General features: G+C 72.2%; 43 protein-coding genes and 1 pseudogene (1 of these 44 running past the window's edge). 23 read left to right on the top strand and 21 right to left on the bottom strand.

Annotated elements, in window-relative coordinates:
- Window positions 1-196: 196 nt before the first annotated feature.
- Together gap and GL259_RS29600 are read right to left on the bottom strand one after the other, a co-directional pair.
- Window positions 197-1,195 (bottom strand): type I glyceraldehyde-3-phosphate dehydrogenase, encoded by a 999-nt coding sequence (gene gap / locus GL259_RS29605; protein ID WP_159536344.1) that lies wholly within the window; start codon window positions 1,193-1,195, stop codon window positions 197-199.
- Between the two features lie 107 nt (window positions 1,196-1,302).
- Complete coding sequence (locus GL259_RS29600; protein ID WP_159536343.1) at window positions 1,303-2,259, bottom strand: helix-turn-helix domain-containing protein; 957 nt, start codon at window positions 2,257-2,259, stop codon at window positions 1,303-1,305.
- 342 nt (window positions 2,260-2,601) lie between these two features.
- Between GL259_RS29600 and GL259_RS29595 the strand changes: the two genes are divergently transcribed.
- The 3 genes from GL259_RS29595 (at window position 2,602) to GL259_RS29585 (ending at window position 6,618) form a co-directional block, all read left to right on the top strand.
- Window positions 2,602-3,918, top strand: coding sequence for a DUF692 domain-containing protein (locus tag GL259_RS29595; RefSeq protein WP_159536342.1), 1,317 nt, complete (start codon window positions 2,602-2,604; stop codon window positions 3,916-3,918).
- A gap of 148 nt (window positions 3,919-4,066) precedes the next feature.
- Complete coding sequence (locus GL259_RS29590; RefSeq protein WP_159536341.1) at window positions 4,067-4,894, top strand: TIGR04222 domain-containing membrane protein; 828 nt, start codon at window positions 4,067-4,069, stop codon at window positions 4,892-4,894.
- Between the two features lie 86 nt (window positions 4,895-4,980).
- The gene (locus GL259_RS29585) at window positions 4,981-6,618 is read left to right on the top strand and encodes an alpha/beta hydrolase (protein ID WP_159536340.1); all 1,638 of its coding nucleotides are present in this window, start codon (window positions 4,981-4,983) and stop codon (window positions 6,616-6,618) included.
- Here GL259_RS29585 and hemQ read toward each other — a convergent pair whose 3' ends face one another.
- Window positions 6,619-7,350 carry a hydrogen peroxide-dependent heme synthase gene (gene hemQ, locus GL259_RS29580; protein ID WP_159536339.1) on the bottom strand — a complete coding sequence of 244 codons (732 nt, stop codon included), beginning with the start codon at window positions 7,348-7,350 and terminating at the stop codon, window positions 6,619-6,621.
- Window positions 7,351-7,355: 5 nt separating this feature from the next.
- Window positions 7,356-8,813, bottom strand: a complete 1,458-nt coding sequence (gene hemG / locus GL259_RS29575; protein ID WP_159536338.1) for a protoporphyrinogen oxidase — start codon at window positions 8,811-8,813, stop codon at window positions 7,356-7,358.
- A gap of 189 nt (window positions 8,814-9,002) precedes the next feature.
- Between hemG and GL259_RS29570 the strand changes: the two genes are divergently transcribed.
- Window positions 9,003-9,998 carry a DUF4349 domain-containing protein gene (locus GL259_RS29570; RefSeq protein WP_159536337.1) on the top strand — a complete coding sequence of 332 codons (996 nt, stop codon included), beginning with the start codon at window positions 9,003-9,005 and terminating at the stop codon, window positions 9,996-9,998.
- Between the two features lie 59 nt (window positions 9,999-10,057).
- Complete coding sequence (locus tag GL259_RS29565) at window positions 10,058-11,455, top strand: FAD-dependent oxidoreductase (RefSeq protein WP_159536336.1); 1,398 nt, start codon at window positions 10,058-10,060, stop codon at window positions 11,453-11,455.
- An 18-nt stretch (window positions 11,456-11,473) separates the two neighbouring features.
- Here GL259_RS29565 and GL259_RS29560 read toward each other — a convergent pair whose 3' ends face one another.
- The gene (locus tag GL259_RS29560) at window positions 11,474-11,797 is read right to left on the bottom strand and encodes a hypothetical protein (protein WP_159536335.1); all 324 of its coding nucleotides are present in this window, start codon (window positions 11,795-11,797) and stop codon (window positions 11,474-11,476) included.
- 134 nt (window positions 11,798-11,931) lie between these two features.
- On the opposite strand from GL259_RS29560, the gene GL259_RS29555 reads away from it, so the two are divergent.
- The 7 genes from GL259_RS29555 to GL259_RS29525 all read left to right on the top strand — a co-directional run bounded on the left by GL259_RS29555 (window position 11,932) and on the right by GL259_RS29525 (window position 17,877).
- A complete protein-coding gene (locus tag GL259_RS29555) occupies window positions 11,932-12,744 on the top strand; it encodes a rhomboid family intramembrane serine protease (RefSeq protein WP_159536334.1) in 813 nt (270 codons plus the stop codon).
- Window positions 12,745-12,896: 152 nt separating this feature from the next.
- A complete protein-coding gene (locus GL259_RS29550) occupies window positions 12,897-13,568 on the top strand; it encodes a hemerythrin domain-containing protein (RefSeq protein WP_159530024.1) in 672 nt (223 codons plus the stop codon).
- A 689-nt stretch (window positions 13,569-14,257) separates the two neighbouring features.
- Window positions 14,258-14,746 (top strand): diaminobutyrate acetyltransferase, encoded by a 489-nt coding sequence (gene ectA, locus GL259_RS29545; RefSeq protein ID WP_208026534.1) that lies wholly within the window; start codon window positions 14,258-14,260, stop codon window positions 14,744-14,746.
- A 68-nt stretch (window positions 14,747-14,814) separates the two neighbouring features.
- Window positions 14,815-16,107, top strand: a complete 1,293-nt coding sequence (ectB, locus tag GL259_RS29540) for a diaminobutyrate--2-oxoglutarate transaminase (protein ID WP_159536333.1) — start codon at window positions 14,815-14,817, stop codon at window positions 16,105-16,107.
- 63 nt (window positions 16,108-16,170) lie between these two features.
- The gene (locus GL259_RS29535; RefSeq protein ID WP_159536332.1) at window positions 16,171-16,587 is read left to right on the top strand and encodes an ectoine synthase; all 417 of its coding nucleotides are present in this window, start codon (window positions 16,171-16,173) and stop codon (window positions 16,585-16,587) included.
- Window positions 16,588-16,635: 48 nt separating this feature from the next.
- Window positions 16,636-17,541 (top strand): ectoine hydroxylase, encoded by a 906-nt coding sequence (gene thpD / locus GL259_RS29530; RefSeq protein WP_159536331.1) that lies wholly within the window; start codon window positions 16,636-16,638, stop codon window positions 17,539-17,541.
- A 3-nt stretch (window positions 17,542-17,544) separates the two neighbouring features.
- Complete coding sequence (locus GL259_RS29525; protein ID WP_159536330.1) at window positions 17,545-17,877, top strand: SAV_915 family protein; 333 nt, start codon at window positions 17,545-17,547, stop codon at window positions 17,875-17,877.
- Between the two features lie 192 nt (window positions 17,878-18,069).
- On the opposite strand, the gene GL259_RS29520 is transcribed toward GL259_RS29525, so the two are convergent.
- Together GL259_RS29520 and hemE are read right to left on the bottom strand one after the other, a co-directional pair.
- Window positions 18,070-20,109, bottom strand: coding sequence for a SpoIIE family protein phosphatase (locus GL259_RS29520; RefSeq protein WP_159536329.1), 2,040 nt, complete (start codon window positions 20,107-20,109; stop codon window positions 18,070-18,072).
- A gap of 101 nt (window positions 20,110-20,210) precedes the next feature.
- A complete protein-coding gene (gene hemE / locus GL259_RS29515; protein WP_159536328.1) occupies window positions 20,211-21,281 on the bottom strand; it encodes a uroporphyrinogen decarboxylase in 1,071 nt (356 codons plus the stop codon).
- A 145-nt stretch (window positions 21,282-21,426) separates the two neighbouring features.
- Here hemE and GL259_RS29510 point away from each other — a divergent pair, with 145 nt between their 5' ends.
- From GL259_RS29510 to GL259_RS29500, 3 genes are all read left to right on the top strand, one after another.
- The gene (locus tag GL259_RS29510; protein WP_159536327.1) at window positions 21,427-22,101 is read left to right on the top strand and encodes a DUF3000 domain-containing protein; all 675 of its coding nucleotides are present in this window, start codon (window positions 21,427-21,429) and stop codon (window positions 22,099-22,101) included.
- A gap of 280 nt (window positions 22,102-22,381) precedes the next feature.
- Complete coding sequence (locus GL259_RS29505; RefSeq protein WP_159536326.1) at window positions 22,382-23,044, top strand: response regulator transcription factor; 663 nt, start codon at window positions 22,382-22,384, stop codon at window positions 23,042-23,044.
- 195 nt (window positions 23,045-23,239) lie between these two features.
- Window positions 23,240-24,532: a ribonuclease D gene (locus tag GL259_RS29500; RefSeq protein ID WP_159536325.1), complete on the top strand. Its 1,293-nt coding sequence runs from the start codon at window positions 23,240-23,242 to the stop codon at window positions 24,530-24,532.
- Window positions 24,533-24,547: 15 nt separating this feature from the next.
- Here GL259_RS29500 and GL259_RS29495 read toward each other — a convergent pair whose 3' ends face one another.
- The 3 genes from GL259_RS29495 to GL259_RS29485 are packed head-to-tail and all read right to left on the bottom strand — an operon-like array spanning window position 24,548 to window position 27,641.
- Window positions 24,548-25,378: a carbohydrate ABC transporter permease gene (locus GL259_RS29495; RefSeq protein WP_159536324.1), complete on the bottom strand. Its 831-nt coding sequence runs from the start codon at window positions 25,376-25,378 to the stop codon at window positions 24,548-24,550.
- Entirely contained in the window at window positions 25,375-26,325 is a 951-nt protein-coding gene (locus GL259_RS29490) for a sugar ABC transporter permease (protein WP_159536323.1), read from the bottom strand. The genes GL259_RS29495 and GL259_RS29490 overlap by 4 nt, the downstream gene beginning before the upstream one ends.
- The gene (locus GL259_RS29485) at window positions 26,325-27,641 is read right to left on the bottom strand and encodes an ABC transporter substrate-binding protein (protein ID WP_159536322.1); all 1,317 of its coding nucleotides are present in this window, start codon (window positions 27,639-27,641) and stop codon (window positions 26,325-26,327) included. Before GL259_RS29485 ends, GL259_RS29490 begins: the two co-directional genes overlap by 1 nt.
- 151 nt (window positions 27,642-27,792) lie before the next feature.
- Here GL259_RS29485 and GL259_RS29480 point away from each other — a divergent pair, with 151 nt between their 5' ends.
- The 4 genes from GL259_RS29480 to GL259_RS29465 all read left to right on the top strand — a co-directional run bounded on the left by GL259_RS29480 (window position 27,793) and on the right by GL259_RS29465 (window position 34,722).
- The gene (locus GL259_RS29480) at window positions 27,793-30,195 is read left to right on the top strand and encodes a glycoside hydrolase family 2 protein (RefSeq protein WP_159536321.1); all 2,403 of its coding nucleotides are present in this window, start codon (window positions 27,793-27,795) and stop codon (window positions 30,193-30,195) included.
- Window positions 30,192-31,232, top strand: coding sequence for a LacI family DNA-binding transcriptional regulator (locus tag GL259_RS29475; RefSeq protein ID WP_159536320.1), 1,041 nt, complete (start codon window positions 30,192-30,194; stop codon window positions 31,230-31,232). Before GL259_RS29480 ends, GL259_RS29475 begins: the two co-directional genes overlap by 4 nt.
- Before the next feature lie 146 nt (window positions 31,233-31,378).
- Window positions 31,379-32,596 carry an acetyl-CoA C-acyltransferase gene (locus tag GL259_RS29470; protein WP_159536319.1) on the top strand — a complete coding sequence of 406 codons (1,218 nt, stop codon included), beginning with the start codon at window positions 31,379-31,381 and terminating at the stop codon, window positions 32,594-32,596.
- Window positions 32,593-34,722, top strand: a complete 2,130-nt coding sequence (locus GL259_RS29465; protein ID WP_159536318.1) for a 3-hydroxyacyl-CoA dehydrogenase NAD-binding domain-containing protein — start codon at window positions 32,593-32,595, stop codon at window positions 34,720-34,722. Before GL259_RS29470 ends, GL259_RS29465 begins: the two co-directional genes overlap by 4 nt.
- 128 nt (window positions 34,723-34,850) lie before the next feature.
- On the opposite strand, the pseudogene GL259_RS29460 reads toward GL259_RS29465, so the two are convergent.
- Window positions 34,851-35,875, bottom strand: a pseudogene (locus tag GL259_RS29460) (hypothetical protein).
- 79 nt (window positions 35,876-35,954) lie between these two features.
- Between GL259_RS29460 and GL259_RS29455 the strand changes: the two are divergent.
- Entirely contained in the window at window positions 35,955-36,326 is a 372-nt protein-coding gene (locus GL259_RS29455) for an NTP pyrophosphohydrolase (protein ID WP_159536317.1), read from the top strand.
- Between the two features lie 116 nt (window positions 36,327-36,442).
- Here the strand turns inward: GL259_RS29455 and GL259_RS29450 are convergent, their stop codons facing one another.
- Window positions 36,443-37,963 (bottom strand): amino acid permease, encoded by a 1,521-nt coding sequence (locus GL259_RS29450; protein ID WP_159536316.1) that lies wholly within the window; start codon window positions 37,961-37,963, stop codon window positions 36,443-36,445.
- Window positions 37,964-38,111: 148 nt separating this feature from the next.
- Entirely contained in the window at window positions 38,112-40,043 is a 1,932-nt protein-coding gene (gene dxs / locus GL259_RS29445) for a 1-deoxy-D-xylulose-5-phosphate synthase (RefSeq protein WP_159536315.1), read from the bottom strand.
- Window positions 40,044-40,445: 402 nt separating this feature from the next.
- Between dxs and GL259_RS29440 the strand changes: the two genes are divergently transcribed.
- Window positions 40,446-40,994, top strand: a complete 549-nt coding sequence (locus GL259_RS29440; RefSeq protein ID WP_159536314.1) for a DoxX family protein — start codon at window positions 40,446-40,448, stop codon at window positions 40,992-40,994.
- Window positions 40,995-41,205: 211 nt separating this feature from the next.
- On the opposite strand, the gene GL259_RS29435 is transcribed toward GL259_RS29440, so the two are convergent.
- From GL259_RS29435 to ngcE, 7 genes are all read right to left on the bottom strand, one after another.
- Window positions 41,206-42,498, bottom strand: coding sequence for a sugar ABC transporter permease (locus tag GL259_RS29435; protein WP_159536313.1), 1,293 nt, complete (start codon window positions 42,496-42,498; stop codon window positions 41,206-41,208).
- Window positions 42,495-43,286 carry an ATP-binding cassette domain-containing protein gene (locus tag GL259_RS29430; RefSeq protein WP_166461575.1) on the bottom strand — a complete coding sequence of 264 codons (792 nt, stop codon included), beginning with the start codon at window positions 43,284-43,286 and terminating at the stop codon, window positions 42,495-42,497. The genes GL259_RS29435 and GL259_RS29430 overlap by 4 nt, the downstream gene beginning before the upstream one ends.
- A gap of 177 nt (window positions 43,287-43,463) precedes the next feature.
- Window positions 43,464-44,564: a sugar ABC transporter substrate-binding protein gene (locus GL259_RS29425; protein ID WP_166461674.1), complete on the bottom strand. Its 1,101-nt coding sequence runs from the start codon at window positions 44,562-44,564 to the stop codon at window positions 43,464-43,466.
- Window positions 44,565-44,698: 134 nt separating this feature from the next.
- Window positions 44,699-45,910 (bottom strand): ROK family transcriptional regulator, encoded by a 1,212-nt coding sequence (locus GL259_RS29420; RefSeq protein ID WP_159539079.1) that lies wholly within the window; start codon window positions 45,908-45,910, stop codon window positions 44,699-44,701.
- A gap of 193 nt (window positions 45,911-46,103) precedes the next feature.
- On the bottom strand, window positions 46,104-47,039 hold the full coding sequence (locus GL259_RS29415; RefSeq protein ID WP_159536310.1) for a carbohydrate ABC transporter permease: 936 nt from the start codon (window positions 47,037-47,039) through the stop codon (window positions 46,104-46,106).
- A gap of 15 nt (window positions 47,040-47,054) precedes the next feature.
- A complete protein-coding gene (locus GL259_RS29410) occupies window positions 47,055-47,984 on the bottom strand; it encodes a sugar ABC transporter permease (protein WP_159536309.1) in 930 nt (309 codons plus the stop codon).
- Between the two features lie 74 nt (window positions 47,985-48,058).
- On the bottom strand, window positions 48,059-49,516 hold the full coding sequence (gene ngcE / locus GL259_RS29405) for an N-acetylglucosamine/diacetylchitobiose ABC transporter substrate-binding protein (protein ID WP_159536308.1): 1,458 nt from the start codon (window positions 49,514-49,516) through the stop codon (window positions 48,059-48,061).
- Window positions 49,517-49,892: 376 nt separating this feature from the next.
- Here ngcE and GL259_RS29400 point away from each other — a divergent pair, with 376 nt between their 5' ends.
- Both GL259_RS29400 and GL259_RS29395 read left to right on the top strand, forming a co-directional pair.
- On the top strand, window positions 49,893-53,711 hold the full coding sequence (locus GL259_RS29400) for a GH92 family glycosyl hydrolase (protein ID WP_159536307.1): 3,819 nt from the start codon (window positions 49,893-49,895) through the stop codon (window positions 53,709-53,711).
- 194 nt (window positions 53,712-53,905) lie between these two features.
- A complete protein-coding gene (locus GL259_RS29395) occupies window positions 53,906-56,566 on the top strand; it encodes a tetratricopeptide repeat protein (RefSeq protein WP_159536306.1) in 2,661 nt (886 codons plus the stop codon).
- Window positions 56,567-56,586: 20 nt separating this feature from the next.
- Here the strand turns inward: GL259_RS29395 and GL259_RS29390 are convergent, their stop codons facing one another.
- Window positions 56,587-57,671: the 3' portion of a hypothetical protein gene (locus GL259_RS29390; RefSeq protein WP_159536305.1), read on the bottom strand. It continues 448 nt past the right edge of the window; the window shows 1,085 of its 1,533 coding nt (coding positions 449-1,533); the start codon falls outside the window, past its right edge — the gene reads right to left on this strand; its stop codon occupies window positions 56,587-56,589.

Genomic DNA, 57,671 nt, shown 5'->3' with positions numbered 1-57,671 from the left:
GCCGCTCCCCCGGGCTTCCGGGGCGGCCGAGCGCCCTCAGGGGAGGTCGTGAGCCGGTCGTCGCTTCCGGCGGAGGCCGGGCGGACCCGCTTCCACGCACCGAGCGCTCCGGCCGGCCCGTCGGGCCGGCCGGAGCACTCGGTGGAGGTGCCGGGCGGAGCGGCCCCCGGAGGAGGGGTGCCGCCCCGGCGTCCGGTCAGCGCGTGGCGAGGAGCTCGAGCGTGTCGATCACGCGGTGGGAGAAGCCCCACTCGTTGTCGTACCACGCGACCACCTTGACGTGGCGGCCGTCGACGCGGGTGAGGGCGGAGTCGAAGATCGACGAGGCGGGGTTGCCCACGATGTCGGAGGAGACGAGCGGGTCCTCCGAGTACTCGAGGACGCCGGCGAGCGGCCCCTCCGCGGCGGCCCGGTACGCCGCCAGCACGTCGTCGCGCGTCACGTCGCGGGCGACGGTCGTGTTGAGTTCGACGATCGACCCCACCGGCACCGGCACGCGGATCGAGTCGCCCGACAGCTTGCCGTCGAGGTTCGGCAGCACCAGGCCGATCGCCTTGGCGGCGCCGGTCGTGGTCGGCACGATGTTGACGCCGGCGGCCCGGGCGCGACGGGCGTCGCGGTGCGGACCGTCCTGGAGGTTCTGCTCCTGCGTGTAGGCGTGCACCGTCGTCATGAACCCGTGCTCGATGCCGGCGAGTTCGTCGAGCACCTTCGCCAGCGGCGCGAGCGCGTTGGTGGTGCAGGAGGCGTTGGAGACGATCGTGTGCACGTCCGGGTCGTAGGCGTCGGTGTTGACCCCGAACGCGAGCGTGACGTCGGCGCCGTCCGACGGCGCGCTGACGAGCACCTTCTTCGCGCCCGCGTCGAGGTGGGCGCGGGCGGCCTTGGCCGAGGTGAAGCGGCCGGTGGCCTCCAGGACGATGTCGACGCCGAGTTCGGCCCACGGCAGCCGCGCCGGTTCCCGCTCGGCCGGCACCGCGATCCGGCGGCCGTCGACGACGAGGGCGTCCCCGTCGACGGTCACCGGACGCCCGAGCCGGCCGGCCGTGCTGTCGTAGGCGAGCAGCCGGGCGAGCGTGGCGGGCTCGGTCAGGTCGTTGACGGCGACGATCTCGAGGGCGCTGTCGCGCTCCAGCAGCGCGCGCAGCACATTGCGTCCGATGCGGCCGAATCCGTTGATGGCGATGCGAGTCATGAGTGGTGTCCCTTCCCTTCGCCACCAGGCTCGCCCGCGGCCCGCGCCGTTGACAGTGGCGGGATCGCCATCGTTCAAAAGAATCCCGCCACACGGCGCCGGGCGGGTCACTCGCCCCGGGTGAAGGTGCGCCGGTACTCGCTCGGCGTGGTGCCGAGGACGCGCTGGAAGTGCAGGCGCAGGTTCGCGCCGGTGCCGAGGCCGACGTCGGCGGCGATCTGTTCGACGCCGCGCTCGGAGCGCTCGAGCAGTTCGCGGGCCAGGTCGACACGGGCGCGCATCACCCACTGCATCGGCGTGTAGCCGGTCTCCTCGACGAAGCGCCGGGAGAACGTGCGCGGCGAGACCCCGGCCTGCCGCGCCAGCACGTCGAGGGTGAGGGGCTCGCCGAGCCGGTGCAGCGCCCACTCGCGGGTGGCGCCGAAGCGCTCGCCGAGCGGCTCGGGGACGCTGCGCGGCACGTACTGGGCCTGGCCGCCGCTGCGGTAGGGGGCCGCGACCAGGCGGCGGGCCGCGTGGTTGGACGCGGCCACCCCGAGGTCGCCGCGCAGGATGTGCAGGCACAGGTCGATGCCGGAGGCGGCGCCGGCCGAGGTGAGCACGCTGCCCTCGTCGACGAACAGCACGTTCTCGTCGACCCGGACGAGCGGATGCCTGGCCATGAGTTCCCGCGTGTAGTGCCAGTGCGTCGTGGCGCGCCTGCCGTCGAGCAGGCCCGTGGCGGCGAGCGCGAAGGCGCCCGTCGAGATGGCGGCGAGCCGCGCGCCCCGGGCGTGGGCGGCGATCAGCGCGTCGACGACGGCCCGCGGCGGGTCCTCGCGGTCCGGGAACCGGTAGCCGGGGACGAAGACGATGTCGGCCCACGCGAGCGCGTCGAGGCCGTGGGCGACGTAGTACGACAGGCCGTCGCCGCCGGTCACGAGCCCGGGGGCCGCCCCGCACACCCGCACCTCGTACGGCATGCTCGCGCGGGTCGTGAAGACCTGTGCGGGGATTCCGACGTCGAGCGGCTTCGCACCCTCGAGCACGAGGACGGCGACGCGGTGCAGGCGGGAGGCTGGCATGGGCAAGAGGCTACGCGGGGCGTGGCTCCGGCCCCCGGCTGCGGACACCGCACCACCGGGGCCGGCGGGTGAGCGCGTCGGCGGCCCGGCCGCCTCCGCTTCCGTCGCGCACCGGCTCCGGCTCCGGGGCGGGTGTGAACGGTGGGCCCCGGCCGCGCGTACTCACCGGCACCGGGGCCGGGCGGCCCGCCCCGAAGCTCAAATGTTGCTCTGAAGGTGCCCTCCACAGGATTCGGGGGTCTGCCGCGGGGCCATACCCCCGTCACGTCCGGCGGGGGCCGGGAGAACGGGGTGACCGGAGGGACCGGGTGACCGGGAAGCCGGGTGGAGGAGGGGACGAGGGTGCGACTGGGAACCGGGATCGGGTGGCGGCCGGAGATCGCCGAGGCCGTCGAGGACATGCCGGGGATCGACTGGGTGGAGGTGGTGGCCGAGAACGTCTGCCCCGGCCATCTGCCCGAGTCGCTGCTGCGGCTGCGCGAGCGCGGGGTGACCGTCGTGCCGCACGGGGTCTCGCTGGGGCTCGGCGGGGCCGAGCGGCCCGACGAGGGGCGACTGGCCTCCCTCGCCGAGCGGGCCGAGGCTCTCGGGTCGCCGCTGGTCACCGAGCACATCGCGTTCGTGCGGGCGGGCGGACCGCTGACCGCCTCGCCCCGGCTGGAGGCCGGGCACCTGCTGCCCGTGCCGCGCACCCGCGACGCCCTCGACGTGCTGTGCGAGAACGTCCGCATCGCCCAGGACGCGCTGCCCGTGCCGCTCGCCGTGGAGAACATCGCCGCGCTGATCTCCTGGCCCGGCGAGGAGATGACCGAGGGTCAGTTCCTGTACGAGCTGGCCGACCGCACCGGTGTGCGGCTCCTCATCGACGTGGCCAACCTGCACACCAACCACGTCAACCGCGGCGAGGACCCGGCCGAGGCGCTCGCCGGGCTGCCCCTGGAGGCCATCGCCTACGTCCACGTCGCCGGCGGCGTCGAGCGGGACGGCGTGTGGCACGACAGCCACGCCCACCCCGTCCCCGGCCCGGTGCTCGACATCCTCACCGACCTCGCGTCCCGGGTCTCCCCGCCCGGTGTGCTGCTGGAGCGGGACGAGAACTTCCCGGAACCGGCCGAGCTGGAAGGCGAGTTGGCGGCCATCCGGGGCGCCCTGGACAAGGGCGCCCGGGGACGGGCCGAGGCGGAGGCGACGACGGCGGGCGTTCCCGCCGCCCGCCCCGGGCGGCGGGAGCAGGGCTCCCCCGAGCCCGCCCGGCAGCGGCTCGCCCTCGCGCAGACCGCGCTGCTGTCCGCGCTCGTCGCCGGGACGCCCGTGCCCGAGGGGTTCGACCGGGTGCGGATGGGGGTGCAGGCGCGGGCGCTCGCCGCGAAGCGGGCGGACGTCGTCGCCAAGGTCGCGCCCGAGCTGCCGGTGGTCCTCGGGGCGGAGTACCGGTCCGCCTTCCTCGCCTACGCCCAGGTGCGGCCGATGACCGGCGGCTACCGGCGCGACGCGCTGGACTTCGCCGAGCACCTGCTGCTGGCCGGGCGGCCCCGGGAGGCGCGGGCACGGCGTGAGCTGCGGGAGTGGTGGCTGGAGCGGTCGGGTCCGACGCCCCGGTCGCGGCGGCCGGCGGTGCGGCTGGCCCGGGCGACGCGACGGGTGCTGCTGCGGCGGTGAGCCGCCGCGGCCCCGCGCCCGGACGTCCCGGCGGCCGGACGTCCTGGCGGCCGGACATCCTGGCGGAACGTCACATATGGACAACGCTGCGTCCCGGATGGTGAACGGGGCATGGTGCTCTCGCGACCATGTCCCTTACAAACAATCCATGTTCTGGGTGCTCCTCCTGCTGCCGGCCTGGGCCGTCGCCGATACGGCGTGCACACGGCTGTGCCTGGCCGCCGTCCGTGCGGCGGCCGTCGACCCCGGCCCCGCCGCCACGGCCGGCGACGGGGGGCGCGGTCCGGCTCCGGTCCCCCTGACCCTGTACGAGACCGCGTTCCTGTCCGGCGGGCCCCGGCGGGTCGCCGACGTCACGCTGGTCTCCATGGCGCGCCAGCGGCGCCTGCTGCTGGCCCGCACCGGCTGGGCCACCGTGGTCGATCCGCACGGGCGGGACGACATGGAGCGGTCCGTGATAGGGGCGATCGGACCGCGGGGGCAGTCCCGCATAGCACCCGTACGGGCCGCCGCGGCGACCGCCGACCCGGTGCGCGGCCTCGCCGACCGGCTGGTCCGCGCGGGGCTGGCCGTGCCCGACGGTCACGCCGGTACGACGATCGCCGACGCGGTCCGTCAGGTGCGGTTCGCCGCGGCGGCCGTGGCCGGGCTGGGCGCCGCCGCCCTGCTGCTGCCGGTCCCCCCGGACGTGCCGCGCCACCTGATCGCCCTGTGGTTCGCCCTGCCGCTCGTCCTGGCGCTGGGCTGCCTGGCGATGGCGCGGTTCGAGGTCCACCCGTACGCGCGCTGGGCCTCCCCCGCCGGTCAGCGGCTGCTCGAGGCCCTGTCCCGCGGGACCGACGGCGCCGGGGACGACCGCGCGTACCTCACCTCCGTCGCCGTGCGCGGCATCCGCGCGGTCGGTGAACCGGACCTGCGGGCGGCCTTCGCCCACCGCGAGCACGGCCACCGCGCCGGAGGCGAACGGGAGTACTGACGGCGACACCCGCGAGCGGTGCTTGCCTTACCCAACCACCGGACGAAACATCCCTTTTGTCGCTCCGTGCACCGAAGGGATACACGATGAGAACCGTCGCCGTCCACGTGGCCGCCGGGTCCCTGCTGCTCACCACCCTGGCCGCCGCCCCGGCCGGCAGTGCTCCCTCGGCCTCCCGGTCCGCTCCCGCCGCCCCGGGCGCGGCCGAGCTGCGCGGCACCGCGGTGGCCGCCGAGCGCGCCGCGCGCGAGGGCATCGCGTTCGGCGCGTGCCCGGACACGGAGGACCTGCCGCCCGGCGTCCGGTGCGGCACGGTCAGCGTCCCGCTCGACTACGCCCGCCCGAACGGCGAGCGGATCCGGCTCACCGTCAGCCGGGTCCGGGCCACGGGCAAGGACCCCGCCAACGGCAAGCGCAGGGTCCCCCGGCAGGGCGCCCTGGTCCACAACCCGGGCGGGCCGGGCGCGAGCGGCATGTACTTCCCGCTCCTCGGCGCGCTGCCCGAGTGGAAGCGCGTCGCGGCCGCCTACGACCTCGTCGGCTACGCCCCGCGCGGGGTGGGCCGTTCCGCGCCGCTGTCCTGCATGGACCCGAAGGAGTCCGCCGAGGGGCCCACGAAGGCGCCGACGCACCCCTCGGAGGCGTACAAGCGCCGGCGCGTCGCGCAGGCCAGGGCCCACGCGCGCGGCTGCGCCGAGCGGGCCGGCGGCGCGCTGCGGCACTACACCTCGCTCAACAACGCGCGCGACCTGGACGTGCTGCGCGCCGCGCTCGGCGAGAAGCGGCTGACGTTCCTGGGCGCGTCCTACGGCACGTACCTCGGGGCGCTGTACGCCACGATGTTCCCCTCCCACGTGCGGCGGATGGTGTTCGACTCGGCGGTGAACCCGGAGCCGGGGCAGATCTGGTACCGCAACAACCTCGACCAGTCGGCCGCGTTCGAGGACCGCTGGGCGGACTTCCGCGCCTGGGTCGCCCGGTACGACGAGGTGTACGGGCTGGGCGACACGCCGGACGAGGTGCAGCGCGGCTACGAGCGGGCGAGGGCCCGGCTGGCGGAGGAACCGGCCGGCGGGAAGGTCGGGCCGGGGCAGTTGCAGGAGGCGCTCCTGCAGGCGGCGTACTACGACGACTACTGGCCGCACCGCGCGCACGCCCTGTCGGCGTACCTGAAGGGCGACCCCGGGCCGCTGGTGGAGCAGGCCCAGGCGTATCCGGAGGCGGCGGTGGAGCAGGAGAACGCGCGGGCGGTCTATCTCGCCGTGGAGTGCAACGACGCGCCCTGGCCGACGGACTGGGCGGTGTGGGACCGGGACAACACCCGGCTCGCGCGCCGGGCGCCCTTCGAGACCTGGGAGAACGTGTGGACCAATCTGCCCTGCGCCTACTGGCGGGCGCCCCGGCAGCGGCCGCTGGACGTGCGCGCCGGGCGCGGTGAGCTGCCGCCGACGCTGATCCTGGCGGCCGAGCGGGACGCGGCCACTCCCTACGACGGTGCCCTGGAACTGCGCCGCCGGCTCGCGGGTTCGGTGCTGGTGACCGAGCGGGACGCCGGTGCGCACGGCATCGCGGGCGGTCCCAACGCCTGTGTCAACGGGCACATGGAGGCGTACCTGCTCGAGGGGCGGGTGCCGGAGCGGCGCGCGTCCTGCGCACCGCACCCGGAACCGAGGCCGGCGGCCGGCCCGGCCGGGAGGGCGCCGTCCGCCCGGCCGGCGGCCTGATCAGGCCAGGCCCGCGACCAGTTCCGCGACGTCCTTGCGGCGGCCCGTGAAGAACGGGACCTCCTCGCGGACGTGCATCCGGGCCTCCGAGCCGCGCAGGTGGCGCATGAGGTCGACGATGCGGTGCAGTTCGTCGGCCTCGAAGGCGAGGATCCACTCGTAGTCGCCGAGGGAGAAGGAGGCGACCGTGTTGGCGCGCACGTCGGGGTAGCCGCGGGCCATCTTGCCGTGGTCGGCGAGCATGCGGCGGCGGTCCTCGTCGGGCAGCAGGTACCAGTCGTAGGAGCGCACGAACGGGTAGACGCTCACGTAGTCGCGGGGCGTCTCGTCGGCGAGGAACGCCGGGATGTGCGAGCGGTTGAACTCGGCGGGCCGGTGCAGCGCCATGTTCGACCAGACCGGCGTGAGGGCGCGGCCCAGCCCGGTGCGCCGGAAGAGGTTGTACGCCTCCTGGAGCTGGTCGGCGGTCTCGGCGTGCCACCAGATCATGAGGTCGGCGTCCGCGCGCAGGCCCGACAGGTCGTAGGTGCCGCGGACCACGACGTCCTTGGCGGCGAGCTGGTCGAACAGCTCCTGGACCTCGTCGGCGTACCCGGCGCGGTCCTCGGGCAGCACGTCCTTCAGCCTGAAGACGGACCAGAGGGTGTAGCGGATGACCTCGTTGAGGTCCTTGGCCAGCTTGCCCTTGTTGGGGATCCGGTCGGGGGCGGGGGTGGTGGCGTCGTCACTCATGTCCCTCATTCTCCTGCTCCTCCGTGGAGGCTCTGCACCGGGTGGGCGGTGAGTTCCTGCACACCGCGCAGGTCACCGTGGATCTGTTCGACGGCGGCGTACGCGCTCGCGACGCACGCCGGGATGCCGACGCCGTCGTAGGCCGCGCCGCACACGGCGAGCCCCGGGAGGTCCGCGAGGTGCTCGCGGACGCGGGCGACGCGGGCGTGGTGGCCGACGGGGTACTGGGGCAGGCCGTCGTCCCAGCGGGTGACGCGGGTGGCGACCGGGGTGGCGTCCAGGCCGGTGGCCGCCTTCAGGTCGTGCCGGGAGACCTCCACGAGATCGGCGTCGTCGCGGCGGAGGACCTCGGTCTCGCCGTGGCGGCCGACGGAGGTGCGCAGGACGACCAGGCCGGGGTCCTCGTCGGCGACCCAGCCCCACTTGCTCGAGGCGAAGGTGGCCGCCTTGACGGTGCGGCCGTCGACCGGCGGCACCAGGAATCCGCTGCCCTCGGGGAGGTCGGTCTCCGCGCGGCGGTAGGCGAGGGTGACCAGCGCCATGGAGGCGTACTCGACCCCGGCCAGTTCGGCGGCGGCCCGGGGCGCCTCGGCGCGCAGGAGGCGGGCGGCGGCCGGGGCGGGGACGGCGACGACGACCGCGTCGGCGGACAGGACCCGGTCCCCGGCGACGACCCGCCAGCCGCCCTCCGGCGTCCGGCGCAGCTCCGTGACCGGCGTGCCGGTGAGGACGTCCCCGCCGCGCGCCCGCACCGACTCGGCGACGGCGAGCGGCAGGGTGCCCACCCCGCCCGCGATGCCCATGAACACGGGGCCGGTCTGCCGGGAGGCGGCGGACCTCGCCTGGATCTCGCGGACGCCCTCGGTCAGGGAGGTGTGGGTCCGGGCGGCCTCGAAGAGCTGCGGGACCGCCGAGCGCATCGAGATGCGGTACGCGTCGCCCGCGTACACCCCGCCCAGCAGGGGCTCCACCAGGCGGTCGACGACCTCGCGGCCCAGGCGCGCCGCCACGTACTCCCCGACCGCCACGTCGTCGCCGACCTCGGTGCGCGGCAGGTCGGCGTCGCGCCCGATCCGGGCGAGTCCTTCGTCGGACAGCACGCCGGCGAGGGCGGCGGCGGTGCCGGGCACGCCCATGACGTGGCCCTTGGGCATGGGGCGCAGGGCGCCGCGGGTCCACAGCGAGGCCGTCGCGGTGGCCGGGGGCTGGAGGCGCCCGGCGAGACCCACCTCGCGGGCGAGGTCCACCGCCTCGGGGCGGCGGGCCAGCATCGACTCGGCGCCGAGGTCGACGCGCGCGCCCGCGATCTCGCCGGGCAGCAGCTTGCCGCCGACCCGGTCCGAGGCCTCCAGCACCGTCACCCGCGCCCCGCGCTCCAGCAGCCGGTGCGCGGCGGCCAGCCCGGCGACACCGGCTCCGACGACGACGACCCGCCGGCCGGCGCCCCTGTGTGATCCGCTCATGGCTCCAGCTTCTCAAACACCGCCGGCGGCCCCACCAGGGCCGTACGGCCCTGACCGGTCCCCGGCGCGGCTGCGGGGCGTCCCGGCCGAGTCCCTACCGTGACCGCTTCGGGACCGTTTCGCGCCAACGTCCCGTGCCCGTCCGGCGTCGTAGGAACGTCAGTCGTCACGACCCCGGGGGGAACCCAGATGCGCACACGACGATCCGTACGACCGGCCCACGCCCTGGCCGTGGTCCTGCTGTCCGCGGCCCTGGCGGTCACCGGGTGCGGCGGCGCCGACGACGCCTCCGGCAGTTCGGCGGACGGCGACAACAAGGCCGCCGCGCAGGCGGACGCCGGGGCGGCGGCGCCGGAGGGCGCCAAGCAGGGCGCGCCCGGCGGCGCGGCGGACGGCGCCCGCACGACGGCGCCGCCGAAGGCCGCCGCGCAGCACATCATCCGCACCGCCTCGCTGACCGTGCAGGTGAAGGACGCCCCGAAGGCCCTGGACGAGGCCCGCGCCACCACGGAGAACGCGGGCGGCTACGTCGGCAACGAGACCACCACCCGCGACGAGGAGGGGCACGAGCACACGCGCGTGGTGCTGCGCGTGCCCGTCGAGGAGTACGAGGAGGTCCTCGCCGACCTGGAGGGCGCGGGCAAGCTCCTCGAACGCAGCGCGAAGGCTCAGGACGTCACCGACCAGGTGGTCGACGTGGAGAGCCGGATCACGTCGCAGCGCGCCAGCGTGGCCCGCATCCGCGAGCTGATGGACCGGGCCACCGAGCTCGAGGACGTGGTCACCCTGGAAGGGGAACTGAGCACCCGTCAGGCCGACCTGGAGGCCCTGCTCGCCCGCCAGGAGTCGCTGAAGGACCGGACGAGCCTGGCCACCATCACCCTGTCCCTGTCCGAGACGCCGGTGGAGAGGACCGCGCGGGACGACGACCCCGGCTTCGTGGACGCGCTCGCGGGCGGCTGGGACGCGTTCGTGACGATGCTGCGCTGGCTGGCGGTGGCGGCCGGCGCGGTGCTGCCGTTCGCGGCGGTGGCCGCCCTCCTCGTCCTGCTGTGGCGGAAGGCCGTGCGCCCGCGGCTGCCGCGCCGGCCGGCGCCGGTGTCCGCGACGAGCGCCCCGGGCCCGCGGCCGGCGGCGCGGCCGGCACCGCGGACGGGCGGGAGCGGGGAGGGCACGGAGGGCTGAAGGGCCCCGGTTCGGACCCGTACCGGGCCCGAACCACCCCGCCCCCGTAGCGTGTTCGCATGAGCATGAGCGATGCGCGGGGTGCGAGGGAACGTCTGGTCGTGATCGGCGGCGACGCCGCGGGGATGTCCGCGGCGTCGCAGGCCCGTCGGCTGAGGGGCCCGGACGAACTGGAGATCGTGGCGTTCGAACGCGGCCACTTCGCCTCCTACTCGGCGTGCGGCATCCCGTACTGGGTGGGCGGTGACGTCCCCGAGCGGGACCGGCTGATCGCGCGCACCCCCGAGGAGCACCGCGCGCGCGACATCGACCTGCGGCTGTGCACCGAGGTGACGGAGATCGACCTCGACCGGAGGCGGGTGCGCACGCGCGACGTCGACGCGGGCACCGAGTCCTGGACGTCGTACGACAAGCTGGTGATCGCGACGGGGGCGCGGCCGATCCGTCCGGAGCTGCCCGGCATGGACGCCCCCGGGGTGCACGGGGTGCAGACCCTGGACGACGGGCAGGCGCTGCTCGACACGCTGGCCCGCACCCGCGGGCGCCGGGCGGTGGTGGTCGGCGCGGGCTACATCGGCGTGGAGATGGCCGAGGCGATGATCAACCGCGGCTACGAGGTGACGGTCGTCAACCGCGGCAAGGAGCCCATGGCCACCCTCGACCCCGACATGGGGCGGCTGGTGCACGAGGCCATGGAGGGCCTGGGCATCACCATGGTCAACGACGCCGAGGTCACCGAGCTGCTCGTGGGGGACGACGGCCGGGTGCGGGCGGTCGCCACCGAGGACGCGGAGTATCCGGCGGACGTCGTCGTCCTCGGCATCGGGGTGCGGCCCGAGACGGCCCTCGCGCGGGCGGCGGGACTCCCCCTGGGGGAGCACGGCGGGCTGCTGACCGACCGCTCGATGCGGGTGCGCGGGCACGAGGACGTCTGGGCCGGCGGCGACTGCGTGGAGGTGCTCGACCTGGTCTCCGGGCAGGAGCGGCACATCCCGCTCGGCACGCACGCCAACAAGCACGGCCAGATCATCGGCGCCAACGTCGGCGGCGGTTACGCCACCTTCCCCGGCGTGGTCGGCACGGCGGTCAGCAAGGTGTGCGACCTGGAGATCGCGCGCACCGGCCTGCGCGAGAAGGACGCCCGCCGCGTGGGCCTGCGCTTCGCGTCGGTCACCATCGAGTCGACCAGCCGCGCGGGCTACTACCCGAACGCCTCCCCCATGACGGTGAAGATGCTCGCCGAAGTGCGCACCGGCCGCCTCCTCGGCGTGCAGATCGTCGGCCGCGAGGGCGCGGGCAAGCGGGTCGACATCGCGGCGGTCGCCCTCACGGCGGGGATGACGGTGGAACAGATGACGACCCTGGACCTGGGGTACGCCCCGCCGTTCTCCCCGGTCTGGGACCCGGTCCTGGTGGCGGCCCGCAAGGCGGCGGCGAGGATCCGGGACACCGCGTGAGCCGGCGCCGGCGTGCGCCTACGCCGTCCCGTTGATCCGGTCGATCACCTGGCGTGCCTGCTCGGCCGGGGGCCGGGCCGGCAGGGAGGACACCGACGCGGCGGACGCCACCGCCGGCGGCTGCTCCCCCGCCGGCTTCGCGTGCGCGGCGGTGGCCCGCACCGAGCGCAGGCGGTGGCTCGCCGCCTCGTCCAGCGTCACCGGCCGCTGCATCTGGGAGGCGAGCCGCCCCGCCTCCTGGCCGAGCCGGGCGACGTCCTCCCAGGGGAGGCGCACCACGAGCGTGAGTTCGGCCTCGCCGTCGGGCAGCGCGTGCATCGCGCGGGTCACTCGGTCGTTCATCGCCTGTTCCTCACGTCGGCCCCGCGGCCCCTTCCCCGCGCCGCGGGCGGTTGACGAGTGATACGCACGGCCGGACGGCGGTGTTCAGCGGCCCCGCGCGGATTCGCCGGCCGTCGCCCGGGCACAAGGGGGTCGTGGTCATCCCCGTCCATGACGTGAATCCGGCGCGGCGCACCCCCTGGGTGACGTACGCGCTGCTCGCAGCCAACTTCGCCGTCTTCCTGTTCCTCACCCCCGGCGTCGCCGGTTCGCTGACCGGCGAGAGCTCCCTCGCACGGCTGTGCGACCTCCAGGCGTTCCTGGAGCGGTACGCGGCGGTGCCGCAGGAGCTGATCCACCACCGGATGCCGCGCCTGGTGCCCACGGGCGACACCGGGGTGGGTCCGCAGGGCCCCGGGTGCGTGGTGGGGCCGCCCGGCTACGACAAGTCCCCGGAGCTGAGCGTCCTCACGGCGATGTTCCTGCACGGCGGCTGGCTGCACCTGCTGGGCAACCTGCTCTTCCTGTGGATCTTCGGCAACAACATCGAGGACCGCATGGGGCACGTCCGCTTCCTGCTGTTCTACGTCGTCTGCGGCTACGCGGCCTCCTACGGCTTCGCCCTGCTCAACGCCGGCTCCGGCGAGCCCCTGATCGGCGCCTCCGGGGCGATCGCGGGGGTGCTGGGCGCCTATCTGGTGCTGTACCCGAAGGCACGGGTCTGGGTGCTGGTGCCGTTCCTGATCTTCCTGCCGCTGCGGCTGCCCGCCTGGATCGTGCTGGGCCTGTGGTTCGTGCTCCAGGCGCTCTACTCCGCCGGCCAGGGCGTTTCCGACGCCGGCACCGTCGCCTACGTGGCCCATGTGGTCGGATTCGCGGTCGGCATGCTCCTCGCCTGGCCGCTCAAGCCCGGCACTCCCCCACCGCCGGAGCCGCGCGGCGTCCTCTTCGGCCGGCGGGCCCGGTAGGGGCCTGCCGCACGAGCGGGCAACACGAGGAAGGAACGGCGTTGTGCGGTGTGCCGGGCCGGGCCGGGGTACCCGGACCGAGCAGAAGGGCCCGGAGGACCGCAGGGACGCGCCACCGGCCCCCCTCTCCGGCGCACGAACGGGAGCGAGCCATGCCCAGGACCCTCAAGGACCAGACCGTCGAGCAGCTGGGGGGCCGCGCCAGCGTCCTGGCGCGGCAACGCCGTGACCACGAGGAGATGGACCGGCTGATGAACGAGTACCGGACCCTCGACGACGGCCCCCGGCGCGAACAGGCCCTGAAGCAGGTCGTCCAGCTGGTCTTCAGCCACGCCTTCGCGGAGGAGACCGTGCTGTGGCCGGCGGTGCGGCGCTCGGTCCCGGACGGCGAGGAACTGACCTCCCGGGTCGAGGAGGAGCACCAGCAGATCAACGGTCTCGTGGCGGACGTCGAACGCCTTCCTCCCGGCGACCCCGAGCGCGAGGACAAGGTGCGGGGGGCCTTCGCGCTGATACGGCAGGACATCAGGGACGAGGAGGACCTCCTCCTGCCCCGGCTGCAGGAGGCGATGGACCCCGTTCGGCTGCGCGCACTCGGCACCGCCTGGGAGACGGTGCGGCAGACCGCCCCCACCCACCCCCACCCCGTCGTCCCGCGGCGTCCCCCCGGCAACGCGCTCCTCGGCGTGCCGCTCAGCGTCCACGACCGCGTGCGCGACGCCCTCGGCAGCTCCGCCGCCGTGGCCAAGAAGGTGCTCGTCGGCCTGGCCGGGGCCCTCGTCGCCGCACTCGCGGCCGTCGCGGTGCAGCGCAAACGGCACTGAGGCGGCCCGCCCACCCCACCGCCGCGCACGCCCGGGGGCCGTACGCGGGGACCCCCGCGCACGGCCCCGGCCCGTCGACACGGGAGCACCCCACGACCGACCGCGACGACCACCGGCCCGCACCGGCATCCGGCACGCGCGCGGACCACGACGACCACCGCACCCGAGCCGGCGCGGCCGGCCCCGGCACACCGGAGCGGTGGACGACGCGCCGCCGGAGGAGGCCGGGAAGGTGACGCCGGGCCTCGCCGCCGTCCGGGGATCCCGCACCGCCTCCGACCGACCCGGCGGGCCGGCCCGGTGACGGGCGTCCCCGCCCGCCCCGAGCCGGAGCCATACCGGTTCGCCGGCTCGGGCGCCGATTGATAGAATTCCGTCGCCCTCCGCGGGAAATTCCCGTGAAACAGACCGCACGGTTCTGGTTTCCCCGCGACCGGCGAGGGAATTTCCCCTTTCTTCGCATCTAAACAGGTCGGCCCGCCTGGCCTTCCGCAGCCTCACGGACGTAGCATCGAGCCGGAGGCGTTCGCCCTGCGTCCTCATGCGGACGGCCGGGACGAAGGCGCTCCCCGCAAGGCACGTGCCCCCATCGGAGGGGGCAATCCCGGCAGACACGGAAGACACGCAAGTCAATCCGGGCGTACTCAACCGCGCGGTTCGGTTCGCACGGGGAGAGCGAGGTGTGTTTCATGGACACACTGGCCATGACAGTCCCTACGGTCGAGAACGGGGCCGCAGCGTGGCGCATCGCCCGTGATTCCGGGGTGCTCGACGTGAATTCCTCCTACAGTTACCTGCTGTGGTTCAAAGAATTCGCCCGTACGTCCGCGGTGGCTTTGCGGAGCGGTGGCGCGCCGGTCGGATTCGTCACAGGATTCCACCGTCCCGAGCAGCCCGACGCCCTTGCCGTCTGGCAGATCGCCGTGGATCGGGAGCAGCGGGGACACGGCATCGCCAGTGCCATGCTGGACCACCTCACCGCCCGGTTGGCGGCCGCCGGCGCCCTCCGGTACCTGGAGACGACCGTCAGTCCGGACAACGCCGCGTCGGACAGGCTGTTCCGGTCGTTCGCCAAGCGGCATGCGGCACCGCTCGAAAGGGACATGCTGTTCCCCGCGGAGCTTTTTCCCGATGCCCATGAGGCCGAGTTCCTGTACCGCATCGGACCGCTGCGCTGACAGCCGACGCGATCGACGGGACCGGCATTCCGTTTCCTTTCTCTTTCCCTCCGGAGGAGCGAGCCCTCATGGCAGCTGCAGATTCCGACCGGGACGTCTTCGAGACACTCGAGTCCGAAGTGCGCAGTTATTGCCGCAACTGGCCCACGGTATTCGACCACGCCAACGGCAGCCGACTGCACGACGAGAACGGCCGACCGTACCTGGACTTCTTCTCCGGTGCGGGCGCACTGAATTACGGACACAACAACCCGGTCCTCAAACGGGCGCTTCTCGACTACCTCGAGAAGGATGGCGTCACCCACGCCCTCGACATGTCGACGGTCGCCAAGCGGACTTTCCTCGAAGCTTTCCAGGAGATCGTGCTGGAGCCGCGCGGACTGCCGTACAAGGTGATGTTCCCGGGTCCTGCCGGCACCAATGCCGTCGAGGCGGCCCTGAAGCTGGCCCGCAAGGTGAAGGGCCGGGAAGCCGTCGTCTTCTTCACCAATTCCTTCCACGGCATGTCGTTGGGCTCCCTCGCCGTCACCGGCAACGCCTTCAAGCGGGCGGGCGCGGGCATTCCGCTGGTGCACGCCACCCCCGTGCCCTTCGACGACCCCCTGGACGACCGGACGTCCGGCTTCCTGTGGCTGGAGCGGTTGCTCGGGGACAGGGGTTCCGGCCTGGACACCCCGGCGGCCGTGATCGTGGAGGCCGTGCAGGGCGAGGGCGGGATCAACGTGGCGCGGGCCGAGTGGCTGCGTGACCTCGCCGAACTGTGCCGGCGCAGCGACATGCTGCTGATCATCGACGACATCCAGATGGGCTGCGGCCGCACCGGTGCGTTCTTCTCCTTCGAGGAGTCCGGCATAACGCCGGACATCGTGACGCTGTCGAAGTCCGTCAGCGGATACGGACTGCCGATGTCGCTGACCCTGTTCCGCCCCGAACTGGACATCTGGGAGCCCGGGGAGCACAACGGCACCTTCCGCGGCTTCAGTCCGGCCTTCGTGACGGCCACCGCCGCGCTGGAGGAGTACTGGCGCGACGACGGGCTGGAGAAGCAGACCCTGGCCCGCGGCGAGCAGATCAGGCAGGCCCTGGACACCGTCGCCACCGACGGGCCGGCCCGCGCCTCCGGCGTGCGCGGCCGGGGCCTGGCGTGGGGCGTGGAGTTCGCCGGCACCTCGTGCGCCTCCCTCGTCTGCGCCCGCGCCTTCGAACTGGGGCTGCTCCTGGAGACGTCGGGTCCCGACAGCGAAGTCGTCAAGCTGTTCCCGCCGTTGACCATCAGCGACGAGGAACTGGAGGAAGGGATCGCGCTGTTCGCCCGTGCGGTGCGGGAAGTCGATCCTTCGCCGCGGCCTCCTCGCCGCTGAGCGCGCGCAGCGCTGCGGGTCACGCAGGAGATCAGTCCCCCGTGGAAGAAAGGTGACACCACCGTGATCGTGCGTTCCTTCAAGGAGATCGAGGGCACCGACCGGCACGTCGTGGGCGCGTCCGGCACCTGGGAGAGCAAGCGCATCGTGCTGGCCAGGGAGCGGGTCGGCTTCTCCTTGCACGAGACGACGCTGTACGCCGGGACGGAGACCACGATGTGGTACGCCCATCACGTCGAGGCCGTGCTCTGTGTCGAGGGCGAGGCCGAGCTGACCGATGAGGAGACGGGCGAGAGGCACTGGATCACGCCGGGAACGATGTATCTGCTGGACGGGCACGAGCGGCACACCCTGCGGCCCAAGACCGACTTCCGCTGCGTGTGCGTCTTCAACCCGCCCGTGACGGGTCTGGAGGATCACGACGAGAACGGCGTCTACCCTCCCCCGGATCCGCATGCCTGGGGGGAGGCCACGAGCTGACGGAATCCGAGACCGCGGACATCCAGACCGAGGAGTCGTGAGGACGCCATGACGACGCTGTCCAACCCCCGTCGGACCACCGACCCGTACCCCACCCGTGGCAGGACCGAGGCCGTGGTGCCGCGCCGGGACCCCGTGGTGTGGTCCGCGCCCGGTACGCCGGGTCCCCTCGGGCAGGGCGAGCTGCTGGGCTTCGAGCACACCGGTTTCACGACCGTGGACGCACTGCTGGACCCGGACGAGGTGACCCTCCACCGGGCCGAGCTGGACGGACTGATCCGGGACCCGGCGGTCCGCGCCGACGAGCGCGCGGTCGTCGAGCCCGCGTCGCAGGACATCCGCTCGGTGTTCGAGGTGCACCGGATCAGCGAGGTGTTCGCCTCGCTCGTGCGCGACGAGCGCGTGGTGGGAACGGCCCGCCAGATCCTCGGCTCGGACGTGTACGTCCACCAGTCCCGCGTCAACGTCAAACCCGGCTTCGGGGCGAGCGGCTTCTACTGGCACTCGGACTTCGAGACCTGGCACGCCGAGGACGGCCTGCCGCGCATGCGGACCGTGTCGGTGTCGATCGCGCTCACCGACAACCACGACACCAACGGAAGTCTGATGATCATGCCCGGCTCGCACAAGACCTTCCTGAGCTGCGCGGGCAGGACACCGAAGGACAACTACAAGAAGTCGCTGCAGATGCAGGACGCGGGCACCCCGTCCGACGAGGCGCTGACCAGGATGGCGGGCGAGCACGGCATCAGGCTGTTCACCGGCAGGGCCGGCTCGGCGACCTGGTTCGACTGCAACGCCATGCACGGCTCCGGCGACAACATCACGCCCTACCCGCGCAGCAACGTCTTCATCGTGTTCAACAGCGTGGAGAACGCGGCGGAGGAACCCTTCGCGGCACCGGCACGACGGCCCGCGTTCATCGGAGCGCGGGACTTCACACCGGTGAGGTGAAGCGTGGCGGATCCTCGAAGCGACCCCGAGGCCGCACCCGACGCGCCGGGCGGTCCGCTGTACGTACCCGTCCGTCCGGAACGCGGCTACTTCGTGACCCGCTTCTTCCGCACTCCCTCCGGGCGCCGTACGGCCGTCGCCTTCACCACCTCCGCGCAGCTGCTGGCGACCCTCGGCCGGGGCCACCCCTGGATCAGGCTCTCCGCCGCCGCGCTGCGCTCCCTCACCTCACCCCTGGGGTGCCCCCTCACCGTCGACCCGCGGTCGTCGGCCCACCGGCTCCGGCCACCACGCACCGTGAGTCCCCCGCGGAAGGACGCACAGCGGCGGGGGTGACCGAGGCGCACCCACAGGGGGGCGCCGGGCGGTTCCGCGGTCTCGTCCGGGCTGCCGGTGCGGGCGGGTCCGCGGTCGCTGCCGCACGCGGTGGGCAGGAGCGCGGCGGCGCGTCCGGGCACGCCGCCCCCGCCCGAGCCGCGCGGCGTGCTCTTCGGGCGGCGCGCACGGCCGGGACGGCAGGGGCGTCCGCTACTCCCGGGCCGCGGGCCCGTGGCTCCCGGCCGGGGGCGCGGGCAGCCGCAGGGCCACCAGGGCCACGTCGTCGTCGTTGCCGACGGTCGGCAGACCGGCGAGCAGCTCGTCGCAGAAGGCCTCCAGCGGGCGCCGGGCGGCGGCCGACGCGTGGTGGCGCAGCCGCTCCAGACCGGTGGTGATGTCCTCCTCGCGGCGCTCCACCAGCCCGTCGGTGTAGAGCAGCAGGGTGGAGCCGGGGGGCAGCGGTTCCACCGCGCTGTCGTACTCGGGGTGCGGGACGAGCCCGAGCATCGGGGAGCGGCCCCGCGTCAGGAAGCGCGCGGTGCCGTCCGCTTCGACCAGCAGCGGCGGGGGGTGTCCCGCGACGGAGTAGTGGAGCTGGAAGCGGCCGGGCTCCGTGGGTTCGACCCGGCCCAGGACGCAGGTGGCGGTGCACTCCAGGTAGAGGGTCTGCACGGAGACGTCCAGGCGGCGCAGGATCGCGCCGGTCGGTTCCTGGCGGTCCAGGGTGAGTCCGCGCAGCATGTTGCGCAGCTGGCTCATGGTGACGGCGGCGGGCAGGTCGTGGCCGGAGACGTCGCCGATGGTGAGGACGGTGGCGCCGTCGCGCAGCACGAAGGAGTCGTACCAGTCGCCGCCGACCTCGGCGGCCGAGGTGCTGGGCCGGTAGCGGACGGCGATGCCGAGGCCGGGCACGTCCGGCGGATCGGTGAGCAGGCTGTGCTGGAGGGCCAGCGCCACCTGCCGGGTGCGCTGGTACTCCAGGGCCTTGCCGATCGGTGCGTGGGCGCGTTCCAGGAGGGTCCGCAGCAGGCTGATCTCGGGCCGGCCCAGGGGCGGCCGGTCGCCGCAGACGGAGGCGGCGACCAGGGCGGCGGTGGTGCCGTCGACGACGACGGGGAGCAGCACGACGCTGTTGGCGTCGGGGGCCAGCCAGGGCTCGGCGCCGGGCGGGGCGAGGTCGGGCGGGGGCGAGCCGGGCGGGAAGACGGCGTGGACCGGGCTGCGCCGGTCTGCGGCGCGGGCGAGCGGGCTGCCCGGCCCCAGGTGCTCCGCGTGGTGCGGGGGGAGGTCGGGGCGGTCCTCGCGGGTGAGGGCGGCGACGCGTTCGGCGGTCAGCGCGGTCCCCGGCGTGCGGTGCAGGGCCTGCGGGAGGAGGTACATGGCGCAGCTGTCGGCGATGTCGGGCACGATCACCCCGGTGAGGGCGGCGAGCATCTCGTCCGGCCGCACGGTGTCGGCGGTGACGGCGGTCGCGCGGGCCAGCAGTTCCTCGCGACGGGCGTCCTGCCACTCCTGCTCGATGTCCCGGCAGATGCCCACCCACTCGACGACCGTGTCGCCGTCGCGGACCGGTGCGGCGTTGACGGCGAAGTGGCGGTGGCCGCCCGTGGCCAGCCGCAGCCGGTAGGCGTGGGTGAACAGCGGCCTCACCTCGTCCAGGGCCCGGCGCCACTCCTCGACGATGGCGGCGCGGTCGTCGGGGTGGACCGCGTCGATCCACCCGTCGCCCCGGAACTCCTCCCAGCTCTGCCCGGTCACCCGCTGCCAGCCGGGACTCGGCTCGGTGACCCCGCCCTCGGGCGCGGTCACCCACACCATCTGGGATCCGGCGTTGACCAGGCTGCGGTAGCGCAGCAGCGCTCGGCGGCGTTCCTCGGACAGGACGCGGATCCGTTCCGCGGCGGTCACCTCCTCGGTGACCTCCACGATCACGCCCAGCACTCCCGGCCGGCCGTCGCTCATCGTGGCGTGGGAGACGCTGAACGTGAAGTAGCGCGTTCCCGCGTGCGGGAAGGCCAGGTCGACGGGCACGGCCGTGAGCACCTCGGGCTCCCCGGTGGCGAAGACCCGGTCGAAGATCTCGAAGTAGCCGGACTGCTCGAGGTCGGGGAAGGTCTGGCGGACGGGGCGGCCCAGCGGACGGTCGCCGAAGGTCTTGCGGTAGAGCTCGTTGGTGTACGCGAGCCGGTGCTCCGGCCCCTGGGTGAACACGACGCCGATCGGGGCGGGGTCGAACATTTCGAGCCGCATGAGGCCTCCACCTGGCCGGACCCGGGAGCGGACGTGGTGGGCAGCTGTATGCCCAGTACCCCGCACCCGGGTTCCGACGCGCGGCGGCGCGTGCGCGCGGGTCAGCGCGCGGTCTGCGTGTGGACGTACTCCACGAGGCGGGTCAGGGCGTCCGGGTCGGTGGACGGCATCACGCCGTGGCCGAGGTTGAAGACGTGGCCCTCCAGGCCGGCGGCCGTCCGGAGCACCTCGCGGGTCCTGGCCTCGACGGCCTCGCGGCCGGCGAACAGCACGGTCGGGTCGAGGTTGCCCTGGAGCGCCTTGCCGGGGCCGACGCGGCGGGCGGCCTCGTCCAGCGGGACGCGCCAGTCGACGCCCACGACGTCCGCGCCGGCCTCGCCCATCAGGCCGAGCAGCTCGCCGGTGCCGACGCCGAAGTGGATGCGCGGGACGCCGTGGCCGGCGACCTCGCGGAACACCTTCGCCGAGGCGGGCAGCACCGAGCGCCGGTAGTCGGCCGGGGCGAGCGCGCCGGCCCAGGAGTCGAACAGCTGGACCGCCGAGGCGCCGGCCTCGATCTGGACCTTGAGGAACCCGGCGGTGATGTCCGCGAGGCGGTCGAGCAGGTCGGCCCACAGCTCGGGGTCGCCGTACATCATCGCCTTGGCGTTCTCGTACGTGCGGGACGGGCCGCCCTCGACGAGGTAGCTCGCGAGGGTGAACGGGGCGCCCGCGAAGCCGATCAGCGGGGTGGACCCGAGCTCGCGGGTCAGCAGGCCGATCGCCTCGGTGACGTAGGAGACGTCCTCGGGGGTGAGGTCGCGCAACCGGGCGAGGTCGGCGCGGGTGCGGACCGGCTGCTCGACGACCGGGCCGACGCCGGGCTTGATGTCGAGGTCGATGCCGATGGCCTTGAGGGGGACCACGATGTCGCTGAAGTAGATCGCCGCGTCCACGTGGTGGCGGCGCACCGGCTGGAGGGTGATCTCGGTGACCAGGTCGGGGCGCATGCAGGACTCGAGCATCCCGATGCCCTCGCGGACCTTGCGGTACTCCGGCAGTGAGCGCCCGGCCTGCCGCATGAACCACACCGGGGTGTGCGGGACGGGCTCGCGCCTGCACGCCCTCAGGAAGGCACTGTCGTACGTCGCGGTCGGCTGCACACCCGCCGTCGGGCTCACGTTGGCACTCACACCGGCAAGTCTCGCACGGCCCGCCGGCGCCCCCGCACCGCAGGGCGTCCGGTGCGCGGCGCCCGCGGGACACGATCCGGACACCGTGGGGCGGCGAGGGTGTCCCTCCCCGCGCCGGGCGCCCGTTCCCCTTAATCTTCCCCGCATGGCTGCGGCTCAGGGACGACTGTCGGACGGCGCTGGCGGAATGGACGAACCGAAGGAGACCGGGACGGATCCCGGGCACGGGGGCACGCCCCCGCTGCCCTTCCGAGCCGCCGTCGACGCGCTGCGCGGCGCGCGGCTGCGGCCCCAGATCGAGGTGGAGCCGGCCCCCGCGCCCAAGCGGCTCGCGCCGTACGCGTACGCGCTGGAGGCGGCGGTCGTCGACGGCGAGCAGGACGTGGCCGACGGCCGGCTGGTGCTGCTGCACGACCCGGCCGGACACGACGCCTGGCGGGGCGTCTTCCGTCTGGTGACCCTGGTGCGGGCGGAGCTGGAGCCGGAGATGGCGGCGGATCCGCTGCTGCCGGACGTGTGCTGGTCCTGGCTGACCGGCGCGCTCGCGGCGCGGGGGCTGGCGTACGGCGAGCCGAGCGGCACGGTGACCCGTGCGAGCTCCCACTACTTCGGCGGGCTGTCGGAGCGGCCGGCCGCCTCGCAGATCGAGATCCGTGCGTCCTGGACGCCCCGGGAGGGCCCGGGCGGGGTGCCGGACACGGCCTCCCATCTGGTCGCGTGGTGCGACCTGCTGGCCCAGGTCGCGGGGCTGCCGCCGGCCGCCCCCGGGGACGCCTCGGTGGTGACGCTGCCGCAGCGCAGGGGGCCGCAGTCGCGGTGAGCCCCCTCCGGGGATCCCGGCGGCCGTCGACGCCGATCTCTTTCGCCGATCTCTTTGTCGATACGACCACTTTCGGAAGCGTTGTGACACGGAGCGAAACCGTTCGATCTTCGAATGATCGATCGTGCGTCCGAATTGCCCGGATTGTTACTCACCAGATCGTGATCATTCCCTAAAGGACAACAGGTTTGTTGCCGAAGACGACTGTGACCTTGAAAGCACGGTTAGTCCCGGCTACACCCCCCACGAGCCGGCCCCGTCCCGCACCCCAGGAGGCCTGGTGTCCGTTCTCCTCGAGCAGCCCTCAAGCCTGGTCGCCTACCGCCCGAACAAGCCGACCGCCATGGTCGTCGTGGCCGACCCCCGCGTCCGTTCCACCGTCACCCGCCACCTGTGGGCGCTCGGTGTGCGCGATGTCATCGAGGCCTCGTCCGTCGCGGAGGCCCGTCCCCGCGTCGGCAACCCCCGTGACATCTGCGTCGCCGAAGTCCACCTGCCGGACGGCTCCGGCCTCACCCTCCTGTCGGAGACCCGCGCCGCCGGCTGGCCCAACGGCCTCGCCCTGTCCGCCGCCGACGACATCGGCGCCGTGCGCAACGCGCTGGCCGGCGGAGTGAAGGGCTACGTCGTCACCGGCACCCGCACCAACCTCGGGCTCCCCACCCGACCCGGTGCCGCTCCCATCGGCGCCGCCGCCGCGCGCCTGCACCGCCGCCCCCCGGGTGCTCCGAGCCACCCGGGCGGCTACCGCGAACTGTCCGGCCGCGAGGTCGAGGTGCTGCGGCTGGTGGCGGAGGGCCAGTCGAACAAGGCGATCGGCGTCTCGATGGGCCTGTCCGCGCTGACCGTCAAGAGCCACCTCGCCCGCATCGCCCGCAAGCTCGGCACGGGTGACCGCGCCGGGATGGTGGCGGTGGCCCTGCGCACCGGCATCATCCACTGACCTCCCCCACCGCCCCGCCCCCGCCCCCGCCGGTCGGTTCGCCGGCGTGAACGGGACCGGCCGCTGCTCCCGGCCCGCTCTCCCGCGGGTCCGCGAGCCCGGTCCCTCACGTCCTGACCGGTTTGCGATCCCACGGCGCCCGTCGACGGAACGTTCCGTCGACGGGCGCCTTCGCGACACGGATACCCTTGACAGGTGACCGACGCCCACGACACCGCAGCAGACAGTTCACTGCGAACCACCGGAGGCGCCCCTCCGGACGACGGCGGATCTTCTGCTACGGAGGCGCCGATCCCGTTGCTCGAGCCCCGCGAGGGCGTTCCGCCCGTGATCGCGGACGAGGCCGCCCTCGCCGAGGTGGTCGCCGCCTTCGCCGCGGGCACCGGCCCCGTCGCCGTGGACGCCGAGCGCGCCTCCGGCTACCGCTACGGCCAGCGCGCCTACCTGGTCCAGCTGCGCCGCGAGGGCGCCGGGACCGCGCTGATCGACCCCGTCGCCTGCCCCGACCTGTCCGGCCTGGGCGAGGCGCTGTCCGGCGTCGAGTGGGTGCTGCACGCCGCCACCCAGGACCTGCCCTGCCTGCGCGAGATAGGCATGGTCCCCACCCACCTCTTCGACACCGAGCTGGCCGGACGCCTGGCCGGGTTCCCCCGGGTCGGCCTCGGCGCGATGGTCGAGAACGTGCTCGGCTACGTGCTGGAGAAGGGGCACTCCGCCGTCGACTGGTCCACCCGCCCGCTGCCCGAGCCCTGGCTGCGCTACGCCGCCCTCGACGTCGAGCTCCTGGTCGACCTGCGGGACGCGCTGGAGAAGGAGCTGGACCGGCAGGGCAAGCTGGAGTGGGCCCGGCAGGAGTTCGACGCGATCGCCTCGGCGCCGCCGGCGGAGCCCCGCAAGGACCCCTGGCGGCGCACCTCCGGCATGCACAAGGTGCGCCGGCGCCGGCAGATGGCCGTCGTGCGGGAGCTGTGGCAGACCCGCGACCGGATCGCCCGGCGCCGGGACGTCTCCCCCGGCAAGGTGCTCTCGGACGCGGCCATCGTGGAGGCCGCGCTCGCCCTGCCGGCCAACGTCCACGCCCTGGCCGCGCTGAACGGCTTCGGGCAGCGCGTGGGGCGGCGCCAGCTGGAGCAGTGGCAGGCGGCCGTCGACCGGGCGAAGGCGCTGAGCGAGTCGCAGCTGCCCCAGCCCGGCCAGCAGGTGACCGGTCCCCCGCCGCCGCGCGCGTGGGCCGACAAGGACCCGGCGGCCGCGGCCCGGCTCTCCGCGGCCCGGGCGGGGGTCGGCGCGCTCGCCGAGCGGCTGAACATGCCGCCGGAGAACCTGATCACACCGGACACGGTGCGGCGGGTGTGCTGGGAGCCGCCGAAGCCGGCCGACGACCGGTCGGTCGCCGCGGCGCTGACCGGGTACGGGGCGCGGCCCTGGCAGGTGGAGCAGGTGACGCCGGTCCTGGTCGCCGCGCTGGCCTCGGCGGAGAGCGCCTAGCCGCCCCGGGGCGCGTCACTTCGTCGCCCCCCTCGTGAAGCCGTTGTAGATGAAGCGCTGGAGGAACAGGAAGACGATCAGGGTGGGCAGGATGACCAGGACCGCGCCCGCCGAGATCGTCTCCCAGTGCGCTCCGAACGGGCCCTTGAAGCGGAACAGCGACGTCGAGATCACGCCAAGATCCTCGGAGGGCATGTAGAGGAAGGGGATGTAGAAGTCGTTGTAGACGTTGATCCCCTTCACGATCACCACCGTCGCGATCGCCGGCTTGAGCAGCGGAAGAATCACCTTGCGGTAGACCGTGAAGGCGCCCGCTCCGTCCAGCCGCGCCGCCTCGTCCAGGGAGACCGGGATGGAGCGGATGAACTGCAGGAAGATGTAGATCGACACGATGTCCGTGCCCATGTAGAGCGCGATCGGCGCCCACAGGCTGTCGAACATCCCGAAGCTGTTGACGATCTGGAAGGTCGCCACCTGGGTGGTCACCCCGGGAACCAGCGCGGCGAGCAGGAACAGCGCCACGACCAGCTTCCTGAGACGGAACCGGAAGCGGTCGATCGCGTACGCCGTCATCGAGCCGATGAGGATCGTGCCGCCGACGGCGACGACCAGGATGACCGCCGTGTTGCCGAAGGCGGACAGCATCTGCCCGTCCCGGAACGCGGTCACGTAGTTGTCGAGGTTCAGCGGGTCGTCGGGCAGGGCCAGCGCCCCGCTGCCGTTCGCCATCTCCTTCGAGGACTTCAGCGAGGTCAGGAAGATCACGGTGAGCGGCAGCAGCACGACCAGCGTCGCGAGGACCAGCGACAGGTGGACGAGGGCGCGGGCCACGGTGCGGCGGGTCATACGAGGTCCACCTTCTCGTCGGGGACGATGCGCCGCTGCACCCAGGTGACCGCCAGGACGATCAGCAGCAGCACGACGGCGGCGGCCGAGGCGAGCCCCGTCTTGTTGAACTGGAAGGCCAGCTTCACGGTCTGGATCACGAACGTCTCGGTACCGGTGGCGCCGCCGGTCATGACGTACGGGATCTCGAAGACCGACAGCGAGCCGGAGACGGACAGGACCACGCTCAGGCCCAGCACGGGCTTGATGCCGGGCGCGATGATGTGCCGGAACTGGTGCCAGCGGCCCGCGCCGTCGATCTCGGCCGCCTCGTACAGCTCGCCCGGGATGGACTGGATGGCGCCGAGGAACAGCACGAAGTTCAGGCCCAGGTAGCGCCAGACGGAGACGCCGGCGAGCGAGGTGTTCGCGGAGAACGGCGTGCCCAGCCAGGCGTGGTCGCTCTCCACGCCGAGCAGGCTCAGCACGGAGTCCAGGGTGCCGCCGTCCTGGAAGAAGTAGAGGAAGACGAAGCCGATCGCCACCCCGTTGATCAGGTACGGGAAGAACAGCACGCCTTTGAAGAAGCTGCGGAAGCGGACGTCGAAGCTCAGGACCGTGGCGAAGTAGAGGGCGAGGACGATCTGCACCACGGACGCGACGAGGTAGTAGCCGCTGACGAGGAACACCTCGAACAGCTCGGAGCGGGTGAGGAGTTCGGTGTAGTTCTCGGTGCCCGTGTAGTTCAGTTCCGGGCTGACGCCGTCCCAGTCGGTGAAGCTGTAGGCGACCATGTTGGCGATCGGCGCGTAGGTGAAGGTCAGCAGCAGGGCCAGCGGGGCGATCAGGAACAGCCAGGGGGTGAGGCGGCGCGACAGCCGGGCGCCGCGCGGGGCGGGTGCCCGCTTCGGCCCGGCGGGCGCGGCCGGGGGCACCGGCCGCGCCGCCCTGCGGGTGGTGTCCGTCATCAGGACCCCAGCGAGTCGCGCGCCTCGGCCCACCGCTTGCCGAGGTCGCCGAAGAAGCCGTCGAGGCTGCCCCGGCGCGCGCCGCGGGCCAGGTCGACGAGTTCCTGGCGGTAGTCGGGCTTGTAGATGCCGACCTCGGACCGGTTGTCGATGGTCTTCACCTCGCCGCCCTTGGTGTCGTCGAGGTCGATGAGCTTCACGCCCTGCTCCTCGTAGGGCTTCAGCACGTCGGGCAGCGGCGCGTCCCTCAGCGGGGACAGGGCCAGGTTGGCCGCCGCGTAGCCGGACTCGTCGGTGAACCAGTCGATCCAGGCGCGGGCGGCGGCCTTGTCGTCGGAGTGGACGTTGACGGCCTGCTGGTAGTCGGGGGAGGTCACCGCGCAGAACACGCCGTCCTTCTGGGCCGGGAAGGGCATGAAGCCGATGTCGGCGGGGTCGGCGCCGGCCTGCTTCGCGGCGTCCCGCATCTGCACGACGGCCCAGGAGCCGAGCCACATGGTGGCGATCTCCCCCTTGGCCAGCCTCGGCTTGGACGCCTCCCAGTTGGTGGTGGTCGGGTCCTTCTCGGCGAGGCCGCGGCGCACGATGTCGTGCAGCAGGGTGTCGCCCACGCGCAGGTCGGCGCCCTCGGCCCAGGGGTCGCCCTCGGCGAGCTCGGTGGTGGCGTCCGCGTCGCAGCCGACGGAGCCGTTGACGTTGGTCCACTGGGTCAGCGGCCACATGTCCTTGAAGTTGGTGTAGTACGGCACCGCGTCGGTCCTCGACCTGATCGCCTCCAGGTCGTCGAGGAACTCGGCGGGGGTGGTGGGCCAGTCGGTGACGCCGGCCTCGCTCCACACCTTCTTGTTGTAGACGAAGCCGGGGACGACGCCGATCGGGCTCTGGCCGTAGACCTTGCCGTCCACGGTGGCGTAGTCGGTGAAGCGGTACCTGGCGCCGCGCTCGGCCTCGCTGCCGAGGGAGGCGAAGAACTTCGGGTAGTCCTTCTTCTCGATCACCGCGGGGATCATCAGGACGTCGCCGTAGTTCTCGGTGTTCATCCGGATCTTGACCTCGCCCTCGTAGTCGGTGAGGGCGTCGAACTCGACCTTCACCCCGGGGTAGGTCCTGTTGAACTCGGCGGCGTACTTCTCCATCGTCCCGTCCTGCACCAGGTCGGTCCGGTGGGTGAGGACCGTGATGGAGCCCTTGGCCTCGGAGGGGTCCTCGGGCGCCTTCGCGTCCGCGCCCTTCGAGGAGCCCCCCGTGCCCGTGCAGGCGGAGGCCAGGAGGGCGAGGGAGGCGATCGATCCGGCGAGTACCTTGCGGCGGTTCATGTGCACCAGCTCCGTTCACGGGGCGGACGAGCACGAGTGGGTTGGCTGGTTCGGCACTCTGACAGCCCTTTACTGAACCGGTAAAGTCTCTATTGCGCCAACGGTGCCAAAACGTTGCCCGGACACGGGTGAACCGGTTTAGGGAGTGTGCATGCGTCAGGTCACACCGCTCACCGACGGATGGATTCTGCGCGACCCGGACGGCACGGGGGACCCGCTCCCCGCCGCGGTGCCGGGGTGCGTGCACACCGACCTGCTGGCGGCTGGGCTGATCCCCGACCCGTTCCTCGGCCGGAACGAGACCGAGGTGGCGTGGGTGGGCCGGCGGGACTGGACGTACGAGACGGAGCTGGCCGCCGGGCCGGGCGCGCACGAGCAGACGGACCTCGTCTTCGACGGGCTCGACACCGTCGCCGAGATCCTGCTCGACGGGCGGCCGCTGGGCCGGGTGCGCAACATGCACCGCTCCTACCGCTTCGACGTGACCGGGCTGAGCGGGCGGCTCGCGGTGCGGTTCGCCTCCGCCTACGCCGAGGCCGAGGCGGTGCGCGGCCGGCTGGGCGAGCGGCCCGGCGCCTACGCCGAGCCCTACCAGTACGTGCGCAAGATGGCCTGCTCGTTCGGCTGGGACTGGGGGCCGACCCTGGTGACGGCCGGGATCTGGCGGCCGGTGCGGCTCGAGCACTGGTCCACGGCCCGGATCGCCCGGGTGCGCCCGCTCGTCACGGCCGAGGGCGGCACGGGCCGGGTCGAGCTGGCCGTCGACGTGGAGCGCACCCGGGTCGAGGCGCCGCTCACCGTCGAGGCGGCCGTCGGCGGCGTGCGCGCCCGCGCGAGGATCGACGGGGCGCGCGGGACCGTGCGGCTCGAGGTGCCGGACGTGCGGCTGTGGTGGCCCCGGGGGTACGGCGAACAGCCGCTGTACGACCTCGAGGTGACGCTGCTGCACGGCGAGGAGCCACTGGACGCGTGGCGGCGCCGGATCGGGTTCCGCACCGTGGAGCTGGACACCTCGTCCGACGCGCACGGGACCGGGTTCACCCTGGCCGTCAACGGCGAGCGGCTGTTCGCGCGGGGCGTCAACTGGATCCCGGACGACGTCTTCCCGTCCCGGATCACCCGTGAGCGCTACCGGCGGCGGCTGGAGCAGGCGGCCGGCGCGGGCGTGGACCTGGTCCGCGTCTGGGGCGGCGGGATCTACGAGAGCGAGGACTTCTACGACGCCTGCGACGAGCTGGGGCTGCTGGTCTGGCAGGACTTCCCGTTCGCCTGCGCGGCCTACCCCGAGGAGCAGCCGCTGCGCGGGGAGGTGGAGGCGGAGGCCCGGGAGAACGTCGTACGGCTGATGCCGCACCCCTCGCTGGTGCTGTGGAACGGCAACAACGAGAACCTGTGGGGCTTCAGGGACTGGGACTGGGAACCGGGGCTGGCCGGGGACTCCTGGGGCGAGGGGTACTACCTGGGCCTGCTGCCGCGGGTGGTGGCCGAGCTGGACCCGACGCGGCCGTACACCGCGGGCAGCCCCTGGTCCGGCTCCTGGCTGCACCACCCGAACGACCCGGCGCACGGCACGCACCACTCCTGGGAGGTGTGGAACCGCGCCGACCACGCCGACTACCGGCTGAGCGTCCCGCGTTTCGTGGCCGAGTTCGGCTGGCAGGCGCCGCCCGCGTACGCCACGCTGCGGCGGGCGCTGCCCGGGGAGGAGCTCGCGCCGGACTCCCCCGGCATGCTGCACCACCAGAAGGCGGACGACGGCAACGGCAAGCTGGAGCGCGGGCTGGCCCGTCACTTCGCCGTCCCGGAGGGGGACTTCGACCGCTGGCACTACCTGACGCAGGTCAACCAGGCCCGTGCGATCGCCGCCGGGATCGAGCACTGGCGCTCGCACTGGCCGGTGTGCGCGGGCACGGTGGTGTGGCAGCTCAACGACTGCTGGCCGGTCACCTCGTGGGCCGCGATCGACGGGGACGGCCGGGAGAAACCGCTCTACCACGAGCTGCGGCGGCTGTACGCCGACCGGCTGGTGACCGTGCGCGCGCACGGTGACGGCCTGGTGGTCGCGGCGGTCAACCAGTCCGCCGGGGACTGGCACGGCACGCTGCGGCTGCGCCGGATGTCCGTCGACGGCACGGTGATCGGGGAGGCGAGCCCGGCGCTGGCCGCCGGGGGGCGGACCGTGGCCGAGGTCGGGGTCCCCCCGGAGCTGGTTCCCGCCGGGCCCGGGGAGTTCCTGGTCGCCGACGCGCGGGGGGAGGCCGGGGACGCGGAAGGGCTGCGGGCGCTGCACTTCCCCGCCCCGGACCGGGAGATCCCCTACCCGCGGCCGGAGTTCGAGGTCGCGCTCGCCCCGGACGGGATCACGGTGACGGCCCGCACGCTGGTGCGGGACCTGCTGCTGCAGGCCGACCGGCTGGACCCGGACGCCCGTGCGGACCGGGGGCTGGTGACGCTGCTCCCCGGGGAAGAGGTGACCATCGGGGTGCGGGGCTGGAAGACTCCGGACCCGGACACCGCCCGTTCCGCCCTGTACTGCGTGGAGCCCACTCGATGACGGCAACGCCGCCCCCTCGCGTCACCATCAAGGACGTCGCCGCGCGCGCCGGCGTGTCCAAGGGGGCCGTGTCCCTCGCCTTCAACCGGAAGCCGGGCCTGTCGGAGGCGACCCGGGACCGGATCTTCCGGGCGGCGCGGGAGCTGGGGTGGGCGCCGAGCCCGACCGCGCGGACCCTGGCCGGTTCGCGCGTGGACGTGGTGGGGCTGGCCGTGTGCCGGCCCGCCCGGCTGCTCGGCCTGGAGCCCTTCTACATGGAGTTCATCTCCGGGGTGGAGAGCGTCCTGGTCGAGCGGTCCTGCTCGCTGCTGCTGCGGCTGGTGCGCGGCCAGGACGAGGAGGTCGGGCTGATGGAGTCGTGGTGGCGGGGACGGCAGATCGGCGGGTCGATCCTGGTCGACTTCCGGGCCGACGACCCCCGCCCCGCGGTGGCCGGGCGGCTCGGGCTGCCGGTGGTCGCCGTCGGGCACCCCTCGCTGACCGGCGGGCTGACCTCCGTGTGGACCGACGACGCCACGGCCGTGACCGAGGCGGTGCGCTATCTGGCGGCGCTCGGGCACCGGCGGATCGCCCGGGTGGGCGGCGCGGCGGCGCTCGGGCACACCTCGATCCGCACGGCCGCCTTCGACGAGGCGGTCCGCGCGCTGGAGCCGGCCGCCCGGGCCTGGCAGGTGGCCACCGACTTCTCGGGGGACGCGGGCGCGCGGGCGACCCGCTCGCTGCTGGCCGCCGCGCCGCCGGAGAGGCCGACGGCGATCGTGTACGACAACGACATCATGGCGGTGGCCGGGCTGTCGGTGGCGGCCGAGATGGGGCTGCGGGTGCCGGAGGACGTGTCCCTGCTGGCGTGGGACGACTCCCAGCTGTGCCGGCTGACCCGCCCCACGCTCTCCGCGATGAGCCACGACGTGCACGGGTTCGGCGCGGACGTGGCGCGGACGCTGTTCGGGGTGATCACCGGGGAGGGGCCCGGCTCGCACCCGGTGCCGACGCCGCTCCTCACCCCGCGCGGCTCGACGGCTCCCCCGAAGGCGTGACGTCGGGGGCGTGACGCCCGAGGTGTGACCTTCACCGCTTGGGGCGGGGGGACTGGGCTGCTACGTTACCCACAAGTAGCATGGGTTCTGAGCGCGCGCTCAGCGCAACGCAGCAGTGCCATCCCGCACCCTGGAGGAGAGCCATCGTGCCTCGTACCGTCAGGGACGTCGTCTTCGTCGACGGCGTCCGCACCCCGTTCGGCAAGGCGGGCCCGAAGGGCATCTACCACGAGACCCGCGCCGACGACCTCGTCGTGAAGGCCATCCGGGAGCTGCTGCGCCGCAACCCCGGGCTCGACCCCAAGAAGATCGACGAGGTCGCCATCGCCGCGACCACGCAGATCGGCGACCAGGGCCTGACCATCGGCCGCACGGCCGGCATCCTCGCGGGCCTGCCCACCTCGGTCCCGGGCTACTCCATCGACCGCATGTGCGCCGGCGCGCTGACCGCCGTCACCACGGTGGCCGGCTCCGTCGCCTTCGGCGCGTACGACGTCGCCATCGCGGGCGGTGTCGAGCACATGGGCCGCCACCCGATGGGCGAGGGCGTCGACCCCAACCCGCGGTTCGTCTCCGAGAAGCTGGTCGACGAGTCCGCCCTGTTCATGGGCATGACCGCGGAGAACCTGCACGACCGCTACCCGCAGATCACCAAGCTGCGCGCGGACGAGTACGCGGTGCGCTCCCAGGAGAAGGCCGCCAAGGCGTACGCCAACGGCAAGATCCAGGCCGACCTGGTGCCGGTCTCGGTGCGCCGCACCAACCCGGAGGGCGGCGAGACCGGCTGGGGCCTGGTCACCGCCGACGAGCCGATGCGCCCGGGCACCACCCTGGAGAACCTGGCGGGCCTCAAGACGCCGTTCCGCGTGCACGGCCGGGTCACCGCGGGCAACGCGGCCGGTCTGAACGACGGCGCCACCGCCTCGGTCATCGCCTCCGAGGACTTCGCCCGCGAGAACGGGCTGCCGGTCAAGATGCGCCTGGTCTCCTACGCCTTCGCGGGCGTGGAGCCCGAGGTCATGGGCTACGGCCCGATCCCGGCCACGGAGAAGGCGCTCGCCCAGGCGGGCCTGTCCATCTCCGACATCGGCCTGTTCGAGATCAACGAGGCCTTCGCCGTCCAGGTCCTCGCCTTCCTGGACCACTACGGCATCGCCGACGACGACGAGCGCGTCAACCAGTACGGCGGCGCCATCGCCTTCGGCCACCCGCTGGCCTCCTCCGGCGTCCGCCTGATGACGCAGCTGGCCCGCCAGTTCGAGGAGCAGCCGCAGGTCCGCTACGGCCTGACCACCATGTGCGTCGGCTTCGGCATGGGCGCGACGGTCATCTGGGAGAACCCGCACTTCGAGGGGGACAAGTGAGCACCACCGCAGAGCTGCTGAAGGGTGCGGCCGAGCTGTTCCCGGGCGAGGTCGTCACGCAGGCGCACGTACGCCACTTCGACCTGCCGCTGGGTGCGGGCCGTTTCGCCCTGATCACCCTCGACAACGGTCACGACCACACCAAGCCGACCACGCTGGGCCCGCAGTCGCTGGCGAACATCGACGCCGCGATCGACCGGGTCGAGAAGGAGGCCGCGGACGGCGAGATCGTCGGCGTCGGCGTCACCGGCAAGCCGTTCATCTTCGCCGTCGGCGCCGACCTCAAGGGCGTCGAGCTGCTGAAGCGGCACGAGGACGCGCTCGCCATCGGCAAGGGCGGCCACGACGTCTTCAAGCGGCTGTCGAAGCTGGCCGTGCCGACGTTCGCGTACTACAACGGCGCCGCCATGGGCGGCGGCGTCGAGATCGGCCTGCACTGCACCTACCGCACGGTGTCCGCGGCCCTCCCGGCGTTCTCCCTGCCCGAGGTCTTCCTCGGCCTGGTCCCCGGCTGGGGCGGCTGCACCCTGCTGCCGAACCTGATCGGCGCCGACAAGGCCGTCTCGGTCATCATCGAGAACAGCCTCAACCAGAACAAGCAGCTCAAGGGCGCGCAGGTCTACGAACTCGGCATCGCGGACGCGATCTTCGAGGGCGCCGACTTCCTGGAGCAGTCGCTGATCTGGACCGCGGCCGTCCTCAAGGGCGAGATCGAGGTCGAGCGCCCGGTGATCGACCGCGGCGAGGCCTGGGACCAGGCCGTCGCCAGGGGCCGCTTCATCGCCGACTCCAAGGTGCACGGCGCGGCCCCGGCCGCCTACCGCGCCCTGGACATCATCGCCGCCGCCAGGAACGGCGACCTCCAGCAGGGCTACGACGCCGAGGACCAGGCCCTCGCCGACCTGATCATGGGTGGCGAACTGCGCGCCGGCATCTACGCGTTCAACCTGGTGCAGAAGCGCGGCAAGCGTCCCGCCGGCGCCCCGGACAAGAGCCTGGCGCGTCCGGTCACCAAGGTCGGCGTCGTCGGTGCCGGCCTGATGGCCTCGCAGCTCGCGCTGCTGTTCCTGCGCCGCCTCGAGGTGCCGGTCGTGCTGACCGACATCGACCAGGAGCGCATCGACAAGGGCGTCGGCTACGTCCACGCCGAGATCGACAAGCTGCTCGGCAAGGGCCGGATCAACCAGGACAAGGCCAACCGCCTCAAGGCACTGGTGACCGGTGTGCTGGACAAGGCCGAGGGCTTCGCGGACGCGGACTTCGTCATCGAGGCCGTGTTCGAGGAGATGGGCGTCAAGCAGCAGGTGTTCGCGGAGGTCGAGGCGGTCGCCCCGGCGCACGCGATCCTCGCCACCAACACCTCCTCGCTGTCGGTGACGGAGATGGCCTCGAAGCTGAAGCACCCCGAGCGGGTCGTCGGCTTCCACTTCTTCAACCCGGTCGCCGTCCTGCCGCTGCTCGAGATCGTCCGCGGCGAGAAGACCGACGACGCCTCGCTGGCCACGGCGTTCGGTGTCGCCAAGAAGCTGAAGAAGACCGCGGTGCTGGTCAAGGACGCCCCGGCGTTCGTCGTGAACCGCATCCTGACCCGCTTCATGGGCGAGATCCAGAACGTCATCGACGAGGGCACCCCGGTCGAGGTCGCCGAGCGCGCGGTCGAGCCGCTCGGTCTGCCGATGTCGCCGCTGGTGCTGCTGGAGCTGGTCGGTCCCGCGATCGGCCTGCACGTCTCCGAGACGCTCAACCGGGCGTTCCCGGACCGCTTCACGGTCTCCCCGAACCTCAAGGCGGTCGTCGAGGCGGGCAAGCGCGGCTTCTACGTCTACGACAGCGGCAAGCCGGAGCTGGACCCGGAGGTCGCGGCGCTGCTCGAGCAGGGCGACACCGTCCTGACGGAGGAGCAGGTGCGGGCCCGCGTCCTCGACGCGGTGGCGCAGGAGATCGGGCTCATGCTCGACGAGGGCGTCGTCGCCGAGGCCCAGGACATCGACCTGTGCCTGATCACGGGTGCCGGCTGGCCGTTCCACCTGGGCGGCATCACGCCGTACCTGGACCGTGAGGGCGTCTCCGAGCGGGTGAACGGGAAGCGGTTCCTGGAGCCCGGGGTGGCCTCGGTCCCGGCGTGACGGCCGTACACGGCTGAAGGGGGCCTCCGCACACCGCGGAGGCCCCCTTCGTCCTTGTGCCCTGCTTCCGGGCCGCCGCGGGCCGCGCCCGCGGCGAGGACCGCGGACACACCCCGCCGGGCATCCCGTCAGACCGCCTGCCACGCCCTGAGCGCCAGCCCCGCCTCCTCCTTCTGCCGCGCCAGCAGCAGCTGCCCGGTCGACGGCGACAGGCTCGCCGCGACCACGTCGCCGGCGGCGTCGCGCGCGAGGCAGACCACCGCGTCGGCCGGCAGCGCGGGACCCGACTCCGTCCACGCCGCGCCCCTCGCCTCCTGCTGTGTGGGGTACGCGGCGAAGGCGACGCGGCCGCTCGCCGAGCGCTGGGCGAGCACCGTGCAGTCGTGGCCCCCGACGACGCGGCGCACGGCGGAGACCGGGCCGGGGCCGGCCGCGGCGAGCAGGGGCACCGGTCCGCCGCCCGCGTCACCGGGCCGCCAGGCGCACAGCTCCCCGCGCCCGTCGGTGAAGAAGAGGGTGGTGTGTCCGGCGGAGGTGGCCAGCGCACGGAGGGTGCCCGGCCGTACGGACACGTCGGCGCGCTCCCCGCGCACCGGCTGCCCGCCGGGCTCCTCCTGGCGCCAGTGCAGGATCCCTCCGGGGACGGCCGCGTACAGCTCGACCCGCCCCGACTCCCCCGTCACGGCGGCGAGTCCGTCCCGGACGTCCTCCCCGCCGAGGTCCTGCCACGGGTTCCAGCCGCCCTTCTCCCGCTGCGCCAGCAGGCTCACCCCGCCGCCCCGGTTGCGGACGAAGACGTGCGCGCTCCCCCGGTCGTCGACGGCGACCGCCGGTGTCCCGGTGCGCTCGCCCTTCCCGTCGGGGTGGCCGGCCGGGTTCCAGTCCAGGGGGGCGAGCCGCGGGCGGAAGTGGGTGGAGTGCACCAGGCCCGACCCACCGGGCGCCGCGGGCCGCCAGGCGACGAGGTGGGCGTAGCCGTCGGCGCCCTGGCCGACGGCCGGCCCCGGGTGCAGTGCCTGGGTGCCGCCGACCCTGCGCGGCGCCCCCAGGGGCCGCCGGGGGCGAGTTCCGCGCGGCACAGGACGGCGTCGTCCGACGGCAGGTAGACGGTGAGGCGGCCGTCGCGGCCGCGGAGGAGCCAGTCGCCGTTCACCGCTTCACCCTACGCAAGCGGGTCCGCGCAGGACGGTCCGGGCCCCCGCCCGCCGGCCGCCGCGTGGGACCCTGACGGGATGAACGACACCGCCGCCCTGCTCGTGATCGTCGACGCCGCGAACGTCGTCGGGTCGGTGCCCGACGGCTGGTGGCGGGACCGCCGGGGCGCCGCGGAACGCCTGCGCGACCGGCTGGCGTCGGACCGCCTGCCCGGCCGCTCCGGCCCGGTGGAGATCGTCCTGGTGGTCGAGGGCGCGGCCCGCGGGGTGGAGTCGGTGCCGGGCGTCCGGGTGGAGTCCGCCCCGGGCAGCGGCGACGACCACGTGGTCGGCCTGGTGGCCGGGGCCGGCGACCGCCCCGTCCTGGTCGTCACGGCCGACCGCGCACTGCGCCGCAGGGTGACGGACCTCGGAGCGGAGGTCACCGGCCCGCGGTCCGTGCCCCGCTGAGCCCCGCGGCGCCTCCTGCCGCGCGGGCACCGGCCGGTACGGGGCCGCCGGCGCCGGGCGGCCCCGTGGTCCTCGCCGGAGCGGGACGCACGGGGCCGGTGCCGGGGCCGTGGGGCTCAGCGGGAGTCCGGACCCGGTTTCATGACGTCCTCGGGCCTCGTCTCCTCGCCGCGGGCCAGGCGGCTGTGGCCCCGGCTGTAGAGGAAGTAGACGACGAAGCCGACGGCCATCCAGATGGCGAACCGGACCCAGGTCTCGGCGGGCAGGTTCAGCATCAGCCACAGCGAGGCGGCGACCGACAGGATCGGCAGGAACGGCACCCAGGGGGTGCGGAAGGAGCGGTGCAGGTCGGGGCGGGTCCTGCGGAGGATGATCACGCTGATGGCGACGACCACGAAGGCGAACAGGGTGCCGATGTTCACCAGCGCGGCGAGTTCCTCCAGCGGGGTGAAGCCCGCGAGGACCGCGATGACCACACCGAGCAGGATGGTCGGGCGGTGCGGGGTCTTGAACCGGGGGTGGACCCGGGAGAAGAACCGGGGCAGCAGCCCGTCGCGGCTCATCGCGAAGAAGACCCGGGTCTGGCCGAGCAGCAGGATCATGCAGACGGTCGTCAGGCCGACGGCGGCGCCGAAGCTGATGAAGCCCGCGAACCAGGGATGCCCGGTGGCCTTGAACGCGTCCGCGAGCGGGGCGTCCACGCTCAGCTCGCTGTAGTGCTGCATACCGGTGACGACGATCGACACCAGGACGTAGAGGGCGGTGCAGATGAACAGGGAGCCGAGGATGCCGCGGGGCATGTCGCGCTGCGGGTTCTTGGTCTCCTCGGCGGCCGTGGCGACGATGTCGAAGCCGATGAAGGCGAAGAAGACGACCGAGGCCGCGGTGAAGATGCCCATCACGCCGAAGTTGGACGGGGCCCAGCCGAACAGCAGCTGGATCAGCGGCGCGTCCAGGCTCCGGCCCGCGTCCACCGGCTGCGCCTCCGGCACGAACGGGTCGTAGTTGTCGGCGGTGATGAAGAAGGCGCCCGCGATGATCACGACGAGCACGACGGTCACCTTGATCGCGACGACGACCGAGGTGACCCGGGCGGACAGCTTCATGCCGAGGACGAGGATGGCGGTGAGGACCAGCACCAGGACGGCGGCGAGGATGTCGAACCCGAAGCCGTCGGCGCCCTGCCGGCTGCCCAGCGCGGCGGGCATCTCCCAGCCCGCGTTGCCCATCAGCGACTGGATGTAGCCGGACCAGCCGACGGCCACCACCGCCGTGCCGAGCGCGAACTCCAGGACCAGGTCCCAGCCGATGATCCACGCGGGCAGCTCGCCGAGGGACGCGTACGAGAAGGTGTAGGCGGAGCCCGCCACCGGGACGGTGGAGGCGAACTCGGCGTAGCAGAGCGCGGCGAGCGCGCAGACGACACCGGCCACCATGAAGGACAGGGCCACGGCCGGACCGGCGTTGTTCTTGGCGACCGTACCGGTGAGGACGAAGATGCCGGTGCCGATGATGACGCCGACGCCGAAGACGGTCAGATCCAGCGCGGACAAGGTTTTCTTGAGCGCGTGCTCTGGCTCCTCGGTGTCGAGGATGGACTGCTCGACCTTCTTCGTCCGGAAGAGGGGGCTTGTCACGGGTACCTCCCACGCTTGTCGTCCTCGACATGATCGAGAGGGGGCGTAGGGCGTATGCCCCGGCGCGGGCGCCTTCACGCGGACGGGCCGCCCGTGCCACTCTTCACAGTGGCACGGGCGGCCCGTCCGGGCGACGCGTGGTGGCGGATCAGTCGCGGGCCGGCTCCACCGAGTCGACCGCCTCGGCGGCGGAGCGCTCGTACCGGCCGTCGAGCTTGGCCACCAGTCCGGTGACCTGGCGGGCGATGTCGGGGGCGGTCAGCCCGATCTCGGCCATGACCTCGGCGCGGGAGGCGTGGTCGAGGAAGCGCGGCGGGATGCCGAAGTCGCGCAGCGGCACGTCGACGCCGGCGTCGCGCAGGGTCTGGGCGATCGCGGAGCCGACACCGCCGACCCGGGAGTTGTCCTCGACGGTGACCACGACGCGGTGCTTCCCGGCGAGCGGGGCCATGGCCTCGTCGACGGGCTTGACCCAGCGGGGGTCGACCACGGTGGTGGAGATGCCCTGCCGGTCGAGGAGGGCGGCGATCTCCAGGCACATCGGGGCGAGCGCGCCCACGGAGACCAGGAGCACGTCCGGGGTGTCGGTGCCGGGCTCGCGCAGCACGTCCATGCCGCCGACGCGGCCCACGGCGGGCACGGCGGGGCCGACGGCGCCCTTGGAGAAGCGCACCACGGTCGGGGCGTCCTCCACGGCGACGGCCTCGCGCAGCTGGGCGCGGACCTGGTCGGCGTCGCGCGGGGCGGCCAGCCGCAGCCCGGGGACGACCTGGAGGATCGACATGTCCCACATGCCGTTGTGGGAGGCGCCGTCGGTACCGGTGATGCCGGCCCGGTCCAGGACGAACGTCACGCCGCACTTGTGCAGGGCCACGTCCATCAGGACCTGGTCGAAGGCGCGGTTGAGGAAGGTGGCGTACACGGCGAAGACGGGGTGCACGCCGGCGTGGGCGAGGCCCGCCGCGGAGACGGCGCCGTGCTGCTCGGCGATGCCGACGTCGTAGACCCGCTCGGGGAAGCGCTTGGCGAACTTGTCGAGGCCGACCGGCTGGAGCATGGCGGCGGTGATGGCGACGATGTCCTCGCGCTCCTCGCCGAGCGCGACCATCTCGTCGCCGAAGACGGAGGTCCAGTCGGCGCCGGAGGAGGCGATCGGCAGGCCCGTGTCGGGGTGGATCTTGCCGACGGCGTGGAAGCGGTCGGCCTCGTCCGCCAGGGCGGGCTGGTAGCCGCGGCCCTTCTCGGTGAGGCAGTGCACGATCACCGGGCCGCCGAAGCGCTTGGCGCGGGCCAGGGCGGACTCCAGGGCCTCGATGTCGTGGCCGTCGATGGGGCCGACGTACTTCAGGCCGAGGTCCTCGAACATGCCCTGCGGGGCGATGAAGTCCTTCAGGCCCTTCTTGGCACCGTGCAGGGTGTCGTAGAGGGGGCGGCCGACGACCGGGGTGCGCTCCAGGAGGTCCCTGGTGCGGGCCAGGAAGCGCTCGTAGCCGTCGGTGGTGCGCAGGGTCGCCAGGTGGTTGGCGAGGCCGCCGATGGTGGGGGCGTAGGAGCGCTCGTTGTCGTTGACGACGATGACGAGCGGGCGGTCCTTGGCGTCGGCGATGTTGTTCAGCGCCTCCCAGGCCATGCCGCCGGTCAGCGCGCCGTCGCCGATCACCGCGACGACGTGGCTGTCGCGTTTCTTCAGCTGGTTGGCCTTGGCGATGCCGTCGGCCCAGCCGAGGACGGTGGAGGCGTGGCTGTTCTCGATGACGTCGTGCTCGGACTCGGCCTGCGAGGGGTAGCCGGACAGGCCGCCCTTCATCTTCAGCCTGGAGAAGTCCTGCCGGCCGGTCAGCAGCTTGTGCACGTAGGACTGGTGGCCGGTGTCCCACAGGACCTTGTCCTTGGGGGACTCGAAGACCCGGTGCAGGGCGATGGTGAGCTCCACCACACCGAGGTTGGGGCCGAGGTGGCCGCCGGTCTTGGAGACCGCGTCGACGAGGAAGGCCCGGATCTCCCCGGCCAGCTGGTCGAGCTCCTCCGGGCTGAGCCGGTCCAGATCGCGCGGTCCCCTGATGCGGGTCAGCAGCGGCACCCGTGCCTCCTTGCAGTAGAGCTGATCGAGCTGTTGCCGGGCTCGTCGAGTCTAATGTTCCGCTCCTGCGGGCGACGCCCGGGCGGTGCGTCGTGCGTCACGCGTGGGGCAGTACCCGGGATGCGCCCGCCCCACGACAGGTTCCCCGCGGCAAAACCGTGCCCGGCACCCCCGCGCCCGCCGGGCCGCGCGCGGGATTCACCCCTCCCCCCCGGGCCTTCCCCGGCCTTCCGCGACGCCCTTCGGCGGGGTCCGGCCGGTGCGGCGGCGAGCCCGGCTCGGTGCGGTGACCGCGCGGCGGCACACGGGCCCAATGTTGTTGAAGTTTCACGCATCGGTTAGTGTCGATGTGAACTTGAAAGTTCAATATTCGATTCCTCCGTCCAGAAGGGCACCCGTCTGATGACTTCCACGCTCGACCGCACCGGCTCCTCCCCGGCCGTCGGCGTCGCGGGCTCCGCCCCGCACGCACACCACGACGCAGGACTGCTGGTCCTGCGCGTGGTCCTCGGACTGACCATGGCCGCGCACGGCACGCAGAAGCTGTTCGGCTGGTTCGGCGGCGGCGGGCTCGAGGGCACGGAGCAGTTCTTCACGGCGGTCGGATACCCCTCGGGCGGGGCCATGGCGCTGGTCGCCGGCCTCACCGAGACCCTGGGCGGACTCGCCCTCGTCCTGGGCCTGCTCACACCGCTCGCCGGCGCCGCCGTCCTCGGCACCATGATCAACGCGATGGCCGTCAAGTGGGGCGGCGGCTTCTTCGCCCCCGACGGCGTCGAGTACGAACTCCTGCTGGCCGTCGTCGCGGCCGGACTGACCCTCACCGGTCCCGGCGGGCTCGCCGTCGACCGCTTCCTGCCCGCGCTGCGGGTCCACCGGCTCACGCACGGCGCCGTCGCCGTCGCCGTCGGCGTCGTGGCCGCCGGCGTCGTCCTGCTCGTCCGCACCTGACGCCGCGGCGCGGGCGGCGCCGGGCCGGCCCGCGTGACCGCCCCGCCGCGCAGGACTCCGTCGCGCCCCGCCGGGGCCGGCGGGGCGGCACGGGGAAACGGCGAGGGCCTCCCTCGGCCGGCGGTGGATCCACGATCCACACCGGCCTCAGGAGGCCCTCGTCCGTTCAGATGCCCGGCACGCGCGTCACCGGCGTCCCGGGACGGCGCGGCTAGGCGCGGCCGGCCGTCTTCTGCGTCTTGCGGGTGACCGCGTCGATGACGACCGTCGCCAGCAGCACGCCACCGGTGATCATGTACTGCACCGGGGAGGCGATGCCCTCCAGCGCGAGGCCGTACTGGATCGAGACGATGACCATCACACCGAGCAGCGCGTTCCACGTGCGGCCGCGGCCGCCGAAGAGGGACGTGCCACCGATCACCGCGGCGGCGATGGCGTTCATCAGCAGGTCACCGCCGCCGGCGCCCTGGTTGGCGGAGGCGATCTTCGAGGCGATGAACAGGCCGCCGACCGCGGCGAAGGTACCGGCGATCGCGAAGACCGAGATCCGGACCATCTCCACGTTGATGCCGGCGCGGCGGGACGCCTCGACGCTGCCGCCCAGGGCGAAGATCTTGCGGCCGTAGGCGGTGCGGCGCAGCACGAAGTCCGTGAGCAGCAGGACCGCGAGGAAGATCACCACGGCCAGCGGCAGGCCCTTGTACTGGTTGAAGACGATCGCGACGGCGAACGCCAGGACGGCCAGCAGCACCGTCCGCACGATGATCTCGTTCAGCGGCCGGGACGGCACACCGGCGGCCTCACGGCGGCGGTTGTCGAAGAAGGCGGTGAGGAAGTACGCCGCCGTCACGACGATCGCCAGGCCGTAGGCGGCGGCCACGTCGGAGAAGTAGTAGCTGGTCAGCTTGGCGACCACGCCCTCGGAGTCGAGGTTGATGGTGCCGTTGTCGCCCAGGATCTGGAGCATGAAGCCGTTCCAGAACAGCAGGCCGGCCAGGGTGACGGCGAACGCCGGGACGCCGACCTTGGCGAAGAAGAATCCGTGGACCGCGCCGGCCACCGTGCCGGTGAGGATGGCCAGCACGAAGGCGAGCCACTCGTTCATGCCGTTGGTGACGCTCAGCACCGCGAAGGTGGCGCCCGCGACACCGCTGACCGAGCCGACCGACAGGTCGATCTCGCCGAGCAGCAGGACGAAGACGATACCGACGGCGATCATGCCCGTGCCGACCATGGCGACGGACATGTCGGAGAAGTTTCCGGCGGTGAGGAAGTTGGGGTTCAGGCCGGTGAAGATGGCCCAGATGACCAGCAGGCCGATGACGACGGGGATGGAGCCCAGGTCACCGGACTTCAGCTTTCGCTTGAACTCGCTGACGTAGCCCGCGAAGCCCTGCTCGCGCACCAGCAGCCGGGGGTCGACGACCGGGACCGCCGCGGCGGCCGCCTCGGGGTTCTCCACGGCGTGGTCCTCGACCGGCGTCTTGGTCTTTTCGGTGCTCACTTCGCGCTCTCCCCATTGGTGCGCGCCGCACGACGGGTCACGGCGTTGTCCGTGGCGCCCGTGATGGCGGAGATGATCTCTTCCTGCGAGGTCGACTTGACCTCGAACACGCCGTTGTTGCGCCCGAGGCGCAGCACGGCGACCTTGTCCGCCACGGCCTTCACATCGGCCATGTTGTGGCTGATGAGGATGACCGCGTGACCGCGCTCGCGCAGCCGCTCGACCAGGTCGAGGACCTGCGCGGTCTGCTCGACGCCGAGGGCGGCGGTGGGCTCGTCGAGGATCACCAGCTTGGGCTCGCCGAGCATGGACCGGGCGATGGCCACGACCTGGCGCTGACCGCCGGAGAGGGAGGCGATCGGGATCCGGACGCTCGGGATGCGGATCGAGAGGGTGTCGAGGAGCTCGCGGGAGCGGCGCTCCATCTCCACCTCGTCCAGGACGCCGCGCTTGCGCAGCTCCCGGCCCAGGTAGAGGTTGCCGACGACGTCGATGTTGTCGCACAGCGCGAGGTCCTGGTAGACCGTCGCGATGCCCAGGTTCTGGGCGTCGTGCGGCTTGTTGATGGTGACGGCCTTGCCGTCCCACTCGATGGACCCCTCATCGATGGGGTGCACGCCGGCGATCGTCTTGACCAGCGTGGACTTTCCGGCGCCGTTGTCGCCGACCAGGGCGACCACCTCACCGGCGTGGACCTCAAGCTCTACGTCGGTGAGCGCCTGGACGGCACCGAATCGCTTGGAGACCCCGCGCAACGCCAGCACGGGCGTAGCGGACACGTGAACCATCTCCTTCGCCGCCTGACCCGGCGGGAGGTTGTGCAGAAGTTTGGGGGGTGTTCCGTCCGGCGCCCCGCGTAGCTTGCGGGGCTGGTGTGTGCGGGGCGCCGGCGGAGCGCGTGGCAGTCGTCCCGGGCGGGAGTCCGGTCACGGACTCCCGCGTGTCTCACGGGACTCGGGGACTGCTTACTTCAGACCGATCTTGTCGCAGGCGGCCTTGTACTTGCCCGTGCAGATCTCCTGGACGGTGTAGATGCCGTCCTTGATCACGGTGTCGTTGATGTTCTCCTGGGTCAGCGACACGACCGGGACCAGGACCGACGGGATGCCCTTGTTGGTGGGGCTGTCGACCTTGTCCTTGGCGATGGAGTCCAGCGACTTGCCCTGGGCGAGCGCGACGGCCATCTCCGCGGCGACGTCGGCCTCCTGCGGGTACGGCTTGTAGACGCTCATGTACTGCTCACCGGTGACGATGCGCTGCACACCCGCGAGTTCGGCGTCCTGGCCGGTGACCGGGATGTCGTCGATGCCGGCGGCCTTGAGGGCGGTGATGATGCCGCCCGCCATGCCGTCGTTGGCGGAGTAGACGCCGACGATCTTCTTCTTGCCGAGGGCGGAGATGGCGCCCTCCATGTTGGCGTTGGCGTTCTCCGGCTTCCACTCCTTGGTGTCGTACTCGCGGCCGATCTTCACCTTGCCGTCGAGGACGGAGTGGGCGCCCTCCTTGAACTGGGCGGCGTTCGGGTCGGTGGCGGACCCGTTCATCATGACGATCTGGCCGTCCTCGGCCTTGTCGCCCAGCGCCTCCAGCAGGGCCTCGCCCTGCGTCTTGCCCACGGTCACGTTGTCGAACGAGGTGTAGGCGTCGATCGGACCCTCGGCCAGGCGGTCGTAGGCGACGACCGGGATGCCGGCGTCCTTGGCCTTCTTGACCGAGCCGGCGATGGCCTTGGAGTCCACCGCGTCCACGATCAGCACGTCGACCTTGTTGGTCACCATCGTGTCGACCTGCTGGTTCTGCAGGCTGGCGTCCTGCTTGGCGTTGGCGTAGACGACCTCGCCCTTGTTGTTCGTGAGCTCCTTGACCTTCTTCTCGATCAAGGGCTTGTCGAACTTCTCGTACCGCGCGGTCTGGTTCTCCGGCAGGAGCAGACCGACCTTGATGTTGTCGCCCTTGGCGGCGGAGTCGCCGGAGTCCTTCTTGTCGCCCGACTCCTTGGCGCTGCCGCAGGCAGCGAGCGAGACGGCCATCGCACCGGCTGCGATGGCGACGGCGGCACGACGCATACGCGTGTTCACTTCCAGAAACCTCCCTGACGAGGCCGCGTCGTTGCGGCCGAGGTGGCTGGAAGTCAACTCGGCCACACGTACGACGTCAAGAAGTAAATCCTTAACGAGATGGCAACGGTGCCATCCGTTCTCTAAGTGAAGGCAGGGGCCGCCACTGCGAGCGATCCGGTCGCGGTGCCGTCCAAAAGGGTCGAATCACCCATCTCGCTGAGGGCGAGGGCGAGTGCTCCGAGCACCTCCGCACGACCTCCAAGTGCCCCGGGAAGAACGGACAGTTGGCGCGCCGCGCTGGGGATCGCGTAGCGGCCGACGGACTCCCTGATCGGCCCGAGCACCAGCTCGCCGGCCTCGGCGAGATCACCGCCCAGGACCACCCGGCTCGGGTTCAGCAGGTTGCACAGATTGGCGACCCCCATGCCGATGTGGCGGCCGACGTCGGCGATCACCCGACGGCAGCCCGGGTCACCGTCCCGCGCCAGCCGCACGACGCCCTCCATCGTCAGATCGGTGCCGTGACTGGGCTGGAGCAGCGGCAGCACGTAGCGCGCGGCCGTGAAGGTCTCCAGGCAGCCTCGGTTGCCGCAGCGGCAGACGGGGCCGGATTCATCGAGTGTAATATGCCCGATTTCTCCCGCTGTGCCGCCGGGACCGCGATAGATCTTCCCGCTGATCACCAGGCCCGCGCCGACACCGCTGGCGACCTTGATGTACGCCAGGTCGCGCACGCCGCGGCCGCTGCCCCAGACCATCTCGCCGAGCGCGCCGAGATTGGCGTCGTTGTCCACGTGCACCGGCACGCCGAGCCGCCCCCGCAGTTCCTCGGCGGGTCTGGTGCCGGTCCAGCCGGGCAGGATCGCGGTCGAGCCGAGGGTCCCGGACTCCACGTCGATCGGCCCGGGCACGCCGAGGCCCACTCCGGCGACCTTGGCCCGGTCCACGCCGGTCGCCTCGATCAGCCGGTTGACCAGTTGTTCCGCCCGGTCGAAGCCCTGCGTCGAGGAGGCGTCCACGTCCAGCGGCTCGGACTCCTCGGCCAGCACCTGGTGGGCGAGGTTCCCGACCGCGACCCGCAAATGCGTGTGCCCGAAGTCGACGCCGATGACGATGCCGGCGTCCCCGCTCAGCGAGACGCTGCGAGCCCGGCGTCCGCCCGCCGACGTGGGCGTGACCTCGACCGTTCCGCCGTCCTTCAGTTCCCGGACGATGTTGGAGACCGTCGCCGCGGACAGGCCCGTCGTCCTCGCGATCTCGGCCTGGGTGAGGGAACCCGCAAGACGTACTGCTCGGACGACCCGCTCCAGGTTGGCTCGGTGCAGCGACGACTGCGACCCCGGAGTCTCCACGACGACCTCCTGCGCGCGGAGCCGCTTCGGCGAGACCCCGCTCATGTCCAACTAGTGAACTCTAAGCTGAGCTGTTCGGGTTGCCTCCCGTCAAGAGGTTGAACCGTTTCCGGGTGCATCCGAGTGCACGGACACATGCACGGACGCCGCCCCCGGGAACGGGAGCGGCGCGCGTGGGAGCGCTTCCGGAGGGTTACTTCAAGGTGGCCGAGGTGAGGCCCGCCTGGACCTGGCGCTGGAAGGACAGGTACACGACCAGCATGGGCACCATGGCGATCGTCACACCCGCGAAGAGCACCGGCAGGTCGGAGGCGTACCCCTGCTGCTGCTGGAGCTGGATGAGACCCTGGGTCAGCACGTAGCGTTCCGGGTCGTCACCGCTTTGCGGCTGCATCAGCACGGTCGGCAGGATGTACTGGTTCCACTGGCCCAGCGTGTTGAAGATGCCGACGCTCAGCAGGCCGGGCTTCGCCATCGGCAGCATCACCTGGAAGAAGGTCCGGGTGTGCGAGGCCCCGTCGAGGACGGCCGCCTCGAAGACCGCCGTGGGCAGGGTCCGGAAGAAGGCGTGCATGAAGAACACGGTGAACGGCATCGAGTAGGCGACGTACACCAGGACCAGACCCTGGTAGGTGTTCAGCATGTCCAGCCGTTTGACCATGAAGAACAGCGGCACCAGCGCGAGGAACACGGGGAACATCGCGCCGGCGACGAAGAAGTAGTACAGGAACCGGTTGCCCCAGAACTCGTACCGGGCCAGCACGTAGGCCGCCATCGAGCCGAGCAGCATGGTCAGCGGCACGGAGAAGACCAGCACGACGACGGTGTTGAGGAAGTAGTCCCCGATGCCCTTCTCCCAGGCGCGGGAGAAGACGTCCAGGTCCCAGTTCTGCGGCCAGCCGAAGGCCGAGCCGCCGATCTGGGCGTCGGTCTTGAAGGAGCTGAGCACCAGCCACACCAGCGGCAGCACGATCAGCACCGCCCACAGGGCGAGGAAGCCGTGCGAGAAGACGTTCAGCACGACGCCTTCGCCGCGCCGGTCGCCGGGGCGGACGGACGTCCTGCCCGCCGGCGGCGGGGGCGGGGTGGGGTCCCCCGTGGGGGCGGTCTCCTTGAGGGGTGCGCTCATCGTCGTTACTCCGCCTCAGAACTCGATGCGCTCACGACGGGTGGCGCGCAGCATGACCACGGACACGATCAGGGTCAGGAGCAGCATGACCACGCCCATGGCGCAGGCGTAGCCGCTCCTGCCGTACAGCAGGAAGTTGCGCATCATCACGGTGGACATGACCTCGCTGTGGTGGTCGGGGCCACCGCCGTAGTCCCCGGCGGTCATGGTCGACACCAGGATGAACATGTCCATCGCCGCGATGCCGAGGTAGACCCACGCGGTCTGCACGGAGTCCCACAGCAGCGGCAGGGTGATGCGGAAGAAGGACTGGGCGCGGCCGGCGCCGTCGATCAGCGCGGCCTCGTAGATGTCCCGGGGGATGGACTGCATGGCGGCCGAGAACAGCACCAGGTAGAAGCCGACGCCGTGCCAGACGACGACCGCGATCAGCGCCCACAGCACGAAGTTCGGCTCGTTGAGCCATTCCACGGGGTCGTTCTCGTCGACCAGCCCGAGTCCGACCAGGACGCCGTTGAGCATGCCGCCGCTGTCACTGCGGTACACCGCTCCGAAGAGCACCGCCATGATGGCCAGGGACAGCACCTGCGGGAAGAAATAGACGACCCGGTAGTACTTCGATCCGGCGACCCCCGAGACGCCTCCGGAACGTCCGCGTCCGCCCGCGTTCAGCATGAAGGCGAAGAACAGCGCGAGCAGAATGGTGATCACCGGGATGAACACCAGGAACAGGATGTTGTGCCAGATGGCTCCCATGAAGATGTCGTCCTCGAACAACTTGGCGTAGTTGTCCAGTCCGACGAACTCGAAGGTCTGCGACTGGCCCTTCCAGTCGGTCAGTGAATAACCGAACGTCTGGACGTACGGCCAGATCACGAAGATCAGGTAGAGCGCCACGGGAAAGAGGAGGAATCCCGCGACGAACCGGTGCTGCCCTTTGCGCATGACGTTCCTGCTCCTGGTGTCCCCGTTCCGGGCCGGGGAATGCCCCGGCCCGGAATCCGGTCGGTCGAGCGAGATCAGTCGCGGCGGTTCTTCTTGGAGGCCGGGTCCTTGGCCTGCTTGTCGACCGCGGCCTGGGCCCGCTTCAGCCACTCGTTCGGCTGAATGCGCTTGGCCATCAGCTCGTTGGAGGCGTTCTCGATGGCGGTGCCCATCTCGCTGTACCACTCGGTGTACAGGTAGCGGAAGGTGTTGTCGCCGGCCGCCTTGGAGGCCTCGACGGTGGACTGGGTGCCCGGCCTCAGCCGGACGTCCGGGTCGACGCCGTCCTTGAGGATGGTCAGCGAGTTCGCCTCCTTGGCGAAGGTGGTCGACCATTCCTTGGAGAGCATCATCCGCATGAACTCCTTGGCCGCGGGCAGGTTCCTGGCCTTGGACGGGATGATGAACGGCTCGCCGGAACCGGCCCGGATCGCCTCGAAGGGCAGTGCGCTGCCGGGCAGCAGCGGCATCGGCAGGAACTTCATGTCGAAGTCCGCCGGCGTCTGCTTGAGCTGCTCGTTCTCCAGCCAGGAGCCGCTGGTGATGAACGCGGCCTTGTACTGGTTCCAGCGGGTCTGCGACTCGTTGTGGGTCAGGCCGTTCGTACCGGGCATCAGATAGCCCTTCTCGACGACCTCGTAGACGGCCTCGACGGCCTCCTTGGCGGCGTCGGAGCCGACGAACGCCTTGGGGTCGAGGTTGTCGATCGCCTTCATGGCGTCCAGGCCGCCCTTCTTGGCGATCAGGTCCATGATGGCGACGTTGATGTAGTACGGGTACTTGCCCTGGTGGGCGAGGCCGCCGATGCCCTGGGACTTGGCGTCCTTGCAGATGGCGAGGAAGTCGTCCCAGGTCCGGGGCGCCTCCCAGCCCTTCTCCTGGAAGAGCTTGCCGGAGTACCACAGGCCCCACACCGTGTAGATGTAGTTGAGGGCGACGACCTTGCCCTCCTGCATGCCCGCGTCGAGCGTGCCCGGGATGAGCATGTCGCGGACCTTCTTGCCCGGGTCGTCGATCGACGGGGCGTCCAGCACCTCGGCGAGGTCGAGCAGCTGGCCGTTCTTGTGCAGCACGTCGATCGGGATCTGCTGGGCACCGGAGTCGTCCACGATGTCCGGCGGGTTGCCCGCGTTGAACCGGGGCTGGAGCTTGCCGGTGATCTCCTGGGTGCCGGTGTGGACGGAGGTCACGCCCCACTTCTTCTTGAAGGCGGCCTCCCACGCCTTGGCGTAGTCGTCCCCGTAGCCGCCCTTGAAAATGACGACGTCGAGTTTGCTGCCTTCCTTGACCCCGAACGGGTTGGACTCGGACGTCTTGCCCTCGTTCTCCCCGGAGTCGCCGTCCCCGCCCCCGCTGGCGCACGCGGACAGGAAGCTCATCGTCGGTACGGAAATCAGGCCGAGTGCGGCGGACCGCTTGATCAGATCGCGGCGGCCGACGCCGGTCGTGCGGTGGCCTCCGGTGCCGGTGTTCTCGGCGGAAGTGGATCCCATGCTCAAGTCCTCGCCTTCTCCAGGACTCAGGCGGTGAACCGGATCCTTCCCGGCACCGCGTTCGGGTCAAGCTGGGTCGTGCAGGAAGTGCGGCTGGTACATGGTCGGGTGCTGTGAAGATGCCCCGGAGTGCCGACAGGTATAGTCCACTTCACGCCGACGGAGCAAGATCGAATACAAGGTTCCCCTTCGGTCTTTTCCGAGTTGAGACCTCGCGGAAATATGTGCGACCGCCGCGTCCTCCGGCGGAAAAATCCTTGCCTGCGGGCGTGAATGCCACATTCAACCCCCTTGACACCACGGGCCACTTGACGCACTACTAGTCCTTGCGCATCACGATTGACAACGTTGTCCAGCGCAGGGAGGGTGCTCGCGCATGCAGCACGGAGTTCGGCACAGACCCCGGCACGGATGGGGGACGGCGGTCGTCGCGGCGACCGCCTTCGCTTTGACCGCGGGCTCACAGGGCGTCGCGGTGGCGCTGCCCCAGGCGCCGCCGAAGGCGGACCGCGGGTTCGCCTCGTCGTTCGAGTCCGGGGACCCCGCTCCGGACTGGTTGAACACCGTCGACACCGCACCGGGCGGCGGCAAGCTCGCCTCGGGCGTCGACGGCGGGTACAGCACCGGCATTCCGGGCAGTGTCACCGACCACGTCACGGACGTCCGCGCCAGCGCGGAGAACACCGGCGGCGGGGAGGTGAAGGAGAACCTCGTCGACGGCGAGCCGAGCACCAAGTGGCTGGCGTTCGCGTCCACGGGCTGGGTGGAGTTCGACCTGGACGCGCCGGTGAAGGTGGTCCGGTACGCCCTCACCTCCGCCAACGACCACGCCGAACGCGACCCGCAGGACTGGACCCTGAAGGGCTCCGCCGACGGCAGGGAGTGGACGACGCTCGACACCCGCTCGGGCGAGTCCTTCCCCGAGCGGTTCCAGACGAAGGTCTACGACATCGACGCGTCGGCCGCCGCCGAGTACCGGCACTTCCGCATCGACTTCACGAAGAACCACAGCGGCGGCATACTCCAGCTGGCCGACGTCCAGCTCTCCACCGGCGGCAGCGACGGACCCGTGCCGCAGGACATGCTCTCGCTGGTCGACCGCGGCCCGAGCGGCTCGCCGACGGCGAAGGCGGGCGCCGGGTTCACCGGAACGCGTGCCCTGCGTTACGCCGGCCGGCACGTCTCCGACGGGCGGGCGTACTCGTACAACAAGGTGTTCGACGTCGACGTGGCGGTCGGCCGGAACACCCAGTTGTCGTACCGCGTCTTCCCCTCGATGGCGGACGGCGACCTCGACTACGACGCCACCAACGTCTCCGTGGACCTCGCCTTCACCGACGGCACCCGTCTGAGCGACCTGCGCGCCACCGACCAGCACGGGTTCCCGCTGACCCCGCGGGGGCAGGGCGCGTCGAAGGTCCTCTACGTCAACCAGTGGAACAACGTGGTCTCCCGGATCGGCTCGGTGGCCGCCGGCAAGACCGTCGACCGCATCCTGGTGGCGTACGACTCCCCCGAGGGCCCGGCGAAGTTCCGGGGCTGGCTGGACGACGTGGCGCTGAAGGAGGCGGCGCCGGAGCGGCCGAAGGCCCACCTCTCCGACTACGCGGTGACCACCCGCGGCACCAACTCCAGCGGCGGCTTCTCCCGCGGCAACAACTTCCCCGCGACCGCCGTGCCCCACGGCTTCAACTTCTGGACCCCGGTGACCAACGCCGGGTCGCTGAGCTGGCTGTACGACTACGCGCGCGGCAACAACGCGGACAACCTGCCGACGATCCAGGCGTTCAGCGCGAGCCACGAGCCGAGCCCCTGGATGGGCGACCGGCAGACCTTCCAGGTGATGCCGTCCGCCGCCGCCGGAACCCCCGACCTCGGGCGTGAGGCGCGCGAGCTGGCCTTCCGGCACGAGAACGAGACCGCCCGGCCGTACTACTACGGGGTGCGGTTCGAGAACGGCCTGAAGGCCGAGATGGTCCCGACGGACCACGCGGCGATGATGCGCTTCACCTACCCCGGCGACGACGCGAGCGTGCTGTTCGACAACGTCACCGACCAGGCGGGCCTGACCCTCGACAAGGAGAACGGCACCTTCTCCGGCTACTCGGACGTCAAGTCCGGGCTGTCCACGGGCGCGACCCGGATGTTCGTCTACGGCGAGTTCGACAAGAAGGTCACCGGGGGCGACGCCGGCGGCGTCAAGGGCCATCTGCGCTTCGACGCGGGCGACGACCGCCGGGTCACCCTGCGCATCGCCACCTCGCTGATCAGCGTCGACCAGGCCGAGGACAACCTGCGCCAGGAGATCCCCGGGGACCGCGGCTTCGAGGCGGTCAGGAAGAGCGCCCAGCGCCAGTGGGACCGGATCCTCGGCAAGGTCGAGGTGGAGGGCGCCACGCCGGACCAGCTGACCACGCTCTACTCCAGCCTGTACCGGCTGTACCTGTACCCGAACGCGGGCCACGAGAAGGTCGACGGCGTGTACAAGTACGCCTCCCCGTTCTCGAGGATGCCGCAGCCGGACACCCCGACGCACACCGGCGCGAAGATCGTCGACGGCAAGGTGTACGTCAACAACGGCTTCTGGGACACCTACCGCACCACCTGGCCGGCGTACTCCTTCCTCACCCCGTCCAAGGCCGGTGAGCTGGTCGACGGGTTCGTGCAGCACTACAAGGACGGCGGCTGGACCTCCCGCTGGTCCTCCCCCGGCTACGCCGACCTGATGACCGGCACCTCCTCGGACGTCGCGTTCGCCGACGCGTACGTCAAGGGCGTCGACTTCGACGCGGAGGCCGCGTACGACGCGGCGGTGAAGAACGCCACCGTCGTGCCGCCGTCGTCGGGCGTGGGCCGCAAGGGCATGGCGACCTCGCCGTTCCTCGGCTACACCGGCACCGAGACCCACGAGGGCCTGTCGTGGGCGCTGGAGGGCTACCTCAACGACTACGGCATCGCGAAGATGGGCGAGGCCCTCTACGAGAAGACGGGCGAGAAGCGCTACAAGGAGGAGTCCGCGTACTTCCTCGACCGCGCCCAGGACTACGTCAACCTCTTCGACCCCGAGGCCGGGTTCTTCCAGGGCAGGAACGCCGAGGGCGACTGGCGGGTGGAGTCCTCGAAGTACGACCCGCGGGTGTGGGGCCACGACTACACCGAGACCAACGGCTGGGGCTACGCCTTCACCGCCCCGCAGGACAGCCGGGGCCTGGCCAACCTCTACGGCGGCCGGGACGGCCTCGCGGACAAGCTCGACGAGTACCTGTCCACCCCCGAGACGGCCTCCCCCGAGTTCGTCGGCTCCTACGGCGGCGTCATCCACGAGATGACCGAGGCGCGGGACGTCCGGATGGGCATGTACGGCCACTCCAACCAGGTCGCCCACCACGCCCTGTACATGTACGACGCGGCCGGGCAGCCCTGGAAGACGCAGAAGAACGTGCGCGAGGTGCTGTCCCGCCTGTACACCGGCAGCGAGATCGGCCAGGGCTACCACGGCGACGAGGACAACGGCGAGCAGTCGGCCTGGTACCTGTTCTCCTCGCTCGGCTTCTACCCGCTGGTGATGGGCAGCGGCGAGTACGCCATCGGCTCCCCGCTGTTCAAGAAGGCGACCGTGCACCTGGAGAACGGCCGCGAACTGGTCGTCAAGGCGCCGGAGAACAGCGCCAGGAACGTCTACGTGCAGGGCCTGAAGGTCAACGGCAAGCGCTGGAACTCCACTTCGCTGCCGCACTCGCTGATCGCCCGGGGCGGGGTCCTGGAGTTCGACATGGGCCCGCGTCCGTCGGCGTGGGGCACGGGCAGGAACGCCGCGCCCGTGTCGATCACCCAGGACGACGAGGTGCCGTCGCCCCGCGCGGACGCGCTGAAGGGCGAGGGCGCCCTGTTCGACGACACGTCGGCGACGGAGGCGGACGTGACCGCCGTGGACCTGCCGGTGTCGCAGGACGTCAAGGCGGTCCAGTACACCCTGACGTCGCCGAAGGACCGCACGAAGGCACCGACCGGCTGGAAGCTCCAGGGTTCCTCGGACGGCACCACGTGGCGGACCCTGGACGAGCGCTCCGGCGACTCCTTCGCCTGGGACCGGCAGACCCGGGCGTTCTCGGTGGAGGCACCGGGGACGTACGCGCACTACCGCCTGATCCTGGACGGCGAGCACACGCTGGCGGAGGTGGAACTGCTGGCGTGAGCGAATGACGTGAACGGCGGGTCCGGGGCCGTCCCGGGCCCGCCGTTCTCCGGTTTCCGAGGGAATTCCCTGCCGTGTGGTGACCCGGCGTCAGGAGTGGCAGAAAAGCACCATTCCAGACCTATACAAGGACATCGGCCGGTGCTTGAGTCGATTGCCAGGTGTTGCCGTTCCAAGGGAGCCGCAGAGGGAACATGGCCAGGCATCTCAAACCAGTTCTGCTCACCAGCGCGGCGGCCCTGGTCGTCGCCCTGCCCGGGATCGTGGCCGCTGCCGAGTGGAGGGCGCCGTGGCTGGCCGCGCTCGCCGTCGCCCTCGCCGCCGTGGTGGCCGTCTTCGCCACCTATTGGCAGGACACCTTGGTGCAGAGGTTCCAGCGGGACCAGGAGGCCGCGAACTTCGTGCGGGAGGGTTGTCTGACCACCAGGGGCGCCCTGCCCGTGGTCCGCCAGGTCGTCGAGCCCACCTGGCTCGGCGTGCACGCGGCACGCCGGGCCACCGGCCGTGCGGCGACCGCCCAGCCCCCGTACGTGCCCCGGGACATCGACGGCGAGCTGAGGGAGCACCTGGCCGCCGCCAACGCGTTCGTCCTGATCGTCGGGGACTCCACGGCGGGCAAGTCCCGGGCCGCCTACGAGGCGCTCACCGCCACCTTGTCGCACCACACTCTGGTGGCGCCGCAGCAGCGCAGCGCCCTGCCCTACGCGATAGAGCAGACGGCCGGCACGCCCCGGGCCGTACTCTGGCTCGACGACCTGGAGCGGTTCCTGGGCGACGGCGGGTTGTCCAGGAACCTGCTGACCAGGTTCCTGGACTCCGGCAGTCAGCACCGTGTGGTCCTCGCCACCATCCGTGCCTCCGAGCTGGACACCTATCTGCGCGCCGACAACGCCTCCCGGCCGCTCAACCGCGATGTGCTGGACGCCCTCGCCCTCGCCCACCGCATCGACCTGCCGCGCATATTCTCCGCCGCGGAGCGCAGCAGGGCCGCCACCCGCACCTGGGACCCCCGTATCTCGGCGGCGCTCAACCAGGCGGACCGGTTCGGTATCGCCGAGTACCTGTCGGCCGGCCCCGAACTGCTGCACCTGTGGCACGCGGCCCGGGACGGCGGGGACCACGCGCGGGGCGCCGCCCTCGTCTCGGCGGCCGTCGACTGCCGCCGGGCCGGAGTGACCGCCCCGCTGCCGCGGACCGCGCTCGAAGAACTGGCCGTGCACTACCTGCCCAACCGGGGCGGCATCCCCTACCAGGGCGAGGACCTGGTGCAGGCGTGGGAGTGGGCCACTGAGGTCCGTACGACGACGGCCCTGCTCACGCCGGTGGACGCCGACTCGGTCGACGTCTACGACTACCTGGTGGACGAGACGACCCGCACCGCCGCCCCCGTCTCCGACACCGTCCTCACGGCGGTGCTGGAGTTCGCCGACGCCGCCGACGCGATGCGTGTCGGCACCATCGCGCGCGCCCACGGCAAGTACGCCACGGCACTGCGCGCGTACGAGGGGGTGCGCAACGCCCGTATCGCCTCGCTCGGCGAGGACGCCCCGGACACGCTGACCAGCCGTGGCAACTACGCGGCCGTGCTGCGGTTGCTGGGCCGGCTGCGGGAGGCGGAGACCGAGCACCGGGCGGTCCTGGACGCCCGGTTGCGGGTCCTGGGCGTGGACGACCCGGCGACCCTGGTCAGCCGGAACAACCTGGCGCTCGTGCTGCACGACCTGGACAAGCTGGAGGAGGCCGAGGCCCAGCACCGCATCGTCAGCGACGTACGCAAGCGGGACCTGGGCGAGGACCATCCCGCCACGCTCACCAACCGCAACAACCACGCCTTCGTGCTGCACGACCTCGGTCAGGTCGCCGCCGCCGAGGCGGAGCACTGTGCCGTGCTCCAGGCCTACCAGTCGCTGCTGTTGACCGCCGAGGCCGAACTGACCGCCGGGTCGCCCAACACGGCTGCCGTTCTGCGGTCGCTGGGTCGGCTGGAGGACGCGGAGGCCGAGCACCGGACGGTCCTCGACACCAGCACCCGGGTCTTCGATCCGGACCATCCCGACGCCCTGACCAGCCGAGGCAGCCCGACACTCGTCCTGCACGCGGTGGAGCGGCTGGACGAGGCGGAACTGATGCACCGTTCGGTCTACGAGGGCTACTCCCGCGTCCTGGGCGCGGACCATCCCTCGACGCTGACCAGCCGGGAGAACCTGGCCGTGGTGCTGCACGCACGGGGCAAGGTGACGGAGGCGGAGCGGGAGCACCGGGCCGTCGTGGAGGGCTTCGCCCGGGTGCTCGGCCCCGAGCACCCGTCGACGCTGACCAGCCGGTCCAACCTGGCCGTCGTCCTGCAGGCCCTGGGCCGAACGGGCGAGGCGGAACAGGAGCACCGGGCCGTCGTCGACGACTTCTCACGCGTCCTCGGACGCGACCATCCCTCCACCCTGACCAGCCGCAACTACCTGGCCGCGCTGTTGCTCTCGCTGCACCGCACGGCCCAGGCCGAGACCGAACAGCGCGCAGTGCTGGAGGGGTTCCAGCGGGTCCTGGGACCGGCGCACTCCTCCACGCTGACCAGCCGCGGCAACCTCGGTGTGGTGCTGCACGCGCTCGGCCGGTACACGGAGGCGGAGGCCGAGCACCGGGCGGTACTGGAGAGTTTCACCGCGCTGCGCGGTCCCCTCCACCCCTCGACGCTGACGAGCCGGTCGAACCACGCCGCGGCCCTGCAGTCGCTGGGGCAGACGGCCGAGGCCGAGGCCGAGCACCGGGCGGTGCTGGAGGGCTTCGAGCGGGTGCTCGGCCCCGACCATCCGCGTACGGTACGCGCGCGGGCGATGCTGCGGCGCGGGCGGCGCTGAGCCGGTGGCCGTGCGGGGTGTCAGGCGGGATCCGCGAGGGTCTCCCGGCGGGCCGCTCCGAGATGTTCCAGCAGAGCGGTGAACTCGGTCAGGAGCGAGTCGCACTCCGCCGCCGAACGGCCGATCGCGGTAACGCCGATCTTCCCGAAGCGGCTGAGCGCCGGCCACAGGTGGGGCACGACGCCGCGGCCGGTGCGGCAGTCGAGGGCCAGCCGGGGCGAGCGGCGCAGCGCCGTGATCAGGTGGGCCGCCTCAATGCCCCGGCAGGAGGGGACGAGGACCGTGTCGGTGGCCCGGAAGCAGATCGGGCGGCCGTCGCCGCCGGTCAGTCCGCCGGAGGCGTCCCGGGCTCCGGGCAGTACGGCGCGGACGGTGCGGTGCGGATGCGTACTGCCGGTCTGACGGACGTTGATCTCCGTGGCGAGGAGGGTGCCGGCCGGTCCCGCGGGCAGGAAGTCCACGCCGACGTGGCCGATGACGCCGCGGGCGGCGAGTGCGGTGAAGACCCGGCGGGCCTGCGCACGGGCCACGTCGCGGTGTGCGGAGGCGGCGGGGTAGCGGCAGCCGAGGTAGTCGCCGCCGGCGCCGACGAGCTGGTCGTGCACGCCGAGCAGTTCGACCCGGGCGGCGCGGCCGGGGCGCGGGGTCAGATGGGCGAGGGCGCTGGGCTGCCTCCCGCCGGGCCCGACGGCACTGCCGAGGTGGCGTTCCACGACGGCTCCGGTCTCCGCCAGCCACTGGAGAAACCGGGACCGGCGGACGCCGGCGCCGAGCGGGAGCAGGCGGGTGCGCAGATCCCGCTCTATGGCGTCGGGACGGTCGGTGGCGATGTCGAGGAGGGCGTTGCCGTGTCCGGAGCCGAAACCGTGGTCCAGCTTCACCATCCAGCGGCCGGGTCCGTGTGCCCGGACCAGCGCCGCCAGTCGCGCGGCGAGCGAGGCGACGTCGTGGTCCGCGACATAGGACCCGGGTGGGTGGGGCACGCCGACCGCCCGGAACACCTGGCGGCTGCCGGACTTGTGGCCCCAGCCGAGGATCCGCGGGTCGGACTCCAGCAGCGGGACACCCAGGGCCGCGGCGAGGGCCGCCATCCGCGGGCTCGACG

Origin of the sequence: Streptomyces sp. Tu 3180, assembly GCF_009852415.1 — a bacterium.
Lineage (GTDB): Bacteria > Actinomycetota > Actinomycetes > Streptomycetales > Streptomycetaceae > Streptomyces.
Note: the sequence above shows the minus strand (reverse complement) of the source record. Positions and strands in the feature narration are given on the sequence as shown.

What these genes read in the sequence shown, in the direction of transcription:
- gap (WP_159536344.1), bottom strand. Translation starts at nt 1,195, where the DNA reads ATGACTCGCATCGCCATCAACGGATTCGGCCGCATCGGACGCAATGTG.
- GL259_RS29600 (WP_159536343.1), bottom strand. Translation starts at nt 2,259, where the DNA reads ATGCCAGCCTCCCGCCTGCACCGCGTCGCCGTCCTCGTGCTCGAGGGT.
- GL259_RS29590 (WP_159536341.1), top strand. Translation starts at nt 4,067, where the DNA reads ATGTTCTGGGTGCTCCTCCTGCTGCCGGCCTGGGCCGTCGCCGATACG.
- GL259_RS29585 (WP_159536340.1), top strand. Translation starts at nt 4,981, where the DNA reads ATGAGAACCGTCGCCGTCCACGTGGCCGCCGGGTCCCTGCTGCTCACC.
- hemQ (WP_159536339.1), bottom strand. Translation starts at nt 7,350, where the DNA reads ATGAGTGACGACGCCACCACCCCCGCCCCCGACCGGATCCCCAACAAG.
- hemG (WP_159536338.1), bottom strand. Translation starts at nt 8,813, where the DNA reads ATGAGCGGATCACACAGGGGCGCCGGCCGGCGGGTCGTCGTCGTCGGA.
- GL259_RS29570 (WP_159536337.1), top strand. Translation starts at nt 9,003, where the DNA reads ATGCGCACACGACGATCCGTACGACCGGCCCACGCCCTGGCCGTGGTC.
- GL259_RS29565 (WP_159536336.1), top strand. Translation starts at nt 10,058, where the DNA reads ATGAGCATGAGCGATGCGCGGGGTGCGAGGGAACGTCTGGTCGTGATC.
- GL259_RS29560 (WP_159536335.1), bottom strand. Translation starts at nt 11,797, where the DNA reads ATGAACGACCGAGTGACCCGCGCGATGCACGCGCTGCCCGACGGCGAG.
- GL259_RS29550 (WP_159530024.1), top strand. Translation starts at nt 12,897, where the DNA reads ATGCCCAGGACCCTCAAGGACCAGACCGTCGAGCAGCTGGGGGGCCGC.
- ectA (WP_208026534.1), top strand. Translation starts at nt 14,258, where the DNA reads ATGGACACACTGGCCATGACAGTCCCTACGGTCGAGAACGGGGCCGCA.
- ectB (WP_159536333.1), top strand. Translation starts at nt 14,815, where the DNA reads ATGGCAGCTGCAGATTCCGACCGGGACGTCTTCGAGACACTCGAGTCC.
- thpD (WP_159536331.1), top strand. Translation starts at nt 16,636, where the DNA reads ATGACGACGCTGTCCAACCCCCGTCGGACCACCGACCCGTACCCCACC.
- GL259_RS29520 (WP_159536329.1), bottom strand. Translation starts at nt 20,109, where the DNA reads ATGCGGCTCGAAATGTTCGACCCCGCCCCGATCGGCGTCGTGTTCACC.
- GL259_RS29510 (WP_159536327.1), top strand. Translation starts at nt 21,427, where the DNA reads ATGGCTGCGGCTCAGGGACGACTGTCGGACGGCGCTGGCGGAATGGAC.
- GL259_RS29495 (WP_159536324.1), bottom strand. Translation starts at nt 25,378, where the DNA reads ATGACCCGCCGCACCGTGGCCCGCGCCCTCGTCCACCTGTCGCTGGTC.
- GL259_RS29490 (WP_159536323.1), bottom strand. Translation starts at nt 26,325, where the DNA reads ATGACGGACACCACCCGCAGGGCGGCGCGGCCGGTGCCCCCGGCCGCG.
- GL259_RS29485 (WP_159536322.1), bottom strand. Translation starts at nt 27,641, where the DNA reads ATGAACCGCCGCAAGGTACTCGCCGGATCGATCGCCTCCCTCGCCCTC.
- GL259_RS29480 (WP_159536321.1), top strand. Translation starts at nt 27,793, where the DNA reads ATGCGTCAGGTCACACCGCTCACCGACGGATGGATTCTGCGCGACCCG.
- GL259_RS29475 (WP_159536320.1), top strand. Translation starts at nt 30,192, where the DNA reads ATGACGGCAACGCCGCCCCCTCGCGTCACCATCAAGGACGTCGCCGCG.
- GL259_RS29455 (WP_159536317.1), top strand. Translation starts at nt 35,955, where the DNA reads ATGAACGACACCGCCGCCCTGCTCGTGATCGTCGACGCCGCGAACGTC.
- GL259_RS29440 (WP_159536314.1), top strand. Translation starts at nt 40,446, where the DNA reads ATGACTTCCACGCTCGACCGCACCGGCTCCTCCCCGGCCGTCGGCGTC.
- GL259_RS29430 (WP_166461575.1), bottom strand. Translation starts at nt 43,286, where the DNA reads ATGGTTCACGTGTCCGCTACGCCCGTGCTGGCGTTGCGCGGGGTCTCC.
- GL259_RS29425 (WP_166461674.1), bottom strand. Translation starts at nt 44,564, where the DNA reads ATGCGTCGTGCCGCCGTCGCCATCGCAGCCGGTGCGATGGCCGTCTCG.
- GL259_RS29415 (WP_159536310.1), bottom strand. Translation starts at nt 47,039, where the DNA reads ATGAGCGCACCCCTCAAGGAGACCGCCCCCACGGGGGACCCCACCCCG.
- GL259_RS29410 (WP_159536309.1), bottom strand. Translation starts at nt 47,984, where the DNA reads ATGCGCAAAGGGCAGCACCGGTTCGTCGCGGGATTCCTCCTCTTTCCC.
- ngcE (WP_159536308.1), bottom strand. Translation starts at nt 49,516, where the DNA reads ATGGGATCCACTTCCGCCGAGAACACCGGCACCGGAGGCCACCGCACG.
- GL259_RS29400 (WP_159536307.1), top strand. Translation starts at nt 49,893, where the DNA reads ATGCAGCACGGAGTTCGGCACAGACCCCGGCACGGATGGGGGACGGCG.
- GL259_RS29395 (WP_159536306.1), top strand. Translation starts at nt 53,906, where the DNA reads ATGGCCAGGCATCTCAAACCAGTTCTGCTCACCAGCGCGGCGGCCCTG.